The sequence below is a fragment of the Streptomyces sp. NPDC015345 genome, assembly GCF_043078805.1.
Lineage (GTDB): Bacteria > Actinomycetota > Actinomycetes > Streptomycetales > Streptomycetaceae > Streptomyces.
Genome location: NZ_JBIBTX010000003.1, coordinates 670,468 through 727,269, shown reverse-complemented (window position 1 = coordinate 727,269; position 56,802 = coordinate 670,468). Strand labels below are relative to the sequence as shown.

General features: G+C 71.8%; 53 protein-coding genes (1 of these 53 only partly in view). 32 read left to right on the top strand and 21 right to left on the bottom strand.

The genetic code is table 11. From position 1 onward, the window contains the following. Positions 1–1,168, bottom strand: the 5' portion of a protein-coding gene (locus ACF062_RS15670) for an FAD-binding protein (protein ID WP_392138447.1). 212 nt of this gene lie to the left of the window's left edge; 1,168 of the gene's 1,380 nt are visible here — the first part of the coding sequence; its start codon is at positions 1,166–1,168; its stop codon lies beyond the left edge, outside the window. A 191-nt stretch (positions 1,169–1,359) separates the two neighbouring features. On the opposite strand from ACF062_RS15670, the gene ACF062_RS15665 reads away from it, so the two are divergent. The 4 genes from ACF062_RS15665 to ACF062_RS15650 are packed head-to-tail and all read left to right on the top strand — an operon-like array spanning position 1,360 to position 4,288. Continuing rightward, positions 1,360–1,881, top strand: a complete 522-nt coding sequence (locus tag ACF062_RS15665) for a phosphatase PAP2 family protein (RefSeq protein WP_392138445.1) — start codon at positions 1,360–1,362, stop codon at positions 1,879–1,881. After that, positions 1,874–2,833: a decaprenyl-phosphate phosphoribosyltransferase gene (locus ACF062_RS15660; protein WP_223776322.1), complete on the top strand. Its 960-nt coding sequence runs from the start codon at positions 1,874–1,876 to the stop codon at positions 2,831–2,833. Before ACF062_RS15665 ends, ACF062_RS15660 begins: the two co-directional genes overlap by 8 nt. Positions 2,834–2,873: 40 nt before the next feature. Continuing rightward, positions 2,874–3,374: a GtrA family protein gene (locus ACF062_RS15655; RefSeq protein WP_392138443.1), complete on the top strand. Its 501-nt coding sequence runs from the start codon at positions 2,874–2,876 to the stop codon at positions 3,372–3,374. Then, positions 3,362–4,288: a YihY/virulence factor BrkB family protein gene (locus ACF062_RS15650; protein ID WP_392138442.1), complete on the top strand. Its 927-nt coding sequence runs from the start codon at positions 3,362–3,364 to the stop codon at positions 4,286–4,288. The genes ACF062_RS15655 and ACF062_RS15650 overlap by 13 nt, the downstream gene beginning before the upstream one ends. Here the strand turns inward: ACF062_RS15650 and ACF062_RS15645 are convergent. Then, on the bottom strand, positions 4,233–5,660 hold the full coding sequence (locus tag ACF062_RS15645; RefSeq protein WP_392138440.1) for a D-alanyl-D-alanine carboxypeptidase: 1,428 nt from the start codon (positions 5,658–5,660) through the stop codon (positions 4,233–4,235). The genes ACF062_RS15650 and ACF062_RS15645 overlap by 56 nt on opposite strands. On the opposite strand from ACF062_RS15645, the gene ACF062_RS15640 reads away from it, so the two are divergent. Both ACF062_RS15640 and ACF062_RS15635 read left to right on the top strand, forming a co-directional pair. Then, positions 5,599–5,841: an SCO4848 family membrane protein gene (locus ACF062_RS15640; protein ID WP_125514575.1), complete on the top strand. Its 243-nt coding sequence runs from the start codon at positions 5,599–5,601 to the stop codon at positions 5,839–5,841. The genes ACF062_RS15645 and ACF062_RS15640 overlap by 62 nt on opposite strands. Positions 5,842–5,843: 2 nt before the next feature. After that, positions 5,844–7,175, top strand: a complete 1,332-nt coding sequence (locus ACF062_RS15635; RefSeq protein WP_392138438.1) for a metallophosphoesterase — start codon at positions 5,844–5,846, stop codon at positions 7,173–7,175. On the opposite strand, the gene ACF062_RS15630 is transcribed toward ACF062_RS15635, so the two are convergent. Further along, positions 7,141–8,463, bottom strand: coding sequence for an MFS transporter (locus ACF062_RS15630; RefSeq protein WP_392138436.1), 1,323 nt, complete (start codon positions 8,461–8,463; stop codon positions 7,141–7,143). The genes ACF062_RS15635 and ACF062_RS15630 overlap by 35 nt on opposite strands. A 78-nt stretch (positions 8,464–8,541) precedes the next feature. Between ACF062_RS15630 and ACF062_RS15625 the strand changes: the two genes are divergently transcribed. Then, on the top strand, positions 8,542–9,084 hold the full coding sequence (locus ACF062_RS15625; RefSeq protein WP_392138434.1) for a MarR family winged helix-turn-helix transcriptional regulator: 543 nt from the start codon (positions 8,542–8,544) through the stop codon (positions 9,082–9,084). A 12-nt stretch (positions 9,085–9,096) separates the two neighbouring features. Here ACF062_RS15625 and ACF062_RS15620 read toward each other — a convergent pair whose 3' ends face one another. The 8 genes from ACF062_RS15620 to ACF062_RS15585 all read right to left on the bottom strand — a co-directional run bounded on the left by ACF062_RS15620 (position 9,097) and on the right by ACF062_RS15585 (position 15,622). Further along, positions 9,097–9,567 (bottom strand): VOC family protein, encoded by a 471-nt coding sequence (locus tag ACF062_RS15620; protein WP_223776329.1) that lies wholly within the window; start codon positions 9,565–9,567, stop codon positions 9,097–9,099. Positions 9,568–9,672: 105 nt separating this feature from the next. Further along, positions 9,673–10,746 carry a hypothetical protein gene (locus ACF062_RS15615; protein ID WP_392138433.1) on the bottom strand — a complete coding sequence of 358 codons (1,074 nt, stop codon included), beginning with the start codon at positions 10,744–10,746 and terminating at the stop codon, positions 9,673–9,675. Further along, positions 10,737–11,378 (bottom strand): hypothetical protein, encoded by a 642-nt coding sequence (locus ACF062_RS15610; RefSeq protein WP_392138431.1) that lies wholly within the window; start codon positions 11,376–11,378, stop codon positions 10,737–10,739. Before ACF062_RS15610 ends, ACF062_RS15615 begins: the two co-directional genes overlap by 10 nt. Before the next feature lie 111 nt (positions 11,379–11,489). Then, positions 11,490–12,260 (bottom strand): succinate dehydrogenase iron-sulfur subunit, encoded by a 771-nt coding sequence (locus ACF062_RS15605; protein ID WP_223776332.1) that lies wholly within the window; start codon positions 12,258–12,260, stop codon positions 11,490–11,492. Beyond that, complete coding sequence (gene sdhA, locus ACF062_RS15600; protein ID WP_392138429.1) at positions 12,260–14,014, bottom strand: succinate dehydrogenase flavoprotein subunit; 1,755 nt, start codon at positions 14,012–14,014, stop codon at positions 12,260–12,262. The genes ACF062_RS15605 and sdhA overlap by 1 nt, the downstream gene beginning before the upstream one ends. A gap of 16 nt (positions 14,015–14,030) precedes the next feature. Then, positions 14,031–14,534 (bottom strand): succinate dehydrogenase hydrophobic membrane anchor subunit, encoded by a 504-nt coding sequence (locus tag ACF062_RS15595; RefSeq protein ID WP_230902399.1) that lies wholly within the window; start codon positions 14,532–14,534, stop codon positions 14,031–14,033. Positions 14,535–14,542: 8 nt separating this feature from the next. Continuing rightward, the gene (sdhC, locus tag ACF062_RS15590; RefSeq protein ID WP_076684883.1) at positions 14,543–14,923 is read right to left on the bottom strand and encodes a succinate dehydrogenase, cytochrome b556 subunit; all 381 of its coding nucleotides are present in this window, start codon (positions 14,921–14,923) and stop codon (positions 14,543–14,545) included. A gap of 147 nt (positions 14,924–15,070) precedes the next feature. After that, on the bottom strand, positions 15,071–15,622 hold the full coding sequence (locus tag ACF062_RS15585) for a 2-oxo-4-hydroxy-4-carboxy-5-ureidoimidazoline decarboxylase (protein ID WP_392138890.1): 552 nt from the start codon (positions 15,620–15,622) through the stop codon (positions 15,071–15,073). Positions 15,623–16,062: 440 nt separating this feature from the next. Between ACF062_RS15585 and ACF062_RS15580 the strand changes: the two genes are divergently transcribed. From ACF062_RS15580 to ACF062_RS15565, 4 genes are all read left to right on the top strand, one after another. Then, positions 16,063–17,667, top strand: a complete 1,605-nt coding sequence (locus ACF062_RS15580; RefSeq protein ID WP_392138426.1) for a glycoside hydrolase family 20 protein — start codon at positions 16,063–16,065, stop codon at positions 17,665–17,667. A gap of 114 nt (positions 17,668–17,781) precedes the next feature. Then, on the top strand, positions 17,782–18,582 hold the full coding sequence (locus ACF062_RS15575) for a DUF4328 domain-containing protein (RefSeq protein WP_392138424.1): 801 nt from the start codon (positions 17,782–17,784) through the stop codon (positions 18,580–18,582). 120 nt (positions 18,583–18,702) lie between these two features. Further along, positions 18,703–19,209 (top strand): hypothetical protein, encoded by a 507-nt coding sequence (locus ACF062_RS15570; protein WP_392138423.1) that lies wholly within the window; start codon positions 18,703–18,705, stop codon positions 19,207–19,209. 72 nt (positions 19,210–19,281) lie between these two features. After that, a complete protein-coding gene (locus ACF062_RS15565) occupies positions 19,282–19,857 on the top strand; it encodes a hypothetical protein (protein ID WP_392138421.1) in 576 nt (191 codons plus the stop codon). 53 nt (positions 19,858–19,910) lie between these two features. Here the strand turns inward: ACF062_RS15565 and ACF062_RS15560 are convergent, their stop codons facing one another. Next, entirely contained in the window at positions 19,911–20,099 is a 189-nt protein-coding gene (locus ACF062_RS15560; RefSeq protein WP_392138419.1) for a hypothetical protein, read from the bottom strand. A 188-nt stretch (positions 20,100–20,287) separates the two neighbouring features. Between ACF062_RS15560 and ACF062_RS15555 the strand changes: the two genes are divergently transcribed. Then, positions 20,288–22,516, top strand: a complete 2,229-nt coding sequence (locus tag ACF062_RS15555) for a hypothetical protein (protein WP_392138417.1) — start codon at positions 20,288–20,290, stop codon at positions 22,514–22,516. A 40-nt stretch (positions 22,517–22,556) separates the two neighbouring features. Beyond that, positions 22,557–24,152 carry an amino acid ABC transporter substrate-binding protein gene (locus ACF062_RS15550; RefSeq protein WP_392138416.1) on the top strand — a complete coding sequence of 532 codons (1,596 nt, stop codon included), beginning with the start codon at positions 22,557–22,559 and terminating at the stop codon, positions 24,150–24,152. 90 nt (positions 24,153–24,242) lie between these two features. Here the strand turns inward: ACF062_RS15550 and ACF062_RS15545 are convergent, their stop codons facing one another. Further along, complete coding sequence (locus tag ACF062_RS15545; RefSeq protein ID WP_392138414.1) at positions 24,243–27,128, bottom strand: FG-GAP-like repeat-containing protein; 2,886 nt, start codon at positions 27,126–27,128, stop codon at positions 24,243–24,245. A 206-nt stretch (positions 27,129–27,334) separates the two neighbouring features. On the opposite strand from ACF062_RS15545, the gene ACF062_RS15540 reads away from it, so the two are divergent. The 5 genes from ACF062_RS15540 to ACF062_RS15520 all read left to right on the top strand — a co-directional run bounded on the left by ACF062_RS15540 (position 27,335) and on the right by ACF062_RS15520 (position 31,895). After that, positions 27,335–28,240: a hypothetical protein gene (locus ACF062_RS15540; RefSeq protein ID WP_392138413.1), complete on the top strand. Its 906-nt coding sequence runs from the start codon at positions 27,335–27,337 to the stop codon at positions 28,238–28,240. A 217-nt stretch (positions 28,241–28,457) separates the two neighbouring features. Continuing rightward, positions 28,458–29,084 carry an RNA polymerase sigma factor gene (locus ACF062_RS15535; protein WP_392138411.1) on the top strand — a complete coding sequence of 209 codons (627 nt, stop codon included), beginning with the start codon at positions 28,458–28,460 and terminating at the stop codon, positions 29,082–29,084. Then, entirely contained in the window at positions 29,081–29,860 is a 780-nt protein-coding gene (locus tag ACF062_RS15530; protein WP_392138409.1) for a hypothetical protein, read from the top strand. Before ACF062_RS15535 ends, ACF062_RS15530 begins: the two co-directional genes overlap by 4 nt. A 278-nt stretch (positions 29,861–30,138) precedes the next feature. After that, positions 30,139–30,804, top strand: a complete 666-nt coding sequence (locus ACF062_RS15525) for an RNA polymerase sigma factor (protein WP_392138407.1) — start codon at positions 30,139–30,141, stop codon at positions 30,802–30,804. Then, positions 30,804–31,895: a hypothetical protein gene (locus ACF062_RS15520; RefSeq protein WP_392138406.1), complete on the top strand. Its 1,092-nt coding sequence runs from the start codon at positions 30,804–30,806 to the stop codon at positions 31,893–31,895. The genes ACF062_RS15525 and ACF062_RS15520 overlap by 1 nt, the downstream gene beginning before the upstream one ends. Before the next feature lie 270 nt (positions 31,896–32,165). Here the strand turns inward: ACF062_RS15520 and ACF062_RS15515 are convergent, their stop codons facing one another. Then, complete coding sequence (locus ACF062_RS15515) at positions 32,166–33,038, bottom strand: L,D-transpeptidase family protein (RefSeq protein ID WP_392138404.1); 873 nt, start codon at positions 33,036–33,038, stop codon at positions 32,166–32,168. A 92-nt stretch (positions 33,039–33,130) separates the two neighbouring features. Between ACF062_RS15515 and ACF062_RS15510 the strand changes: the two genes are divergently transcribed. Beyond that, positions 33,131–34,711 (top strand): methylmalonyl-CoA mutase, encoded by a 1,581-nt coding sequence (locus ACF062_RS15510; RefSeq protein ID WP_392138402.1) that lies wholly within the window; start codon positions 33,131–33,133, stop codon positions 34,709–34,711. A 56-nt stretch (positions 34,712–34,767) separates the two neighbouring features. Continuing rightward, a complete protein-coding gene (gene leuE / locus ACF062_RS15505; protein ID WP_392138400.1) occupies positions 34,768–35,427 on the top strand; it encodes a leucine efflux protein LeuE in 660 nt (219 codons plus the stop codon). A gap of 21 nt (positions 35,428–35,448) precedes the next feature. Here leuE and ACF062_RS15500 read toward each other — a convergent pair whose 3' ends face one another. The 4 genes from ACF062_RS15500 to ACF062_RS15485 form a co-directional block, all read right to left on the bottom strand. Further along, the gene (locus tag ACF062_RS15500) at positions 35,449–35,919 is read right to left on the bottom strand and encodes a MarR family winged helix-turn-helix transcriptional regulator (RefSeq protein WP_392138399.1); all 471 of its coding nucleotides are present in this window, start codon (positions 35,917–35,919) and stop codon (positions 35,449–35,451) included. Between the two features lie 83 nt (positions 35,920–36,002). After that, positions 36,003–37,154 carry an acyltransferase family protein gene (locus ACF062_RS15495; protein ID WP_392138397.1) on the bottom strand — a complete coding sequence of 384 codons (1,152 nt, stop codon included), beginning with the start codon at positions 37,152–37,154 and terminating at the stop codon, positions 36,003–36,005. Continuing rightward, positions 37,151–38,536, bottom strand: a complete 1,386-nt coding sequence (locus tag ACF062_RS15490; RefSeq protein WP_392138396.1) for a polysialyltransferase family glycosyltransferase — start codon at positions 38,534–38,536, stop codon at positions 37,151–37,153. Before ACF062_RS15490 ends, ACF062_RS15495 begins: the two co-directional genes overlap by 4 nt. Beyond that, positions 38,536–39,513 carry a glycosyltransferase family 2 protein gene (locus ACF062_RS15485; protein ID WP_223776357.1) on the bottom strand — a complete coding sequence of 326 codons (978 nt, stop codon included), beginning with the start codon at positions 39,511–39,513 and terminating at the stop codon, positions 38,536–38,538. The genes ACF062_RS15490 and ACF062_RS15485 overlap by 1 nt, the downstream gene beginning before the upstream one ends. Positions 39,514–39,711: 198 nt before the next feature. Here ACF062_RS15485 and ACF062_RS15480 point away from each other — a divergent pair, with 198 nt between their 5' ends. The 4 genes from ACF062_RS15480 to ACF062_RS15465 all read left to right on the top strand — a co-directional run bounded on the left by ACF062_RS15480 (position 39,712) and on the right by ACF062_RS15465 (position 44,628). Further along, a complete protein-coding gene (locus tag ACF062_RS15480) occupies positions 39,712–41,064 on the top strand; it encodes a DUF6716 putative glycosyltransferase (RefSeq protein WP_392138394.1) in 1,353 nt (450 codons plus the stop codon). A gap of 107 nt (positions 41,065–41,171) precedes the next feature. Further along, on the top strand, positions 41,172–42,479 hold the full coding sequence (locus ACF062_RS15475) for a cytidylyltransferase domain-containing protein (RefSeq protein ID WP_392138392.1): 1,308 nt from the start codon (positions 41,172–41,174) through the stop codon (positions 42,477–42,479). A gap of 41 nt (positions 42,480–42,520) precedes the next feature. Then, entirely contained in the window at positions 42,521–43,465 is a 945-nt protein-coding gene (locus ACF062_RS15470; RefSeq protein WP_392138889.1) for an N-acetylneuraminate synthase family protein, read from the top strand. Positions 43,466–43,500: 35 nt separating this feature from the next. Continuing rightward, a complete protein-coding gene (locus ACF062_RS15465; protein WP_392138390.1) occupies positions 43,501–44,628 on the top strand; it encodes a hypothetical protein in 1,128 nt (375 codons plus the stop codon). On the opposite strand, the gene ACF062_RS15460 is transcribed toward ACF062_RS15465, so the two are convergent. From ACF062_RS15460 to ACF062_RS15450, 3 genes are all read right to left on the bottom strand, one after another. Further along, positions 44,579–45,151: a carboxymuconolactone decarboxylase family protein gene (locus ACF062_RS15460; RefSeq protein ID WP_392138388.1), complete on the bottom strand. Its 573-nt coding sequence runs from the start codon at positions 45,149–45,151 to the stop codon at positions 44,579–44,581. The genes ACF062_RS15465 and ACF062_RS15460 overlap by 50 nt on opposite strands. A gap of 32 nt (positions 45,152–45,183) precedes the next feature. Beyond that, complete coding sequence (locus tag ACF062_RS15455; protein WP_392138386.1) at positions 45,184–45,642, bottom strand: protein-tyrosine phosphatase family protein; 459 nt, start codon at positions 45,640–45,642, stop codon at positions 45,184–45,186. A 103-nt stretch (positions 45,643–45,745) separates the two neighbouring features. Next, a complete protein-coding gene (locus tag ACF062_RS15450; protein ID WP_392138385.1) occupies positions 45,746–47,224 on the bottom strand; it encodes an MFS transporter in 1,479 nt (492 codons plus the stop codon). A gap of 135 nt (positions 47,225–47,359) precedes the next feature. On the opposite strand from ACF062_RS15450, the gene ACF062_RS15445 reads away from it, so the two are divergent. The 8 genes from ACF062_RS15445 to ACF062_RS15410 all read left to right on the top strand — a co-directional run. Then, complete coding sequence (locus ACF062_RS15445) at positions 47,360–48,250, top strand: LysR family transcriptional regulator (RefSeq protein ID WP_392138383.1); 891 nt, start codon at positions 47,360–47,362, stop codon at positions 48,248–48,250. A 129-nt stretch (positions 48,251–48,379) separates the two neighbouring features. Further along, entirely contained in the window at positions 48,380–48,901 is a 522-nt protein-coding gene (locus ACF062_RS15440; RefSeq protein ID WP_392138381.1) for a hypothetical protein, read from the top strand. Between the two features lie 119 nt (positions 48,902–49,020). After that, positions 49,021–50,280 carry a M20 family metallopeptidase gene (locus tag ACF062_RS15435; RefSeq protein ID WP_392138380.1) on the top strand — a complete coding sequence of 420 codons (1,260 nt, stop codon included), beginning with the start codon at positions 49,021–49,023 and terminating at the stop codon, positions 50,278–50,280. 172 nt (positions 50,281–50,452) lie between these two features. After that, on the top strand, positions 50,453–51,538 hold the full coding sequence (locus ACF062_RS15430) for a BMP family protein (protein WP_392138378.1): 1,086 nt from the start codon (positions 50,453–50,455) through the stop codon (positions 51,536–51,538). Positions 51,539–51,813: 275 nt separating this feature from the next. Next, on the top strand, positions 51,814–52,866 hold the full coding sequence (locus tag ACF062_RS15425; RefSeq protein WP_223776367.1) for a BMP family protein: 1,053 nt from the start codon (positions 51,814–51,816) through the stop codon (positions 52,864–52,866). A 230-nt stretch (positions 52,867–53,096) separates the two neighbouring features. Next, the gene (locus tag ACF062_RS15420; RefSeq protein ID WP_392138887.1) at positions 53,097–54,677 is read left to right on the top strand and encodes an ABC transporter ATP-binding protein; all 1,581 of its coding nucleotides are present in this window, start codon (positions 53,097–53,099) and stop codon (positions 54,675–54,677) included. Further along, a complete protein-coding gene (locus tag ACF062_RS15415; protein ID WP_392138376.1) occupies positions 54,674–55,831 on the top strand; it encodes an ABC transporter permease in 1,158 nt (385 codons plus the stop codon). The genes ACF062_RS15420 and ACF062_RS15415 overlap by 4 nt, the downstream gene beginning before the upstream one ends. Continuing rightward, positions 55,828–56,802 (top strand): ABC transporter permease (locus tag ACF062_RS15410; RefSeq protein WP_392138374.1); only part of this gene is annotated, 975 nt, incomplete at its 3' end. The genes ACF062_RS15415 and ACF062_RS15410, both read left to right, overlap by 4 nt.

The following is a 56,802-nucleotide window of genomic DNA, read 5'->3' as shown; positions in this document are numbered from 1 at the left end:
CCGGGATGTCGAGGGCGAGCGTCCAACCGGGCATCGGGAACGACAGCCAGCCCGGATCGCCCTCGCCGAAGCGCTTCAGTACGGCGAGGAAGGACGGGCAGCCGCGCTCGGAGATGCGTCGCACGACGCGGCGCAGGGCCTCCTCCTTGCCGTACCCGACGACGAATTGGTACTGCACGAAGCCGCCGCGGCCGTAGACGCGGTTCCAGTGCGGGACGCCGTCCAGCGGGTGGAAGAAAGCGGAGATCTTCTGGAGCTCACCGGTGCGCGAGCGGGGCGCCTTGCGGTACCAGAGCTCGTTGAAGAGGCTCACCGAGGTCTTGCCGAGCAGCCCCTCGGGCACGAAGGAGGGCGCGGCGGGGAGCTGCCCGGGGCGGAAGGCGAGCGGGGCTCTACGCGCGCGTGCCCGCGCCGGAAGCGCGTCCAGAGGGGCGTGGTCGCCGCGGGTCAGGACCGAGCGGCCCATGGCGGCGCCGCGCGCGAGGAGGTCGATCCAGGCCACGGAGTAGCGATAGCGGTGGTCGGTGGCGGTCAGGCGGGCCATCAAGTCGTCGAGGTCCGTGGCGCGTTCCGTGTCGACGCTCATCAAGGATGTCTCGACCGGCTGGAGTTGGATCGTCGCCGACAGGATGACGCCGGTCAGGCCCATGCCGCCCGCCGTGGCGTCGAAGAGCGGGGTGCCGGGCTCGACGGTACGGATGGTGCCGTCCGCGGTGAGCAGGTCCATCGCGAGCACGTGGCGGGAGAAGGACCCCGAGACGTGGTGGTTCTTGCCGTGGATGTCGGCGCCGATGGCTCCGCCGACCGTCACATAGCGGGTCCCTGGGGTCACCGGCACGAACCAGCCGAGGGGGAGCAGGACTTCCATCAGGCGGTGCAGGGAGACACCCGCGTCGCAGACGACCACGCCCGCCTCGGCGTCGATGGTGCGCACCCGGTCCATGCCCGTCATGTCGAAGACCGCGCCGCCCGCGTTCTGCGCCGCGTCGCCGTACGCCCGGCCGAGGCCTCTGGCGATGCCGCCGCGCTCACCGCAGTCGCGCACGGCAGCCGCGGCCTCCTCCGGTGTGCGGGGCCTCACCAGCAGGGCGGTGGTCGGGGCGGTGCGGCCCCAGCCGGAGACGGACACGGCTTCGGCCGGGGGCGGGGCGGGGGAGTCGACAGGCATGAAAATGACCGTAACGCCCCTAGAAGGGTGCTTCGCTATAGATCATCCGTACTCTCACCGAAATGGGTGATTGAGGGAGTGTCATTCAACATTGCCGGAATTATTGGCAGGTTGGCAGGTTGGCTAGACGAGTCGAGGTGCCCAGCTCTCGAACGTCGAACGTCTTCGAATGTCTTCGAAAAAGAGGCCACATGCACGACATGGACCACAGGTTGCTGTCGGCCCTGCGCGACTGCGGCACCGATCCGCGCGTGGCGACCGCCGCGCGCGTCCTCTCCTGGAGTGGTGAGCACGCCGCTCTCTGGATCGCGGCGGGGCTCGTGGGCGCCGCCGCGGACCGCGAGCGGCGCGGCGCCTGGCTGCGCGGCACGGCGCTGACCGCCGCCGCCCACCTGGCCAGCATGGGCGTCAAGCGGATCGTCCGCCGCCCACGTCCCGGCGGCACGGGGAGCGCCGAACCGCTCGTACGCACCGCGGGCCGGCACTCCTTCCCCAGCTCACACGCCACTTCGGCCGCCGCGGCCACCGTCGCGTACGGCGCGCTGCGCCCGGCCGGGGCCCGGCTCGTGCCGCCGCTGGCCGCCGCGATGTGCGTCTCCCGGATGGTCGTCGGCGTCCACTACCCCTCGGACGTCGCCGCGGGCGCGGCGCTCGGCGCGCTCACCGCGCGCGCGGGAGCCGCCTGGATGAAAGGGGGCCGCGTCGATGCCTGAACGTATCTCCACCGTCCTGGAGCGGCCCCGGCCGCCCCAGTCGTCACGCCCGGGCGCCATCGGCCTGCCGCTCGGCCTCCTGAAGACCGCGCGCCCGCGCCAGTGGGTGAAGAACGTCCTGGTCGTCGCGGCCCCCGCGGCGGCCGGTGAGCTCTTCTCGCGCCACGCCGCCGTGCAACTCGCGATCGTCTTCGGGCTGTTCACGGCCGCCGCCTCCGCCGTCTACCTGATCAACGACGCGCGGGACGCGGACGCCGACCGCGCCCACCCCACCAAGTGCCGCAGGCCGGTCGCGGCCGGGCAGGTGCCGGTACCGGTCGCCTACGTCGTGGGAGGGCTCCTCGCGGTTCTCGCGCCCACGGCCGCCGCCCTCCTGTGCACCCCGCTGACGGCCGCGCTCCTGGCCGCGTACGTCTGCATGCAACTCGCCTACTGCGTCAGCCTCAAGCACGTCCTCGTCGTCGACCTGACGATCGTCACGACCGGCTTCCTGATGCGCGCCATGATCGGCGGCATCGCGCTCGACATCCCGCTCTCGCGCTGGTTCTTGATCACCACCGGCTTCGGCGCGCTCTTCATGGTCTCCGCCAAGCGCTACTCCGAAGCCGTCCAGATGTCGGGGAGCTCCGGGAAGCTGGGCGCCACGCGCGCGTTGCTCACCGAATACACCACCGGCTACCTGCGCTTCGTATGGCAGCTGGCCGCCGGGGTCGCGGTCCTCGCGTACTGCCTGTGGGCCATGGAAGAGGGCGGCAGCGCGGCCAGCGGCAGCGTCCTGCCGTGGCGGCAGCTCTCCATGACGGCGTTCATCCTGGCGATCCTGCGCTACGCCGTCTTCGCCGACCGGGGCACCGCGGGCGAGCCCGAGGACGTCGTCCTGCGGGACAGGGCACTGGCCGTGATCGGCTTGGTGTGGGTGGCCATGTACGGGCTCGCGGTCGCGAACTGGTGAGTTTGATTCTCCGACCAGGACCGGGCGGGAGCGGACGCCGGTGAGTTGGAATTCCCTACGCGCGCGGCTGCGGTCGCTCGGGCCCGAGCTGCTCGGCTTCGCCGCCGCCGGGATCTGCGCGTACGCCGCCGACCTCGGCCTCTTCATCTGGCTGCGCGGGCCCGTGGGACTCGACCCGCTGACCGCCAAATCGCTCTCCTTCGTAGCGGGCTGCTCCGTGGCGTACGCGGGCAACGCGCTCGGCACCTACCGGCGCAAGGCGGCAGGAGTCTCACGGCTGCGCCAGTACGCGGTGTTCTTCGCCGTCAACATCGCCGGCGCCCTCGTCCAACTGCTGTGCATCGCCGTGTCCCACTACGGGCTCGGTCTCACCTCGCAGCGCGCGGACACCGTGTCGGGCGCCGGGATCGGCATGGCCCTCGCCACCGTTCTACGGTTCTGGGGAACCCGGACCCTGGTATTCCGCGTGTCGGGCGGGACTTCGGGCACGACTGACAGGACGGCAGGCAGGGAGGCGACGGAGGCGACATGGACTGGCTGAAGAAACTGCCCGGCATCGGGCCGTTCGTCGAGAAGGGCATGCGCACGCACGCGTGGCGCGCGTATGAACGGCTCGACCAGGTCCACTGGGCGCGCCTCGCGGCCGCGATGACGTTCATCAGCTTCCTGGCGCTCTTCCCACTGATCACCGTCGCCGCCGCGATCGCCGCGGCGACGCTCTCCAAGAAGCAGCAGAACACCCTGGAGAACAAGCTCGCCGAGCAGGTCCCGGGCATCTCCGACCAGCTGAACCTGGACGCCCTGGTCACCAACGCGGGCACCGTCGGCCTCGTCGCGGGCGCCCTGCTGCTCTTCACCGGCATCGGCTGGGTCGGCTCGATGAGGGAGTGCCTGCGGGCCGTCTGGGAGCTGGCGGACGAGGAGGAGAACCCCATCCTGCGCAAGGTCAAGGACGCCGGGGTGCTCATCGGGCTCGGCGGCGCGGGCCTCGCCTCGTTCGCCGCCTCCGCGCTCGCCTCGACCGCCGTCGGCCGCACCGCCGACCTCGTCGGCATCGACGAGACGGGCTGGGGCGCGGTCCTGCTCCAGGTGGCCGCCTTCGCGATCGCCGTCCTCGCGGACTTCCTGCTGCTGCTCTACGTCCTGACGCTGCTGCCCGGCGTCCAGCCGCACCGCCGCGACCTCATCACCGCGGGACTGATCGGCGCGGCCGGCTTCGAGCTGCTCAAGCTGCTGCTCGGCGGCTACATGAAGGGCGTCGCCGCGAAGAGCATGTACGGCGCCTTCGGCGTGCCCGTCGCGCTGCTCCTGTGGATCAACTTCACGGCGAAGCTGCTGCTGTTCTGCGCCGCCTGGACGGCGACGCAGAAGGAGTCACGAGCAGCGGACCGCGCCGACGTCAGTCCTGCCCCGGACGCCGGCCGGCCTGACCGGGCAGCGGCATCCGGCGCCTGACGAGGAACACGCCCCCGGCGAGCACCACGACCACACCGCCCGTGATGGCCAGCGCGGTGCCCATGCCGCCCGACCCCCCGTCGGAGGAGTGCGTCATGTTCGCGGCGGCGCCGTTCTTGCCGTCACCGCCCGGTGCGCCCTTGCCGGCGCCCGTGGCACCCTTCGGCGCGACCAGCTCACCCACCGGCTCGACCTTGCCCGCGGCCTTGAAGCCCCAGTCGAAGAGCCGCTCGGTCTCCTTGTAGACCGCGTGGGCCTCTCCGGAGGAGGGGTTCATGACGGTGACAAGGAGGACCTTGCCGTCGCGCTCGGCAACACCGGTGAAGGTGTTTCCCGCGTTCGTGGTGCTGCCGTTCTTGACGCCCGCGATGCCCTTGTAGGGGCTGAGGCCGAGGTCACCGGTGAGCAGCCGGTTGGTGTTCTGGATCGCGAAGGACCCGCGCTTCGTCTTGCCCTTGTCCTTGCCCTTCTTGATCTTCTTTGTCTCTCCGGGGAACTGGGCGGTGGCCGTCGCGCAGTACTCCCTGAAGTCCTTCTTCTGAAGCCCGGAGCGGGCGAACAGCGTCAGGTCGTACGCCGAGGAGACCTGGTTCTTGGCGTCGTAACCGTCCGGCGAGACGACATGGGTGTCGAGGGCCTGGAGCTCCTCGGCGTGCTTCTGCATGTCCTTGACGGTCTGTGCGACGCCGTCGTTCATCGCGGACAGGACGTGCACCGCGTCGTTGCCGGAGCGCAGGAAGACGCCGAGCCACAGGTCGTGGACGGAGTACGTCTCGTTCTCCTTGATGCCGACCATGCTGCTGCCCGCACCGATGCCCTCCAGGTCGGAGGGTGCGACCTTGTGCTTCTGCGTCTTGGGGAACTTCGGCAGGACCGTGTCCGCGAAGAGCATCTTGAGCGTGCTCGCGGGCGGCAGCCGCCAGTGCGCGTTGTGCGCGGCGAGAACCTCGCCGGACTCCGCGTCCGAGACGATCCAGGAGCGCGCCGTGAGGTCCTTGGGCAGCACCGGGGCGTCCGCCTTGAGCTTCACCTGGGTGCCGGGCTTGCCGAGCAGGGCGCCGCCTACGGTCGACATCGAAGCGGGCGGCTTCGGCTGGTCGTCGTCACCCGGCTTGCCGTCCGCGAAAGCGGGGGCGGTGGCCGAGAGGGTCAGCACGGTCGCGGAAGCGAGCAGCAAGGCGGCTCTTCTGGTGGCAGACACGGACGAGAACGTACAGGGCGCGGCTGTGGGACCCACCGCCGAGGTGTGCTGTGTTCCGTCGGCCCCACCCCGGCGGCGGCCCACGGGAAGGCCTCGCGATACTGAACGCATGAAGCTCAGCCGCCCAGTCTCCTGGTTCCTGCTCGCCTTCGGGGTGTGGAGCTGGTTCATCTGGATCACTTTCGTCAAGAACCTGTGGAAGGACGGCAGCGGGCTCGCCTTCGACGACGCGGGCGACCCGACCGGGTACTTCTGGGTGCACCTGACGCTCGCCGTTGTCTCCTTTGTCTTGGGGACGGTGGTAGGGACCATCGGGTTCCGTGGAATCCGCGCTCTGCGCCGTACGTCATAGCCATGGCCGTTCTCGGGGTCCTCGTGGGCCTGGCCGTGCTCGCGGCCTTCGCCGCCCTCCACTGGTACGCGTGGCGCCGGCTCGTGCGCGACACGACGGCCGGGCCGGGGCGCGCCCGGCGCGCCGGCACGGTGGTCTTCGTGGCCGGGCCGCTGCTGATGTTCGCCGCGCTCGTGGCCGGACGGGCCGGTGCGCCCTTCCCGCTCCAGCGGATCCTCGCCTGGCCCGGCTATCTGTGGCTGGCCCTCTCGCTTTACCTGCTGCTGGCGTTGCTGGTGGGGGAGTTGGCGCGGCCGCTGCTGGGGTGGTGGATCCGCCGGACGCGGTCCGGGAGGGAAACGGGGCACTCCGTAGAGGGCGACCTCGTGGAGCGCGCCTCCGTAGAGGCCGCGCCCAAGGAGCCCGTCTCCGTAGAGGCCGGTTCCGAAAAGCCCGTCTCCGTAGAGGCCGCCCCCGCCGCCCCCGTCCCCACCGTTACCCCCACCCCCACCCCCACCCTCACCCCCGCTCCCTCCCGCCGCCTCTTCGTGTCCCGGGTCGTCGGGGGCGCCGTCGCTGCCGCCGCCGTGGGAACCGTCGGGTACGGGGCGTACGGCGTGCTCAGTGGGCCCAGGGTGAAGCGGGTCACCGTGCCGCTCGCCAAACTGCCGCGCGGGGCGCACGGGTTCCGGATCGCCGTCGTCAGCGACGTCCACCTCGGGCCGATCCTCGGGCGCGGCTTCACGCAGCGCGTGGTCGACACCGTCAACGCCACGCAGCCCGATCTGATCGCCGTGGTGGGCGACTTGGTGGACGGCAGCGTCGAGGACCTCGGCCCGGCCGCCGCCCCGCTCGCCGGGCTGCGGTCGCGGCACGGCGCGTACTTCGTCACGGGCAACCACGAGTACTTCTCCGGGGCCGAGCAGTGGGTCGACCACGTACGCGAACTCGGCCTGCACCCGCTGCGGAACGCCCGTACGGAGCTGCCCGGCTTCGACCTCGCCGGTGTCGACGACGTGGCGGGCGAGGACGAGGGCGAGGGACCCGACTTCGCCAGGGCCCTCGGCGACCGGGACCGCGCACGGGCCTCGGTGCTCCTCGCGCACCAGCCGGTGGTCATCCACGACGCCGTGAAGCACGGCGTCGACCTGCAACTCTCCGGCCACACCCACGGCGGCCAACTGTGGCCGGGCAACCTCGTGGCGGACCTCGCGAACCCCACGCTCGCGGGCCTGGAGCGGTACGGCGACACGCAGCTCTACGTGAGCCGGGGCGCGGGCGCGTGGGGGCCGCCGGTGCGCGTGGGGGCGCCGTCGGACATCACGGTGGTGGAGCTGGCCTCGCGGGACGCTTGAGGGGGACGGCCTCCTCGGCGGCCGGCGGGAGGCCACCCGGCCCCGGTTCCGGCTCGGCCGTGCCGACGGGCAGCGTGAACCGGCGGACGCCCGGCACCGCCGCCGTCCCCGCGCAGGCCACGCCCACGACGGCCGCGGCGATCCACAGCGGCGGGCCGGCGCCCCAGGCGTTCGCCATGAGCGGCGCCAGGACGTAACCGAGCGGCATCGCGGCCATCGAGAGCAGCCAGTCGTACGACGTGACGCGGGCCAGCACGCCGGACGGTATCGCCGCCTGCACCGACGTCGCCCAGACGGGGCTGAGGAAGCCGAGCCCGGCCTGCGCGAGTCCGTAGGCGGCGATGACGGCGGGCGCGGGGGCCTCGGCGGCGAGCAGCGCGAGCGGCAGGGCGTACGTCGCCAGGCCCAGGTTGGCCATCAGGACCGGCCGTTTGGGCCGGGCCCGTCCGGCGAGCAGGGAGCCGAGCAGCAGCCCGACCGCGCCCGCCTGGAGGATGCCGATCCACACCTCCTCGCCGCCCAACTCCTCCACGGCGAGGGCAGGACCGAGGGTCATGAGCACGGCGGCGGCGCCGTTCCAGGCGGCGTGGGCGACCAGGCTCGTCCAGTACCAGTCGCGGCGGCGCACCTCCTGCCAGCCCTCGACGAGGTCCTTGCGCAGCGAGCGGCGCGGCCCCGCGGGCGCCTCGTGACGGATGCGGACGGCCGAGAGCAGACAGGCGCTGACGGCGAAGGAGACGGCGTCCAGGACGAAGGCCCAGCCGGGGCCCGCCGAGGCGATCAGCAGCCCGGCGAGTGCGGGCCCCGCGAGCCCGGTGCCGCTCCTGACGACGCCGAACAGGGAGTTGGCGCCGTGCCGGTCCCTCTCGGCGACCGCGCCGGTGATCAGCCGCGGCAGGGTCGGCATGGCGAAGGCGGAGGCGGCGCCGCCGACGGCCTCCGCGGCGGCGATGTGCCACAACCGGGGCTCGCCGCCCAGCAGTTCGATGCCCACGAAGAGCTGTGCCCCGCAGCGCACCAGGTCGGTGACGAGGGCGACGGTACGGGCGTCGAAGCGGTCCGCGACGACTCCGCCGAGCGGCAGCAGGAGCAGCCGGGGCCCCATCGCGCAGCCGAGGACGAGGGCTAGGGCGGAGCTGGATCCGGTGGCGCGGAGCACGGCGAGGGCGAGGGCCGCGGGGATGACGGCGTCGCCGATGAGGGAGAGGGTGCGGCCGAGGAAGAGCAGCCGGAAGGGACGGTTGCCAAGGAGTGGGTGGGACCGGAGGCGGGAAAGCGGCAGCGGCATGCAGGGACAGTATTTCGCTTACGAATTATTCGTCAACGAAATATCTGGCCCCGAAGGGAAGAGGGTTAGGGTCAGTACATGGCGGAGAAGCGGCACGAGCAGGACCGGGACTGGACCGACGCTCACGTCGAGCGGTGGCTGCCGGTGCTGCCCATGCTCGACCCGGACATCGAGGGCGCGGTCACCCGCATGAGCAGGCTCACCGTCCACCTGCGCCGCGTACGCGAACAGTCCCTCGTCGACTTCGAGCTGGACCGCCAGGAGTTCGACACCCTGCACAAGCTGGCGGGCCGCGGGGGCGCCGCGAGCCCCTCGGAGCTGGCCGCGGACCTGGACCTCGCGCCGGCCTCCGTCACCGGCCGCCTGGACGGCCTGGAGCGCCGTGGCCTGGTGCGCCGTACGCCCTCGCGGAAGGACCGCCGCCGGGTCGACGTGGAGCTGACGGCGGCGGGCAGGTCGACATGGCGCGGCGCGATGGCCGTCCTCGGCCACGAGGAGGAGCGCCTGCTCGGCGCGCTCCCCGCGCGGGAGCGCGCGCTCCTGGCCGACATGCTGCGCCGGATCATGCTGGTGGCGGAGCGGGACACGGGGGCGGAGCGGGGGAGCGAGGGGTGTCGCTGACCGCCCGCCGCTTCAGGAGCTGCGCGCCAGCTCCGGCCGCTTGAGGTAGTCCGTGAAACCGATGACGTTGCCCCACGGGTCGGCGATCTCCACGGTCCAGCCGGTGGCGACGGAGAACGGCTCGGCGAGCAGCACGACCCCCGCGTCGGCGAGGGCCCGGCCCTTGGCGCGGGCGTCCGGGACCTCCAGCCATACGCGGGGTGAGGGCCACGGCGGTGTGCGCGGCACGATGCCGTCCTCCACGCGCAGCAGGACGCCCGGGGTCTCCTTGCCCACCTTCAGGATGGCGAGCCCGATCTCGTCGAGCCGGAACGAGACCGGGAACCCGGCGCGCTCGTAGAACCCGACGGCCTCGCCGAGGTCACCCACGGGAAGCAGGACGTTGTCGAAGCCGAGGAGCTCCGCGGCGGGGTCGGCGCGGCGGCCCGCGGGCGGGTCGGTGAACTGGTCAACGGACAGGCCGACCGACTGGTTGTCTGACATTCCGTCAGCGTAGGGCGGCGGCGGCGACGGGGGCGCAGGCGCGCGAGAACGGCGCCCTGAGCGCCCCCATCTGGCCCGCATCGAGGGACCGGTGCCGACGGCCGCTCAGCGGTTGATCGACTGGATCTCCTGGACGGTGACGTCCTGGGTGCCCTCGAAGGTGCCGTTGGGCAGCCGACCACCGGCACCGCCCGTGCCCTCCCAGTTGATCTCCCAGGTGATCGAGGCCTTCATCTCGTACGACTGCCCTCCGGTGGCCCGCAGGTACTTGATGCCGCACGGCGGGTCCTCCTTGGCCGAACCCTTCGTGTACGGGGTCCCGATGCCGCCGTCCTCGTCGGCCGGGCAGTCACCGTCGGCGGGGAAGGTCTCCGCGTCCGAGGTGCCGGGCTCCAGGTGGAGGCCGACCGGCTTGGCGGTGGTCTCCGCCCAGATCCCCGTGCCGGGCAGCTCGGCGCGGACCTTGACGGGCTCGAACTTGCCCTTGTCCAGCCACACCCAAGTGGGCAGGTTCACGGTCGACTTGCCCTCGGGCTTCAGCTCGACCTCGGTGTCGGGGACCTTGATCTGGTCATACGCGTACGAGGCGAGGACCTCGGGCGACGGGGCGTTCTTGATCTTCGGGACGGTACCGGCGTCCTGCCAGAAGAGGTTCTCCTCGCAGTCGTACGCCTCCGGGTCGTCCTCCATGTCCGGATTGACGACACCGCGCCAGAACTTGCCGTCCTTGCCGAGGTTGAAGTCCTTGTAGCCCTTGGCGCCGTCGGACTGGGTCTTGCCCTTCTCATAGTGGTCGACCATCAGGTCCCTGCCCCAGCTCAGCGTGGGCGTGACCGGCACGAGGTCCTTGTTGGGCTCCTTCTTGAGCCGCTCCACCGCGTCCTTGACCTGCTCGGACGTCGCCACCGGCTCGTACCAGCACGCCGGGGGCCGCCAGTTGGGGTCCACCGGCACGACGGGCTTGTTCGAGGACCCCTTGCCACCGCTGACCTGAGTGACCTCGATGCTGGTCTGCCCGGCCCCGGCCATGAGGGTGTTGCCGTTGGCCCCGCCGGAGGGGCCCGAGGGAGCCTGGTTCTCTTTGTCGCCGATGGCGTACGCCGCCGGGGTGAGGCCCACGGTGAGGGCCGCGGCCAGGAGGTACGCCCCTGCCTTCGCCGTCGCGCGCGTCACTTGCACCCGCCCGGCACCGTCTCCAGCGAAGCCGTCTGCCATACGCCGCGGGGTGACTTGGTCAGCCGGGCCCGGTACTGAAGGACGGAGTCGGGGGAGTCGGGGGTCCGCGTGACCTTTCCGCTCTTGCGGTTCTTCGTGGACGACTTGCGCTCGTCGACGCAGTAGAACAGCACGCCCGCGCCGTTGCCGGTGACATGGGCCTTGGCGTTGTAGGCCTTGATCTCGCCGATCAGGCTGTCGTCGGTCTCGACGAAGTTCTTGATCCACTCACGGGCCGTGGTGAGGGAGGCTCCCGTGTCGTAGAACGCCACCGCGTCCGAATCGGGGTCGCCGTCGATGATCGCGGCGTACTTCGCCCGCAGCTCCTCACGCCCGTCGTCGAGGATCCGCTGGAGCTTCGGATCGCTGTTCGTCCAGTTCACGAAGGTCGCCGTGAACTGCGAGGGCAGCTTGATCTCGGGCCGCTCCACTCCCTTCGGCTTCGCGCTCGCCGAAGCGGAGGCCTCGCCGCCGCCGTTGCTGTCGGCGCCCTCGATCTTGTCGGAGGCGTCGCCGCCTCCCGAACCACACGCGGCCAACAGCAGGGCCGCGGACACGGTCAGCGCGGTCGTCATGAGCCGGATCGGGCGATTCACTGTGCACTCCTGATACGTGGGGGGGGGAGGGGATAGGGCAGTGGGGGGGTACGCGTGGGCCCCGTTCCAGGCAAGGAACGGGGCCCACGGGAACGTACAGGCGAAAGCCGATCAGTAGCGGCGCGTGATCAGCGCACGCTTGACCTCCTGGATCGCCTTCGTGACCTCGATGCCACGCGGGCACGCGTCCGTGCAGTTGAACGTCGTGCGGCAACGCCACACGCCGTCCTTGTCGTTCAGGATCTCCAGGCGCTGCTCGCCCGCCTCGTCACGCGAGTCGAAGATGAAGCGGTGCGCGTTGACGATCGCGGCCGGGCCGAAGTACTGGCCGTCGTTCCAGAACACCGGGCACGAGGACGTGCAGGCGGCGCAGAGGATGCACTTCGTCGTGTCGTCGAAGCGCTCGCGGTCCTCGGCGGACTGAAGACGCTCGCGCGTCGGCTCGTTGCCCTTCGTGACGAGGAAGGGCATCACGTCGCGGTACGCCTGGAAGAACGGGTCCATGTCGACGACCAGGTCCTTCAGGACCGTCAGACCCTTGATGGGCTCGACCGTGATCGGCTTGCCCGGGTTGATGTCCTTGATCAGGGTCTTGCAGGCGAGGCGGTTCTTGCCGTTGATCCGCATGGCGTCCGAGCCGCAGATGCCGTGCGCGCAGGAGCGACGGAACGTCAGCGTGCCGTCCATGTCCCACTTGACCTTGTGGAGGGCGTCGAGGACACGCTCCTTCGGGTCGATCTCCAGCTGGAAGTCTTCCCAGGTGGCGTCCGCCGAGACCTCGGGGTTGAAGCGGCGCACGCGCAGGGTGATCGTGATGTACGGGGAGTCGGCGAAGCCCGCCTCGGGCTTGGCGTCTTCCTTCTCGAGGGTCGGGGTAGCCATCAGTACTTACGCTCCATCGGCTGGTAGCGGGTCTGGACGACCGGCTTGTAGTCGAGACGGATCGTCTCCGTGCCGTCGTCGCCGACCTCGCGGTACGCCATGGTGTGGCGCATGAAGTTGACGTCGTCGCGATTCGGGAAGTCCTCGCGGTAGTGACCGCCGCGGGACTCCTTGCGGGCCAGCGCGGACTGCGCCATGACCTCGGCGAGGTCGAGCAGGTTGCCCAGCTCGATCGCCTCGAGCAGGTCGGTGTTGAACCGCTTGCCCTTGTCCTGGATCGAGACGTTGAGGTAGCGCTCGCGCAGCTCCGCGATCTTCTCGACCGCCGTCTTGATCGTCTGCTCCGTGCGGAACACCATGACGTTGGCGTCCATGGTCTCCTGGAGCTCCTTGCGGAGCTCGGCGACCCGCTCGTTGCCCGTGGCGTCGCGCAGCCGCTCGACCTGGGAGACGACCAGCTCCTCCGGGTTCTCCGGCAGCTCGACGAAGTCGGCCTTGGCCGCGTACTCGGCGGCGGCGATGCCCGCGCGCTTGCCGAAGACGTTGATGTCCAGGAGCGAGTTGGTGCCGAGGCGGTTGGCGCCGTGCACCGACACACAGGCGACCTCGCCCGCGGCGTACAGGCCCGGGACGACCGTGGTGTTGTCCGCGAGGACCTCACCCTCGACGTTCGTCGGGATGCCGCCCATGGCGTAGTGCGCGGTCGGCTGGATCGGGATCGGGTCCGTGTAGGGCTCGATGCCGAGGTACGTGCGCGCGAACTCCGTGATGTCCGGGAGCTTGGCGTCCAGCTGCTCCGGCGGGAGGTGCGTGAGGTCGAGGTAGACGTGGTCGCCCTCGGGACCGCAGCCGCGGCCCTCACGGATCTCCGTGTAGATGGAGCGCGAGACGACGTCACGGGACGCGAGGTCCTTCATGACCGGCGCGTACTTCTCCATGAAGCGCTCGCCGTCCTTGTTGCGGAGGATGCCGCCCTCACCGCGGGCGCCCTCCGTGAGGAGGATGCCCATGCGCCAGATGCCGGTCGGGTGGAACTGGAAGAACTCCATGTCCTCCAGCGGCAGCCCGCGCCGGTAGCAGGCCGCCTGGCCGTCACCGGTGAGCGTGTGCGCGTTCGAGGTCACCTTGAAGAACTTGCCGGTGCCGCCGGACGCGTAGATCACGGACTTCGCCTGGAAGACGTGGATCTCGCCGGTCGCCAGCTCGTACGCGACGACGCCCGCGCTCTTCTTGACCCCGTCCACCTCGACGATGATCTGGTCGAGGACGTAGAACTCGTTGAAGAACTCCACACCCTCCTTGACGCAGTTCTGGTACAGCGTCTGGAGGATCATGTGGCCGGTGCGGTCCGCGGCGTAGCAGGACCGGCGCACGGCGGCCTCGCCGTGGTTACGGGTGTGACCGCCGAAGCGCCGCTGGTCGATGGTGCCGTCCGGCGTGCGGTTGAACGGCAGGCCCATCTTCTCCAGGTCGAGGACCGCGTCGATGGCCTCCTTCGCCAGGATCTCGGCGGCGTCCTGGTCGACCAGGTAGTCGCCGCCCTTGATCGTGTCGAAGGTGTGCCACTCCCAGTTGTCCTCCTCCACGTTGGCGAGCGCGGCGGCCATGCCGCCCTGCGCGGCGCCCGTGTGGGAGCGGGTGGGGTACAGCTTGGTGAGCACGGCGGTGCGGCTGCGCTTCGTCGCCTCGATGGCGGCGCGCATGCCGGCGCCGCCCGCGCCGACGATGACGGTGTCGTACTTGTGAATCTTCACTGGGGTCGCCTCGGCTTTAGCGGATGTTCGGGTCGAAGGTGAAGATCACCAGCGTGCCCAGAAGGATGGTGAACACCGTGGCGGTGTACAGCAGGCCCTTGAGCCACAGACGCGTGTTCGGGCGCTCGGCGTAGTCGTTGATGACCGTGCGCAGGCCGTTGGCGCCGTGCAGCATCGCGAGCCACAGCATCAGCAGGTCCCAGACCTGCCAGAACGGCGAGGCCCAGCGGCCGGCGACGAACGCGAAGCCGATCTTCGAGACGCCGCCGTCGAGCACCAGCTGGATCAGCAGGTGGCCGAGGACGAGGACGACGAGGACGACTCCGGACAGGCGCATGAAGAGCCATGCGGCCATCTCGAAGTTGCCGCGGGTCGAGCGCGGGGTCTTGGAGGTGCGCTTGCGGGGCGCCTCGATGAGCGGGGCCGGGTGGTCGACGTCGTAGAGCGAGGCGCCCTCGACGGGACCGACTCCGGAGGTCCCGGACGTTCCGGACTTATCGAGCGTGGTGTCAGCAGACATGTCTGGCGTCAGCTCCCGAAGACTTCGCGGACGGCGTGGCCGAGGACGGGGTAGAGCGCCCCGACCATCAGGACGACCCAGATGCCGACGACGGTCCAGAGCATCTGCTTCTGGTAGCGGGGACCCTTCGACCAGAAGTCGACGGCGATGACGCGCAGGCCGTTGAGCGCGTGGAAGAGGATGGCGGCGACCAGGCCGTACTCGAGGAGTGCGACGAGGGGCGTCTTGTAGGTGCTGACGACGTCGTCGTACGCCTCCGGGGAGACGCGGACGAGAGCGGTGTCGAGCACATGCACGAACAGGAAGAAGAAGATGAGGACGCCGGTGACTCGATGAGCCACCCAGGACCACATTCCTTCCCGGCCGCGGTACAGCGTTCCAGCCGGCACGGAAGTTCCTCCGGGAGCGGGGGTTGGGGCCGGCCGGCTTCGGTGTCGGACGAGCCCGGCCGGGTACGGTCCACCGGCCGCCCGTCATCGTATCGACGAGTTGTCGGTAGCCCTGCGCCGGGGCCGCCGGTGTGATCAAACAGGCAGTCAAACAGGCACGTACGGGCTATCGGGGCGCGAGGGCGGACGAGTGGGCTCCGTGGCGTCATCAGCGGCGATATCGGCGGTGTTTGCGCCGGTGCGGCGCAGGGTGAGGCGGGTGAGACGGCCGCGGGCCAGGCGCCGCAGTTCGTCCGCGGCGATGGCGAGTTCCTCCTCCGGATCGTTGCCGAGGCGTGACCGAAGGCCGGAGAGCAGATGGTCCAGGGCCTCGTCGGGGGCGACGTCGTCGAGGCAGATCACGAACGTGTGACCGAAGCGGCTCTCGTACGCGGCCTGGGCGGCGCGCAGCGCGGTGTGCGCGGCGGTGTACGTGGCCCGGGGCGCTCCCCACCGGGGGCCCGGCGGGTCGAGGGGTTCGCGGGCCAGTGCCTCCGTGAGGTCGGCGGGCGAGAGGTCGTACGCCGCCTCGTCGGAGGCGGCGAGCAGCGCGTCGAGGTCCGGATAGGGCCGGTGGGCGGCGACGCGGCGGGCCCAGCGCAGGCTTCCGCAGCAGGTGAGGAGGGCGGCCTCGGCCGCGCCCGGCGTGGCGGAGTTCAGCCGTTCCGGCGTGACGACGGGGGCGGCGGCGTGGGCGCCGGCGCCGGGGAGTCGGGAGGAACGGTGCGGGGACAGCGGGTGCTCCTGGGCAGGGGGCGGCTGGGACGGGCGGCGACAGGGGGAGGACGGTGCTGTTGGCGCTGGCGGTGCTGGCGGTGCTGGTGGCGTCGGTGGGAGGCGGCGCCGGTGGTACAGGTGGTGCCAGTGTGGGACGTAACGGTAGCGAGGCGGGGGAGGAGGCGTCCGATGGATGAGCGAATTTCATCCGGAAGGGAGAGTTTCGCCGCGTCGTGTGGACGGGTGCCCGCCGGGGGTGCGTCGTAGCGTGGCGTCATGGCTCTGACTTCTGGTGCTTGTGGTGTGGCGCGGGAACGACCTGTCGGGGGGCCGGGCGGTGATCCCGCCAGGACGCGGGGCGCGCCCGGGGCCCGGGGGCGGCGGTGAGGCGCGGGCCCGTCGCCGCCGCGGGCGGCGCCGTCGTCGCGGGAGCGGTCGCGCTGACCGTCGCGCTGTGGCCCGGCGGTGACGGGAGTGGCGGGAGCGGTGCGGCGGATCCGCCCCGGCCCCCGTCGGACAAGGAGTCCGCCGCCTCGCGCGCGCCGAGCCCCAGCAAGAGCTACCCCCTGTCGAAGGCCCCGGCGACCATCCCCGCCGTGCGGGAGCACACCGCCGCCCGCGGCCCTGGCTGGCGCCCCGCCGAGGGGAAGGGCCGCGTGTATGTCCGGGACGAGGACCTGGCCGACGAGGGCCGCCTGATCGCCGGCGAGCTGAAACTCCGGTACGCCGGGGAGGGACGCGCCCGCGCGGGTGACGTTGAGCTGGCGCTCACGTCCGGGGCGGACGCCGGCCCGGAGTCGTACACCCTGTCCGTGAGGGCACGGACGGTACGGATCACCGCGCCCGACGAGGCCGGTGTGTTCTACGGGACCCGCACCCTCAAGCAGGAGGTGGCGGCAGGCCGGACGGCCCCCGAGGGTGTCGTGCGGGACCGGCCCGCCAAGCCGCAGCGGGGTTTCATGCTGGACATGGCCCGCAAGCACTTCGACGTGGCGTGGATCGAGGACCGGATCCGCGATCTTGGCGACCTGAAGTTCAACCAGCTCGGCCTGCACTTCTCCGACGACCAGGCCTTCCGCATCGAGTCGGACTCGCACCCCGAGATCGTCTCCGCCGACCACCTCACCAAGGCCCAGGTGCGCGGCATCCTGAAGCTCGCCGCGAGCCGGCACATCACCGTCGTGCCGGAGATCGACTCGCCGGGCCACCTCGGCGCCGTCATCCGGGCGCACCCCTCGCTCCAGCTCCGGGACGCCCGGGGCGCCGTCGCGCGCGGCGCGGTCGACATCTCCGAGCCGAAGGCCGCGCGGATCGTCGACGACCTCCTGAAGGAGTACGCCGAGCTCTTCCCCGGCCGCTACTGGCACCTCGGCGCCGACGAGTACAGCGCCCTGACGGTCGAGAACCCCGAGGCGTCCTTCCCGCAACTGGCCGCCGCGGCCCGCGAGCGGTACGGGCCGAACGGCCGGGTGCAGGACCTGGCGACGGGGTGGCTCAACGACCGGGCCGACACCGTGCGCCCGTACGAGAAGAAGCTCAAGGCGTGGAACGACGGCTTCTTCCGGGGCGGGCGGGCCGAGGCCGCCGACGACCTGGAGGTCGCGTACTGGACGGGCAAGGAGATCGGCGCCCGCGAGCCCGTGGAGTATCTGAAGGCCGGGCGCGACCTCGTCAATTACAACGACGAGTATCTCTATTACGTCCTCGGGGAGCCCAACGAATTCCGCTATCCGACCGGGCAACGGATCTACGAGAGCTGGACCCCCCGGGTGATCCGCGGCACGCGGCCGGTGAGCGCGGAGTACGACGACCAGATCCTCGGCGGCTCCTTCGCGGTCTGGTGCGACCTGGCCCGTTCCCAGACCCAGGAGCAGGTCGCGCGGGGTATCCGTATGCCGCTGCGGGCCACCGTCCAGAAGCTCTGGGACCCGCGCACGCCCACGATTTCCTGGAGCGAATTCGTGAAACTCGCTGATACGGTCCGTTAGCCGCCGCCCGGCGCCCTGGGGAGGGACACGGACGGGCGGCTTCCTGGATACATTTGTGAACCCGTGGGGGGTCGCTCAGCGATGCTGTGCAAGGCATGTCAGTTCAATACGGCGATGACGTCGGAGGGGTACTGCGGCGTCTGCGCCCAGGCGGCCGCCGAGGCCGCCCCGCCGCCCGGTCACGCCATGGTCGGCGGGCGCCCCGCATGGCTGCGCTCGCCCGTCGGGCTCGGCCGGGCCGCCGCGGTGCTGCTCGGCGTCGTCATCGCCACCGACGTCTACTCGCTGTGGGCGGGCACCGTCATGCAGGACGTGCTGGGAAAGCTGGTCGGCGGGGAGTACGGGGCGGACATCGAGCGGGAGGCGGAGAACGCCGACGCGCTGTACGCGAACACCGGGATCGCGCAGACGGCCGCGCTGCTCGCCACCTGCGTCGTCTTCCTCGTCTGGTTCCACCGGGTGCGGGTGAACGCCGAGGTGTTCGAGCCGTACATCCACCGCAAGAAGCGTGGCTGGACGGTGTGGGGCTGGTTCGTGCCGGTCGTGAACCTCTGGTTCCCGCGGCGGATCGCCGTCGACATCTGGGACGCGAGCGCCGCCCGTGCCGTGCCGCCCCACGGCACGATGCCGCCGGACCCGGCGGAGCGCGGCTCGCACCGGCTCGTCAACGTCTGGTGGACGCTGTGGGTGGCGAACCTCTTCGCCGGGCGGTGGGCGACCCAGTCGTACATGAAGGCCGAGGAGGCCGACGAGATCAAGGCGGCCGTCGCCGACATGATGTTCACGGATGCCCTGGACATCGCGGCCGCCGTGTTCGCCATCGTCTTCGTGCTGCGGCTCACGCGCATGCAGGACACCAAGGCCCGCACCGGCCCGGACCCCGCGCGGCAGGCGGTGCCCTTCCCCGCCCCGTGACTTCCGCTCCGCTCCGCGACTTCCCCCTGTCCGGTGGCGAACTCGTCCGCCCCTGTGGTGTATTCGGCCGAGAGCGGGCAGAACAGGCAGAACGGTACGGAGTGCGACGGGGGACGCGTCATGGGCTACTGGGGGTACTACGTCGTGGGCAGGAGCGAGCAGCCGCTCGCCCGGTTCCCGGCGGTCGCGGGCGTCCGGGACGACCTGGCCCTGCTCGAACGGCGGGCCGACGGCTGGCAGGTCTGGGAGGTGCCGGGCGGCGACGGCGCGCGCGACGTCGGGAACATGAACGCGCTGGCGCTTCAGACGGGCGCGCCCGCGCTCTTCGGGTACGTGATGGACAGCGACTGCGTGGTCGTCGAGGCGGCGGCGCCCGAGAGCGGGGCATGGACGACCTGCCTGGCGCGGCGCGCGATGGCCGGCTATCTCGGCGACGGCGGGCTGACCGTGGAGGACTACTTCCTGGAGCCGCCCGACGCCGCCGCACGCGCGGTCGCCTGGGCCGCCGAGGCGGGCCGCACGGTGCGGGCCCGGGCGCTCCTCGACGTGCTGAACGCCGACGCCGAACCCTCGGCGGAGGAGCTCTTCTTCCGTTTCCTCGACCGGCTCGGTGTCGTGCCGCAGTGACGGCAGTGACGTTCCCGGCGCAGCGCACGCAGTAAGGGTGAAGCGCAGGGTCCGTGACGGGAGACGTACAGCATGAGCCTGGTGGAGCTGATCGCGCAGGCCGACGACCGGGGCCTCGCGGCCAGTGGGCTTGCCTGCCTCGACCGCTGCGTGCCGGTGCTCGGCGGCGACGACGACCTGTTGCGGCCCCTGTGGGCGCGGCTCGCGGAGGGCGGTGACTGGGGTGAGGCACTGGCCGGGGCCCGGTCCGCGCTCACGCCCCCGGCGGACGCGGGCGGACCGTCGGACGAGGCCGCCGCGCTGGCCCGGCGCATGCTCGACGCCGTCCCCTCGGCGCACTCGGGCCCGGCGGTACGGGAGTGGGCGGACGGCTGCTCCGTCGCGGCCCTCCAGGTCCACCGCCTGCTGGACACCGCGCCCTGGGGCGGGGCCCGCCCCGTGTCGGCGCGCCGCGAGGGCCGCACGGACGGCATGACACCGCTGGTCGAGGCCGAACTGCGGCGCCAGATCCAGATCCTGGAGCTCCTGGCCAACAAGGGCGCGGGACCGGCGGGCGGCCTGCGACAGGCGCTGGACGTCTCCCTGGAGGGGCGGCGGGTGCTGCGGGCGGTGGTGTCGCGGCGGGCGCGGGGTACGGCTGACGGCTGACGGTGCTCAGGCCGCGCGGGGGCGGGCGCCCCGCACGCGGCCCAAGGTGCGGCTCACCTCAGGCCGGCGCCGAGGAAGCCGTACACGATGAATCCGGCGCAGACGGCGAACAGCACCGCGGCGACGGCCAGCACGCGCCGGTCCGAGATCTCGCCGACCAGGGTCGGATCGTCGGGGTCCTCGGGAACGACGACTTCCCCGATATCCACCGTGATATCTGCTGCCGTGCTTTCGTTGTTCAACTTTCCCACCCCATGAGCGGCGCAACACAACAGGCGATCCCGAAATCCGGCCGTTTATACAACACTTCGGCGCGTATTCACCAGCGCGAGGACAACCTCTCCGGCGGTCTCTTACCAAAGCCCGAACCCCTTGGTTAACCTGACGAGCCATCATCGGCGACCCGGCCGTCAATGCCACGGAGAGTCCCGTGCCTGATGAACTCGGATTCGACGAGCTGCTGGACGACGGCGGCTTGATCTCCCGGCTGCTCGGCAGGACCGCGGCAGGGCGCAAGAGAGGGCTGCTCTACGGTCCTGACCTGCCTGTGGTGCTGCTCGTCGGCGGACCGGGCATGGGCAAAGGGCGCCTCCTGCGGTGCGTCAGGGACCGCTTCGGGCCGCGCGTCCCCACCGCCTACCTCGACTGTGGTCTGAGCGACTGCCGCGAGCAGGCCGAACAGCGGCCCGCGAGCCGGTCGGACGTGACCGAGGCGCTGCGCCAGATCGCCTCGCAGTACGGGGAGTGGGCGGGGGACGGCGGCAAGATCGCCGTGCCGCGGCTGTACGCCGGTCTCGCGGCCGTGGCGGCCAGTGACCGGCTCGCCCACGCGGCGCCCCTGGTGGACGAGGTGGCGCGGCTGGAGGGCCTGCTGCCGCCCAGGTCGTTCTGGCACGGCGTGCTGATGGGGGCGGCCAACAACTACCTCGGGTTCCTGGGCGGCCTTGTCACCACGCCGCTGGCGGGGCCCTTCATCAACGCACTCCTCGACGGACTGTTCGCCCGTCTCTCGTCGGAGGGCAAGGCCGCCCTCGCGGAGTGCTACGGCGACTACCCCGGCGCCGGCGGCAACCCCCAGGCCGGGCTGCGGTCGCTGGGCGGTGACTTCCAGCAGGGCGGGGAGGCGCGACGGATCGCCGAAGGCTTCCTCTTCCGGGCCCTGCGGCAGGACGTCGACGCCGCCTACCACTCCGTACGCGGGCGTCTGTCGCGGGTGGGACGGCCCGCCCTGCTCCTCGACCACGCGGACAACTCCCTGGGCAGACGGCTGCTGAAACCGGTCCTGGAGGACCGCGAGCGCGGCCACCACGACCGCCTTGTCGTCCTCGCGACCGCCCGGCGTGCGGACGGCGGCCGCTTCCTCCACCGCGCGGGCGGCGCTCCGGCGGAGATGGCCAGATGGGAGCCGTTCACCGGAGCGCTGCCCGACTGGAGCCGTCCGCCGGGCGGAGTGCCGGATCACGCGCCGCTGTGGCGCGGCGTCCTGCTCGTCCGCATGCCCGTGCTCACCCGCGACCAGCAGAAGGCCGAGCTGAGCCGGCTGCGGGGGGACCAGGAACAGCCGGACACCGCCGTCCGGCTGCGCATCCACAGCGGTGTGCACCGGCTGAGCGGCGGCAGGCCGCTGTTCGTGACCCGGCTCGGGGAGGCGGCCGCCGCCCTGACGTTCCCGGCAACCGACGACCGCGCCGACCGCACCGACTGCACAGACTGGACGCTCCTCGACGCCCGGGTCCCCGCCGGGGACGACGGCGAGGGGCGCCGGGTGGCCGACCGGCCCGTGGCCGACGTACTCATCGACGAACTCGTCACCTGCCAGCGCCCCGAGGAACTGCCGCCCGAGCACCGCGGCCACTGGCTCGACCTGCTCACCCACCTGTCGGTGGCGCACGACGTGGAGTGCGCCCAGACCCTGATGCGCGCGGTGCAGGAGGGGCGGGGCGATCACCTGTCCGCATACCTCATCGCCGACCTCCTGGAGGACAGCGGCTGGCCGCGCTGCCCCCGGCACTTCATCGGCGACCTCGGCCTGCGCCGTCTCCTGACGCGGCGGCTCCACCTCCTGCGGCCCGGCGGCGCCGCCTGGCACACGGACCACGCGCTGCTCCAGGGCCACTACCGCGACCTGGGGAACGACCACCACGACGCGCTGTTCAAGACCGCGGGCGCGCACCGGATGCACCACCTCCTCGCCTCCGACGGCGCGGACCTCGTCACGCGGTATCTGGCCGGGACCTTCCTCACCCGCCCCACCGCCGAGTGGTGCGAGGAGCTCCTCGCCATCGCGGACGCCGCGCTGATCGGGGCGGACGACGACCGGTACGCCCGCGCCCTCGGTGAGGTCCACGTCCACGGCGACACCCGGCGGCGGCTGATCGACCGGCTGCTGCACGCGGTGTGGCTCACCGAGGACCGGACGCAGCCGCTGGACGAGACCGTGCCGGGCGCGCTGCGCGGTCCGCTGCGGGGGCTCAGCGAGGAGCTGGCGCGGATCGCCGACGAGGCGGTGCGCGACCAGGGCCCCGAAGGGGCGGACGTGGCCAGGGCGGCGGAGGGGGCCGCGCTGCTCGTCCGCATGGCCCGGGAGTGGGGCGACCGGGCGCAGGACAAGCAGCCGTTGCGGCGGTGCGGCTGTACGGAGCACATCGGGTTCGGCTGACCAGGCGATACGTGGCTTCACCGGCAGAGGGAGGGCAGCGTTGAGACAGTTCGGGAACTGGCTGTACAACACGTTCGGGGCCAACTGGACGCGCAGGATCCTCACGCTGCTCGGCCTCGCGGCCACGGGCGTGCTGCTCTATGTGTTCCTGCCCCCGGTCGGCGAACCGGAGAGCTGCGCCACCGGCGTCGAGAAGCACGACGGTGAGTGCGTCGGCGTCAACGGCACCGGCTACGCCTTCGGCACGCCGGAGATCGAGAAGGTGGCCCGGGCCATCGCGAAGGAGAACGAGGAGTTCGTCGGCGACAAGCCGCACGTCACCGTGGCCCTCATGCTGCCGCTCAAGCCGGACCTCGCCGCCGAGCGCAAGCAGCTCCGCAGCGAGATCCAGGGCGCCTACCTCGCCCAGTACCGGGCCAACCGCGAGGAGAACACCCCGCTGCTGCGTCTCGTACTCGCCAACCCGGGTGACGCGTACGCCCAGCAGCGGCGGGTGGTCGACCAGTTGGCGGACATGTCGCGCGACGAGCACGTCAACCTCCGGGCCGTCACGGGCTTCAACCTCAGCCTGGACGCCACGGAGAAGGCCATCGCGCGCCTGACCGACGAACTGGGCATCCCCGTCCTCGCCGGCCGCGTCAGCGCGGACGAGCTCGCCAACCCGGAGAAGAGCACCGGCGACGTCCCCTATCCCGGCCTCGCCCGCATCATCCCGACCAACCGCCAGCAGGCGGACGCGCTGGCCAACTTCCACGGCGAACTCAGGGACGAGCAGACCGTCCTGGTCCGGGACGAGAGGCCGCACGACATCTACAACGACTCGCTCGCCAAGGCGTTCGGCCGCGACGAGAAGGGCCCGCCGGGACCCAAGGACCAGACGTTCCAGTCCCCCTCGATCACCGGTCCGGGCGACACGGGCAACGACTTCACCCTCATCGCCCAGAACATCTGCCAGTCCACGGCGCGCTACGTCTACTTCGCGGGCCGCCCCGTACACCTGCGGCTCTTCGCCCTGAAGCTGGCCGACGTGCAGTGCCGGGGGAAGAAGTACACCATCATCAGCGGTTCGGGCGCGGCCACCCTGGAGCGCTATATGAAGCCCGACGACTGGGCTCGGCTGCGGGGCGGCGGGAAGGAACCCGTCATCGCGGTGCAGTACGCGGCCCCCGGGCACCCCGCGGCCTGGGACAGGCTGCTGAGCGGGAAGAAGGACCCCAAGGACCGCCCGGCGTACTTCACCGAACCGCAGGAGGAGCTGAACAAGCTGCGGGCGCTGATCGGGAAGGGGAGCGCCGGGGAGATCGGGCCGACCAGCCTGGACGACTCCCGCACCATGCTGGTGTACGACGGCGTGCGCACCGTCGCCAAGGCCGTGCTGCTCGCCAACGCCCAGACGGAGGGGACGGTGCCGCCCCTCGGACGGGTCTCCGACATGTGGCGGCGCCTCGAAGCGGTCAACCGGGTCCGCGGGACCAGCGGCTGGATCTGCCTGACCAACGCGGGCAACGCCTACGACAAGCCGGTGGCCGTGGTCGAACTGGAGCCGCGCACCGAGAAGGTGCGGTTCGTCGGCATCGGCTGGCCCGAGGGCAGGCATCAGCCCGAGGACTGCCGGGTGCCGAGCGACACCCGCTGACATCCGGTGACATCCACCGGACGACCACGCGCCGCCCCCCTGCCAGGAGGAGCGGCGCGTGGCGTCGTCACTGTGCCGGTGTCCGCGTCGCTACGGCGTCAGCGCCTGGCCCAGGCGGGCCCCCGCCGGGGTGCCGAGCACCGTACGCGTGTAGTAGACGCCGCTCGCGCCGGGTACGCCGGAAGCGCCGCTGTCCAACTGGAGGACCGTGCCGTCGCCCGCGTCCTCGCCCTCGGCGCCGATGGCCAGGTCCGCCCGGCCGGAGCCGGACAGGTCGGCCAGCGTGACCGAGGAGCCGAGGCGGTCGCCGGTCTCCGTGGAGCCGGGGACGTCGGGCTCGTCCTGCGAGAAGGCCAGCGCGCCGGTGCCGGTGAGGCCGGACGCGGAGCCCTTCAGGAGCAGGGAGGTGCCGGCGTCCTCGCGGGCGACGTCGGCGCGGGTGATGTCCTCGCCCGGGGCGCCCGTGAGGACGTCCGCGTAGCCGTCGAGGTCGTAGTCGCCCGCCGAGACCGACCAGCCCATGGCGTCACCCGACTCGGCGGCGCCGACCACGCCGCTCGTCGCCTGGTGGACCGTCTTCATGCCCGTCGTGGTGAACCCGGTCGACGTGCCGGGGACCACGGTCACCTGGCCGCCCGCGTGCGCGCCGGACTCGGAGGTGTACGGCTGGCCGATGACCAGGTCGTCGTAGCCGTTGCCGTTGACGTCGCCCACGGCGACCGAACGGCCGCCGGGCACGGACAGGACGCCCACCCGGCTCAGGCCCGAGCGGCCACCCCTGAACCACGCGACCTTGCCCTTGCCCGCCTGGTCGCGGTAGGTGAGGGCCACGTCCGCGTAGCCGTCGCGGTTGAAGTCGCCGGACGCGGCGTCGGCGTACGCGACGGCCGTGTCGCCCGGGGTGAGGCTGCCGCCCGACTCACGGTCGGCGTCCAGGCGCGCGGCCCACGAGCCGCCCGTGCCGGTCGCCGCCGCGAAGACGTCTCCCTTGCCGTCGGCGTTGAAGTCGCCGACGGCGACCGCCGAGCCGAAGCGGGCCTTGGCGTAGTTGAAGTCGTCCGAGAGCTGCATGTCCGTGCCGGACGTGAAGGACGGGCCGTACAGCATGGTGACCGCGCCGCGGTCGGTGTGGCCCGAGGAGTCGTCCTCGCCGGGGGCGCCGATGACGAGGTCCGCGTGGCCGTCGCCGTTCAGGTCGCCCCACGCGGTGGCCGATCCCCACTCGTCGCCGGCCTCGGAGACGCCGGGGACGCCGGTGCTCGTCTGCGTCAGGGAGATCTTCGAGCCGCCCACCGGGCCGTCGAGGCCGCCGGGAACGACCGTCACCCGGCCGCGGCTGCTCGACGCCTTCGGGGTGCCGGCGACCAGGTCGGTGATGCCGTCCCGGTTGAAGTCGGCGGTCGCGGCCGCGGAGTTCCTGCCCGCGCTGTCCGCGTAGCGGCGGACCTCGTCGAGCTCGGCGTACAGGTTCTTGCCGGGGCAAGGGGTCGCGGAGGCGTCGCGGTGACCGGAGATGGTGTGCAGGGAGGCCTGCTCGCCCTTCTTCCATACGCCCGTGTCGGCGGACGCGGTCAGCGTGACCTCGCCGGACGGGTCGCCGTCGTACTGGCCGAGCTTCCAGGCCGCCACGCGCGCCACCGACTCCAGGGCGGCGCGGGACGGCTTGCCCGCGGGCTCGCCGGCCGCCGCGTCGCCCTCGAAGTCACCGAGGACGGCGATGCCCGTCGACTCGCCGTCGAAGCCGTCGGTGTGCTCGCCGCGCACGGGTACGTCGGCGCCGCCCGCGCGGCCCTCGAAGACGCGGCCGCACTTGTCCACGAGGAAGTTGAAGCCGAGGTCGTTCATGCCCTCGGTCCGCACCTGGTACGTCATCAGGGCGCGGATCAGCGCGGGGGACTCGGCGCAGCTGTAGTCGTTCGTGCCGGCCGTGTGGTGGACGAAGACGGCCTCGACCTTCTCGCCGTACTCCGCCGGGTCCTTCACGAGCGACTCGTCGGCGCCCCAGGCGGCGCGGGTGATGACCGGAGGCCGGTTGACCGTCGACGGCGGCGGCGTCGGCTTGGTGGGGGTGGGCTTCGGGGTCGACGAGGGGGAGCCGGACGGGGGGCCGGTGGGGACGCCCGTCGCGGGACCTGTGGGGGTGCCCGTGGCGGGGTCCGTGGGGGCACCGGTCGCGGGGCCGGTGGGGGCCGGGGAGCCGCTCGGGGGCCTGGGCTCGCCGGAGGCCGACGGGGGAGCGGTCGGTGAGGACGGCGAGGACGGCGCGTCTGTCGGCTCACCGGGGACCGTGGGGGGCACGGTCTCCTCGGGCGGCACCGTCTCCTCGGGGGGCGTGGGCGGCACGGTGTCGTCCGGGGATGTGGCGGTGCCCGCGCCCCTGTTCGCCCCGCCGTCGAGCGCGGGGTTCTTCGCCTCCGCGGCCGTCACGCCCGGGTCCACGAGGCTGACCTCAAGGCCCTTCGGCAGCTCGCGGTCCGGCGACCCGTCGGCCGCGGTGACACGGACCTCCACACCGTCCGAGGGCCCCACCCAGAGCGGCTCGGAGGCGGCACGCACGCCCGCCCCTGCCTTCTCCGGCAGCCGTGGCGCCGGCTTCAGGGTGCGCCAGCCGCTCCACTTCCCGGAGCCGAGGGCGCGCGTGCGGACCTGCGCGGTGCCCCCCAGCTCCCGCGTGGCGTCGCTCCACGAGACGCCCAGCAGCGAGAACCGCTCGGTCGACGTGCGCGGCAGCCCCCGCCCCGCGGCCCCGTCGGCCTTGAGCGCGAGATCGTGCACGCCTGCCGGCCGCTTGGCGCGCGGGTCCGTGCCGGGCTGGTTCCCGGAGTTCGGCCCGGCCACCGCGTATGTCACCGCCCCCGCGCCGCCCAGCACGACGGCGCCGATCGTCAGCCATGCCCGGCGCTTTGGACTCAGCGGCCGGTACGCATGTGTGGTACGCGCCTTTTCACGCGGTTTGCGCGGGCTCAAGTGCCCCACCCCTTAGCGAATTTCAGGTGAATCAAGCGAGTTCGTACGACATTCTGATGGCCCAAAGGGTTGTACGCGGACGGATCTTTTGTTGCGTGACGTATCCCGCATCACCGAGGTGTGACGGTGCGGCACCCGCGTGCGCTGGGCCATGTGACAGTTGTGATGTGGCGGAACGGGTGGGGACTCGGGTGGATGACCAGGTGGCACATCGCGTGAACGGCCGGCCGGCGAAGCGCGGTCGGTGGACACGGGCGGCCGCGCTCTGTCTCGCGATGGGCACGGCGGTCGGCACGCTCACCTCCTGCGGCTCGGACAGCGAAGTGACGTACTCCAACGGCACGTTCGAGAAGGTGGACCGGGCCGAGACCACGGCCGACGGCGATGAGCGGCCCGCCTCCGCCGACGAGGCACGCGGCAGGAAGCTCGCCCTGAAGGGCATGGAACTGCTCAGGTCGGCCGACACGGTGCGCATCGGCGTCGACATGAACACCAAGAAGGGCCGCCAGAAGCTCTCGCTGCACATGGACCGCGAGAGCAACTGCACGGGCACCTTCGACTCGGGACCGACGCGGCGCGGCGACCTGATCATGATCGCGGGCGGTGCGACGTACGTACGGTTCACCGACGGCGCGCTGGACGAGATGCGCGAGATGGCGGCCCGGCGCGGCCCCGAGCTCGCGGAGCGCGTCCGTGAGCGGACGGCACTGGCGCGCGGCAAGTACCTGAAGATCCCGACGGGCCCCGCGACCCGTGGGCGCGCCATGCCTGCGGACAGCTGCGACCTCGACAAGATCACCGAGAAGATCGGCACCCCGGAACCGGACGAGGTCATCACCGCCCTGCCCGCCACCCACCGCTACGGCACCGACGTCACCCCGCTCTCCGAGAAGAAGGACGGCGAGGAGACCACGGTGTACGTGGCGGCGTCCGGGGAGCCCTACATCCTCGGCGTCGAGGCGAAGAAGAGCGGCGGCATGTTCTCGGGCGACCAGACCATGTCGATGCGGATGTCCGGCTACGACGAGCCGGTCGCCGCGGTGGCCCCCGCCGCGGGGATGACGGTCGACATCTCACAGGTGGGGGCCGGGGGTTCGGGCGGGTCACTGTTCGAGGTCTGAGGGCTCGGAGGCCTGGGGGTTCGAAGGCCTGGGGGTTCGGAGGACTGAGGGATCGTGGGCCGAGACGGTGAGCCGCCCGGTAGCGGGGATCGCCGGGCGCCCTGGGCCAGGTGGCCGTACGCTCTCGCACTGTGACATTTCCGCGCCCGGCGACGCTGGGGTCGGTGGGGGGCATCGGCACGTCGAAGCGTGTCGCGTTCGGCCGGATGGGAGAGCGTTGGGCCAGGGTGGGGAGCCGCGTCGCGCGAGGGCGCACGACGAGGAGCTGGGCAGGGCCGTCGCGGCCGCCCAGGAAGGCGACGAGGCGGCCTTCGCGGTCGCGTACCGGATCGTCCAGCCAGGGCTTGTCGGCTACGTGCGGGGCCTCGTCGGCACGGACGGCGAGAGCGCCGAGGACGTCGCCGCCGAGGCGTGGCTGGAGATAGCCAGGGACCTCGGGCGGTTCCGGGGGGACGGGGCGGGCTTCCGCGGCTGGACCGCGACCATCGCCCGGAACCGGGCCTTCGACCATCTGCGCCGCCAGAGGGCACGGCCGCGCCCCGCCGCACTGGAAAAGGACCTGCTCGAACTGCCGGGCCCGCACAGCACGTCGGCGGCCGCCCTGGAGGCGGTCACCACCGAGCAGGTGCTCGCGCTGGTCGCGACCCTGCCGCGCGATCAGGCGGAGGCGGTGCTGCTGCGGGTGGTCGTCGGTCTGGACGGTCCCGCGGCGGCGCGGGTCCTCGGCAAGCGGCCGGGCGCGGTGCGGACGGCCGCGTACCGGGGGTTGAAGAAGCTGGGCGAGCGGCTGGGCCTCGACGGTGTGACGGATGACGGTCCCGGCACGCTGGGGGAGTCGAGATGAACGCAGACAAGCCCATGGGCCCCGAGAACGCGCCGGGCCGCCCCTCCCCGCTCGAACGCCTCGCCGAAGCCGTGCGGGCCGACGCGGCGGGAGCGGTGGACGCGGACGCGCAGCGCGAGGCGGTCGCGGCGTTCGTCGCGGCGCGTGACGCGGGCGCGCACCGGGCGCGGACCCGGCGCCGCGACGACTGGCGCCCCCGGGAGCGCCGTCCCGCCCGGTTCTCGCTGCGGGCGGCGGGGGGCGTGGTGCTGGCCGGCGGCCTGCTCGGCGGAGTGGCGCTGGCGGCGGCGGGCACGGTGATCGACGACCCCGCCCCCCGGGAGCGCCCCCGCCCGGCTCCGTCGTCCCCGCGCACCCCCGGCGGCCCTGGCACGGCTTCGGGCCACACCATGTCCTCGCCGCCGGAGGCGGGCCCGAGCGGCGAGCAGGGCACGCGGAAGCCGCCGAAGCCGCCCGAGAAGCCGAAGAAGTCGCAGAAGCCGAAGCCGCCGGGAAACCAGGGACGCGAAGGCCAGGACAGGCCGAAGCCGCCGGGAAACCAGGGACGCGAAGGCCAGGACAGGCCGAAGCCGCCGGGCCAGGACAAGCCGAAGCCGCCGAAGAAGCACCAGAAGCCCCCGGACAAGCCCCAGCACCCACAGCACCCGAAGCACTCCGAGAACCAGGGCGGCCACAAGAACAAGGCCCAGCCCAGAGGCAAGGGCGCCGAAGCGGCGGGGAGAGGCGGGAGGCTGAAGGGCCGGCCTCAGCAGGGGGCGCACGGCGGGCCGCACTGACGGCACCGGCGGCGCTGACGCGGCCTGCGGGAGTGTTCGGGAGAACGTGCGCGGCCGGGGCCGCCACCCCCCACAGGAGAGGCCCCGGCCGACGCACGGTACGAACCGGCGTGCGGCCCGTACTACCTTCAGCGCCGTGCGTGCGTTTTCTGTCACACCGCGTTCCGTCACCCGCTAGTTGCACGTTGTACAAACATGGACGTAGGCCCGGACGAGGCCGTAGCGTGCTGGTTCGCGCCGGGGCCGGGCGCAGATCTCCGAGTGGCAGGATTGAGAGAGTGCTGGGGGACGACGCGGAGCTGACCGCCGCGGTGCTTGCGGCGCAGGACGGGGACGAGACCGCGTTCCGGACTGTGTACCGCGCTGTGCATCCGCGCCTGTTGGGATACGTACGCACGCTGGTCGCCGACCCGGACGCGGAAGACGTCGCCTCCGAGGCCTGGCTTCAGATAGCGCGCGATCTGGACCGGTTCAGCGGTGACGCGGACCGGTTTCGGGGCTGGGCGGCGCGCATCGCGCGCAATCGCGCCCTCGACCACATACGCATGCGGGGACGCCGCCCCGCGATAGGCGGCGACGAGTCGGAGCTGACCGGGAAACCGGCCGAGGCCGACACCGCGGTCGAGGCGATGGAGTCCCTCGCCACCGGTGAGGCCCTCGCGCTGATAGCCAGGCTTCCCCAGGACCAGGCCGAGGCCGTGGTGCTCAGAGTCGTGGTGGGCCTCGACGCCAAGAGCGCCGCCCAGACCCTCGGCAAGCGCCCGGGAGCCGTCCGTACGGCGGCGCACCGCGGCCTGAAGCGGCTCGCCGAGCTGCTCGGCGCGGACGCCGCCGACCCCGCGGAGGCGCTCGGCGCCGTACCCCCTCAGAGAGAACCGCGCGGCCGCGCGGTGACGTCCGCCGGTGTGACGCAAACGCGTACGCGGACGCAGAAGGACATGTGATGGCCGACGAGCAGGACAAGTGGCTGGACCGCGACGCGGCGGAGCGTTTGCTGCGCGGAGAGCCCCTCGAAGGCGTCGACCCTCACGCACGCGCACAGGCCGACCGGCTCGCCCAGGCGCTCGGCGCGCTGGCCGCCGCGGACGGTTCGGCGACGCGCGCGGGACCGGACGGCGCCCCCGGTGAACTCCCCGGCGAGGCCGCCGCGCTGGCCGCTTTCCGGGCCGCCAGGGCGGCCTCCGCGCAAGCGGCCCCCCGCTCGGGCGCGTACGCGACGCCCGCCCATGAGGCCGCCGCCGCCGAGACCGTACGCAGGAGCAGGACCGGCGGCCGGCCGCAACCGAGCCGCTGGGGCCGCCCGGTGCGCTTCGGGCTCGCCGCGGCGCTCGCGGGCTGCATGGCCGGCGGCGTCGCCATGGCCGCGGGGGCGGGCGTGCTGCCCTCGCCGTTCAGTCGGCACGACGAGCCGGCCCCGGCCGCGTCCGCGTCGCCCGTCGACACTCCGGAGGTGCCGCGGGCGTCCCCCTCGCACGAGGCGGACGACACGGGCGACGCGGGTGAGAGCCCCGATACCTCCGGGGACCCCGAGGGCTCGCCGCCCGACGGGAGCACGGAGCCCGGCGCCGAGCCCACGCGTGAGCCCGAGACCCGTACGCCCCCCGAGGCGGAGGCCGACGGCGACCACCCCGACGACGCGACGCGGCGGCCCGCCGACGAGGGCACACCACCCCGCCACGGCGCCAAGGACTGGCGCCGCAAGGTGGTCGCCGCCTGCCGCGACTACCGCAGCGGTGAACTCCGGGGCGAGTCGCGCCGCCGCCTCGAAGAGGTCGCCAAGGGGGCCGGGCGCGTGGAGGAGTTCTGCGGCCGGGTCCTCGGCGGCAACGGCGGCGGCCAGGGCAATGACGGCGGCCAGGGTGGCGGCAAGGGCGGCAGCGGCGGCAACGGCGGCGGGGACGACGGCGGCGACGGTGACGACGGCGGGGAGGGCGGCGGCTCGGGCGGCGACACGGGCGGCGCCCCCGCCCCGCCGCCGGCCCTGCCCGAGCCGATGCCCACCGGTTCGTACAGCGCGCTGCCGCATCTGCCGTAACCCCCGTCGCACCGTGCCGAAAAGATTTCGCCGCAGGGTGTGACGTTTTTTGAAGACGTGACGCAGTAAGAAGTGAGCCGACTGGTCATCGGCCCGCGCACGAGCCGGGGTTCCCCCCGTACCTTCGGCTCCGTGCCACCGGCGTGGGCGGGATACGTTCCCCCGATCCCGCCCACGCCGCTTTTCCTCCGACCACCGGCCTCCCCGTGGACGTACCGGGGAATGGGGCAGGGCCCGCTCTCACTCGTGGATCGCTCGCAGATTCGTGGATCACTTGTAGATGACGACCCGGTCGCCCGTCCGCACCTGCGCGAAGAGGTTCGCGATCTTCTGCTCGTCCCGGACGTTCACACAGCCGTGCGAGCCGCCCGCGTAACCCCGCACCGCGAAGTCCGCGGAGTAGTGCACCGCCTGGCCGCCGCTGAAGAACATCGCGTACGGCATCGACGTGTGGTACAGCGTCGAGACGTGGTGGCGGGCCTTCCAGTAGACGGTGAACGTGCCCTCCCGCGTCGGCGTGTACTGCGAGCCGAACCGCACGTCCATCGTCGACACCGCCCTGCCGTCGATCATCCACGTCAGTGTCCGGCTGCTCTTCGCGAGGCACAGGACCCGGCCCGTCAGGCACCGCTTGTCCGGCGCGGCCGGCGGCATCCCGCCGGCCGGGTACAGCTCGTACCGCGTCGGCTCGCGCGTCATGGCCAGCAGCCGCTGCCAGGTGACGGCGTCCGTCGCGCCGGTGGCCGGCAGGCCCCGCCTGACCTGGAAGCCCTTGACCGCGTTGACCGTCAACGGGCCGTACAGCCCCGAGGGGTTCGCCGACAGCCAGCCGATCTGCCGCAGCCTCGCCTGGAGCGTCCTCACCTGGTCGCTGCGGTCACCCTGCCGCATCAGGACCTTCGGGGCGGGGGTGCCGCGGGGTGCCGGTGCGGACGGGTGAGCCTGCGCCGCCGGGGGAGTCCGCGCCGCCGGGGTGCCCGGCGGCGACGCGGACCTCCCCGGCGGGGCGCCCGGCGCCGGGGCGGCGCTCCTCGGCTCCTGCTCGCCCGGCCCCGCCCCGTCGGTGGTGACCGCCACCGACTTGCACCCCGCGACCAGCGCAAGCACCGTCACGGCCCCCACCGACATCACGCCCTTGCCCATCACACCTCTCCGAGCCTGTGGACAACACTTTTGGAAGTGTTTCCCGGTTTGCCGCGAGTGACGCCTCTTGGCGGCGGGCGCAAGCTGGAGGGATGACACACGAGTCGGAGTCCGGACTGCCCATCGAACCCGTGTACGGCCCCGAGTCCCTGGCGGACTGGGACCCGGAAGAGAAGCTCGGCGCCCCCGGCGCGTACCCCTTCACCCGCGGCGTCTACCCCACCATGTACACGGGCCGGCCCTGGACGATGCGCCAGTACGCGGGCTTCGGCACGGCCGTCGAGTCCAACGCCCGCTACCGCCGGTTGATCGAACACGGCACGACCGGCCTGTCCGTCGCCTTCGACCTGCCGACCCAGATGGGCCACGACTCCGACGCGCCCCTCGCGCACGGCGAGGTCGGCAAGGTCGGCGTAGCCATCGACTCAATGGAGGACATGCGGGTCCTCTTCGACGGCATCCCGCTGGACAAGGTCTCGACGTCGATGACGATCAACGCGCCCGCCGCGCCGCTGCTGCTCATGTACCAGCTGGTCGCGGAGGAACAGGGGGTCGACGGGGACCGGCTCACCGGCACGATCCAGAACGACGTCCTGAAGGAGTACATCGCGCGGGGAACGTACATCTTCCCGCCCCAGCCCTCCCTGCGCCTGACCGCGGACATCTTCCAGTACTGCAAGACGGAGATCCCGCGGTGGAACACCATCTCGATCTCCGGCTACCACATGGCGGAGGCGGGGGCCTCGCCCGCGCAGGAGATCGCCTTCACCCTCGCCGACGGCATCGAGTACGTCCGCACGGCGATCGCGGCGGGCATGGACGTGGACGACTTCGCGCCACGCCTGTCCTTCTTCTTCGTGGCGCGTACGACGGTCTTGGAGGAGGTCGCCAAGTTCCGTGCCGCACGGCGCATCTGGGCCCGCGTCATGCGGGAGGAGTTCGGCGCGCGGAACCCCAAGTCCCTGATGCTCCGTTTCCACACGCAGACGGCGGGCGTCCAGCTCACCGCGCAGCAGCCCGAGGTGAACCTCGTCAGGGTCGCCGTGCAGGGCCTGGGCGCGGTCCTCGGCGGCACGCAGTCGCTGCACACCAATTCCTTCGACGAGGCGATCGCGCTCCCCACCGACAAGTCGGCCCGCCTGGCCCTGCGCACGCAGCAGGTCCTCGCGTACGAGACGGACGTGACGGCGACGGTCGATCCCTTCGCCGGGTCCTACGTCGTGGAGAGCATGACGGACGACGTGGAGGCGGCGGCCCTGCGGCTCATGGAGCGCGTGGCGGACCTGGGCGGCGCGGTGCACGCCATCGAACGGGGCTTCCAGAAGAACGAGATCGAGCGCAACGCCTACCGCATCGCGCGCGAGACGGAGAGCGGCGAGCGCGTGGTCGTCGGCGTCAACCGCTTCCGGATCGACGAGGAGGAACCCTACGAGCCGCTGCGCGTCGACCCGGCCATCGAGGCCCAGCAGACCGCACGCCTCGCCCGACTTCGCGCGACCCGCGACCAGCGGGCGGTGGACACCGCCCTCACCGCCCTGAAGGAGGCGGCCACGGGGGAGAGCAACGTCCTCCACCCCATGAAGGACGCCCTGCGCGCCCGCGCCACGGTCGGCGAGGTGTGCGGGGCGCTGCGGGAGGTGTGGGGGGCGTACGTTCCGGTGGACGCGTTCTGAGGCGTTCTCCGGAACCCCCCTCCCCCGTGCCGTACGCCTGTGCGAGACTCCCGCCCATGCTGGGTGTCACCGATCTTCCGACCTATCTCGCGGGCCTCGTCCTCATCATTCTGCTGCCGGGGCCGAACTCGCTGTACGTACTCTCCGTGGCCGCGCGCCGGGGCGTGCGCGCCGGTTATACGGCCGCCGCCGGCGTCTGGGTCGGCGACACCGTGCTGATGACGCTGTCGGCGGCCGGGGTCGCCTCGCTGTTGCAGGCCAATGCCGTGCTCTTCGGGATCGTGAAGTACGCCGGTGCCGGGTATCTGAGCTGGCTCGCGTTCGGGATGCTGCGGGCCGCCGTCGCGATGTGGCGGTCACGGCACGAGCGGGCGGCGCAGGCCGGTACGGAGGGCGGTGCGGGCGAGGGCGCGGGGGAGCAGCCGTTCCGCAGGGCGCTCGTGATCAGTCTGCTCAACCCGAAGGCGATCTTGTTCTTCATCGCCTTCTTCGTGCAGTTCGTGGACCCCGGGTACGCCTACCCGGCGCTCTCCTTCGTGGTGCTCGGCGCCTTCGCGCAGGCCGCGAGCTTCCTCTACCTCACGGCCCTGATCTTCAGCGGCACCAGGCTCGCGTCGGCCTTCCGCCGCCGCAAGCGGCTCTCCGCGGGGGCCACATCGGCGGCGGGCGCGCTGTTCCTCGGCTTCGCGGTCAAGCTGTCGCTCAGCAGCGTGTGAGGCCGCCGGGCGCGGGCGCGCTCAATGGTGCCAGGCCGAGCCGCCCACGTTGTGGATCATCCGCTGGAGGACCTTCAGTGTGCGGACGTACTCCTCGTCGGTGACGCCCTCACGGATCTGCGCGAGGATGCTCCGCTGCCGCTCGGCCACGCGGTCCCGCAGCGCGCGGCCCTCCGCGGTGAGGGCGAGGCGGCCCGCGGCGTCCTCGGTGAGCAGGCCGCGGTCGCGCAGCGCGCCGATGCCGTGCCGCAGGGCGCTCTCGCCGGTTTCGAGGTAGCCCCGCAGGACCGCCACGACCTCGGCGCCGTCGCGGCCCTCCGGCGGCGCGTCCAGGAGCTGGTTGAGGATCCACCACTGGGGCTGGGTGAGGCCGAGTTCCGCGAGGGCGGTGCGGATGTGGGTGACCACGGCCGCGCCCGCGGCCGAACTCCAGTAGCCGATGGGCTGGTTGAGCAGGTCCTCGTCGCTGTGTGAGTACGTGAAGGTCGTCATGGCTGCGAAGGTAGGACCTCAAGGCCGCTTGAGGTCAAGCGCGGCCGGAAGTCGGAGGACCAGCGGGCCTCGGGCGACGCTGCTCACTTCCGGGGGGTGACGCCCCGGCCGAGTCCGGTGCGGATCGCCGGGGTCAGCCATGCCTCCACGTACCGGTTCAGGACCCACGCGAGCGCCAGCATGGCGGCGATCGTCAGGCCGAACGTCGCGTACGACGGCAGACCGAGGCCCCGGTGCAGGGCCTGGACGGACACCCAGCCCAGGTGCTCGTGCACCAGGTAGAAGGGGTACGTCAGGGCGCCGGCGACGGTCAGCCAGCGCCAGTTCGCCCGGTGGAGGTGGCCGAGCGCGATCAGGAGCACCGCCGCGAAGCCCGCCGTGACGATCGCGATGATCACCAGCGAGGAGCGGTACGAGAAGAAGTCGGGATCCGGCGCGTGCCACAGCCCGGAGACCGCGTAGTGCTGGCCGATCAGCCAGCTCACGCCCGTGATGCCCCACGCCGTGAGGTCGCGCCGGTCGCGGTGGATCAGATAGATGCCGATGCCGCCGACGAAGAAGGGGGCGTACTCCGGCATGAGGACCACGTCGAGCAGCGGCTCGTCCGCGGCCTCGGCCAGCGCCGCGGCCAGGGTCCACACCGCGCAGAACAGCACCACCCGCGCGCGGGTCGCGCCCGGCAGCACCACGCAGAGCGCGAACAGCGCGTAGAAGCGCAGTTCGGCCCAGAGCGTCCAGCACACGCCGAGCACCCGGTCCACGCCCAGCGGCTGCTGGAGCATGGTGAGGTTCACCAGGGCGTCGCTGGGGGAGACCGCGTCGTACGCCACGACGGGCAGCGCGAAGACCGCCGTCACCAGCACGATCGCCGCCCAGTAGGAGGGCAGCAGGCGGGACGCCCGGGACGCGAAGAAGGAGCGCAGGGGCCTGCCCCAGCCGCTCATGCAGATGACGAAGCCGCTGATCACGAAGAAGATCTGCACGCCGAGACAGCCGTACGCGAACCATTCGTGCGCGGTGGGGAACTGGGCCTTGGGCGAGCTGCCCCAGGCCTCGCTTATCTCGCCGTCACGGCCGCCGTAGTGGTAGGCGGCGACCATGAGCGCCGCGATCAGGCGCAGTCCGTCGAGCGCCCGCAGCCGGGGCTTCGCGCGCGCGGGGACGATGGTGGCCGGGGGCGTGCCGGTGCCCGCCCCCGGTGTTATGTCCGGGAGCGTCGGTGCGGGGGCGGTCATCCGAGCGCGGTCCGCTTGATGGAGCGCTGCACCGAACGGGCCCGGCGCGCCACGCGCCGCACCGCCGCGTTGCGCGGGATGAAGGCGAGCTGCGAGGGCAGCGCGCCGGGCAGGGCGAGCGCGGTCAGGCGGCGCCGCTTGAAGTAGCGCCAGGTGTCCGGGCCGAGGCTGCGGGCGAGGTAGCGCTCGGCGTCGGCGCGCAGGCGCGGATAGATCTGCGGCTGCATCGCGAAGCCGACGGCCTTGAGGAGGCCGGTCAGCTCGCCGGTGCCCATGGCCGGGCGCCGCTCGGTGACCGCCGTGCGGTCGCTCAGGTCCGGCAGCAGCGCGTCGACGATCGTGACGGGGACGCGGTTGCTGTTCTGGTAGGGCGCGAGGCGCTCCAGGAGGAGGTCCGTGCCGGTGCGGGCGACGGGCAGGCCGTAGAGCGCGGACGCCGTCAGCAGGGCGGTGGAGAAGCAGCCGATGACCAGCGCGGGCCGCATCCGCTGGTAGAGCACCTCGGCGAGCACCGGGGTGTCGAGCACGGTCAGCTCGACGCCGATCGCCCCGGCCTCCTTCTCCAGGGCGCGCGACCAGCGGGCGGGGGCCGTGGGGTGGGGCTTGAACACCACGTGGGTGTGGCCGAGTTCGGCGGCGCCGCGCACCATGCGGATGTGCAGCTCCTCCTCTTCCTCGGCGGTGAGGATGTTCAGGGCGGAGAGGTACTGGCCGAGGACGAGGGCGGGAGCCTGCGTTTCGGGCAGCTCCACGTCCGTCAATCCGGCCTCCCCGTCGGCCAGTTCCGCCAGCACCTTCATGAACGCGTCCGTCGGCACGATCTCCGGGGCGACACCGAACTCGGTGAGCAGCAGCGGCGTGAGCCCTGGCACCAGGTCCAGGTGGAGCAGGCGCCGCACGCGCGTGCCGACCAGGGGGTCGATCTTGTTGCGGGTGGGGCCGTAGCTCATCAGGCCGTCGGCGTAGACGTCCACGGGGGCGCCGGTGAAGACCTGGGCGAGCGCCAGCGCCGGGTTGACCTGGATCGACTCGACGGCCAGCTCGATGTCGTCGTCACCGAGGTCCCAGAGCATCCGCACGTACCGCTCCCAGAGCACGACGTCGTCGCCGCGCGGGGCCCAGCCGCCTGGGTGGAAGGGGAAGATGGCCTCGTTCCAGGAGCGTACGTCGTCGAACCGGCCGCGCAGCCGGTCGAAGCCCGGCATCGCGTCCAGCGCGGTCGTGGTCTCCGGTGTCGCCGCGTTGTTGCTGACGAGGAGTATGCGGCGGTCGGCGGGGCCGAAGCGGTCGGTGTCCAGGGCGGCGGCGAGCGTCGCGGCGCCGTACAGCGTGGACGCCAGGAAGATCTGCGTGCGTCCGGCTCCGGGGGAAGTCGTGGCCATCACGCGGCCACCTCCGCCGAGACCGGCCGACGGCGCAGCCTGCGCAGCCGCGTCGCCCGCTGGAGATCCATGGAGTCGAGCGCTTCATCGAGCACGCCCTGCGGCATGCGCTTCAGCGCGGCCGCACTCATTGACTTCAATTTGCGCGCCACGGATGGCTCGAACCTTTCGATGGATCCCAGGTGGTGGGAGATGATCGCGCAGTAAGTGCGCACGGCTTTCGGCAGGAGTTCGTCCGCGTCCCGGTCGGCCGCTGTTTCCCGTATCACCTGGTCGAATGCCTTGATGAAATCGAGCTGGCGTACGTCGCCGATCTGGGTGAGCGACGAGGCGACCCCGCGGCGGTAGAACACCCCGAGAAGACCGACCGCGGCGAAGGATTCCGCCTCGCGGTGCAGCCGCCAGATCCACGGCCGGTCCTCCGCGGTGCGCAGGCCGTCGGTGAAGTGCAGCAGGCCCGCGTCGGCGAGCCGGCGGTGGTAGATGCCGGCCCACGCGTACGCGTAGTCGACGGACGTCGACCGGTCGGCGGGGAGTATCACCTCGCGCGGGCTCATCACGACGCCGCGCCTGCCGTGCGGGACACGGTGGACCGTGCGGGCCCGCGCGGTGCACTGCACATGGTCGGTGCGTACGAAGTCACATCCCAACTTCTCGATCTGCGCGAGGAGTTGTTCGTAATAACCGGGCGCGAGCCAGTCGTCACCGTCCAGGAAGGTGAGGTACTCGCCACGCGCCGCGTCGAGGCCCGTGTTGCGGGCGGTCGCGAGCCCGCCGTTCTTCTCATGTCTGAGGTGGACGGCGCCGGGAAGCTCGCGCGCCGCACGCTCCAGGATGTCCGGGGTCTCGTCGCGCGAACAGTCGTCGACGAGAATGAATTCGAAGTCGTCGCGCGCGTTCGCACGCAGACTCTTCAAGGTGTCGGGCGCGTATTGCTGCACGTTGTAGAACGGCACGATGACGGAGAGCTTAACCACGTGGGTGACGTTAGGTGTCGGCCCGTCATTCGTGTCGACCCGCAGAGGTATGCCAGGTGAACGACGCGTGGCGGAACGGTTAACCGGGCCGCCGGGAAAGCGTTTCCGGGGTCGATTCGCCGTTCGTCGGCGTGCTGTTAACCGTTTGTTGCACCTGAGTTGGGCCGCGAATCGAAATGGCTTCCTAGCGTCTGGGACGTGCCAGCAAGTAATCGAAACCCGCTGCGGGTGGCCGTACTCGCCGATTCCGACACGCGATGGAAATGGGGCGCTCTCACCGCGAACCGCATCGTGTCGGACAGTCGGCCCGAGTCCGACGGCCACCGTCTCAGCGGGTACCTGCTCCGCGGCCGGGCCACGCCCACGCCCCGGCAGCTCGAAGAGGTGGGGGTGCGCGCGGAGAGTCTGCGCGAGGTCACCGCCGTCGAGTTCCTGCGCGAGATGGAGCGGGACGCGCCCGACGTGATCGTGCTCGCCCTGGTGGGCGGCGCGGTCCAGGCGGTGCTGCACGGCCTCGCCCGCGTCACCGAGGACGCCCGCCTCACGGGCGCCGCGAAGAAGCGTCCCGTCGTCGTCACCGGCTATGTCGGCGTCGTCTACGAGAAGCTCGCCGACGGCCTCCTCCTGCGGCACGGCGCGGATGTCGTCCTCGCCAACTCCCGGCAGGACGCGGAACGTTTCCGCGCGGTGTACGAAGGAGTGGGCGCCGACGCCTCGTCGGTCACCGAGGCCGCGCTGCCCTTCCTCGGTGGCGCGCCCTACGCCGAGCACGACCCGTACACGGTCGTCTTCGCCGCCCAGCCGTCCGTCCCGGAGAGCGCCGCGCACCGCACCTACCTGCTGCGGCGCCTTGCCGAGCACGCCCGGCTGCACCCCGACCGCGAGGTCCTGCTCAAGCTGCGCAGCAAGCCCGGCGAGCACACCACGCACATCGAGGAGCTGCCCTACCAGAAGCTCGTGCAGCGCATCGAGGGCGGCCTGCCCGCCAACTGCCGCCTGGTCTACGGCCACATGGGCGAGGTCCTCGACCGCACCGACCTCCTGGTCACCGTCAGCTCCACGGCGGCCCTGGAATCCCTGCACCGCCGCATTCCCACCGCGGTCCTCACCGACCTCGGGGTGCGCGAGGCGCTCGGCAACCACCACTTCACCGGCTCCGGGTGCCTCGCCTCCTTCGACCAGCTGGACGCGGGCCACCTGCCCGTGCCCGACGAGCGGTGGCTGGCCCGGCAGGGCGTCGCGGCCGACGGGGCGTACGAACGGGCATTCGACGAGGCGAAGCGGAAGGTCACCGACCTCCTCGCCGACGCCGAGGCCGGCCGCATCCCGCCCCTGAAGCCGTACTACAGCCTCACCACCGCCCGCGGCTACCTCCCCGGCATCCTCGCCCGCCACCACCTCGCCCCCGACGGCTCCCCGCTGCCGGGCGCCCCCGCGGCCGACAAGGACCCGGGCCCCGTACGCCAGATAGTCCGCCGCGCCGCCCGCGGGGCCTACCGCCACGGGGTACAGCGCGTGGCCCCGGTCATCCGCCGGATGGGCGAGCTGTGACCGGCCCCGAGCGTCCCCGGACGGAAGAGCCGGCGGTGCCCTCCGACCGCCGTAGGGCCGAGAGCCGCGCGGCCTCCCCCGACCCTCTCCCACTCCCAGGAGCCCCCATGTCCCACCCCGGCCCGGCGAGTACGTCGGCCCGCCGCGTTCTCGCCGTCATCCCCGCCCGTGGCGGCTCCAAGGGTGTGCCCGCCAAGAACCTCGCCCCGGTCGGCGGTGTGCCGCTGGTGGTGCGGGCCGTCCACGCGTGTCTGGGCGCCCGGCTCGTCACGGACGTCGTGGTCTCCACCGATGACCACGTGATCGCCGAGACGGCCCGCGCCGCCGGCGCCGAGGTGGTCCTGCGTCCCGCCGCGATAGCCGGGGACACCGCGACCAGCGAGGCCGCCGTCCTGCACGCGATGGACGCCCACGAGGCCCTGCACGGCACCCGCGTCGACGTCGTCCTGCTCGTGCAGTGCACCAGCCCCTTCCTCACCCCCGAGGACGTCGACGGGGTGGCCGCGGCCGTCGTGGAGAACGGCGCGGACACGGCCGTCACGGTCGCCCCCTTCCACGGCTTCATCTGGCGCGACGCGGCCGACGACGCCACGGACGGCACCGCGGACGTGCCCGCGCGGCGCACCGACTCCGTGGGCGGCACCGCCACCCTCGCCAACTCCACCCGCACCCGCGGCGGCTACGGCGTCAACCACGACAAGTCCTTCCGCCCGCGCCGCCAGGACCGCCCCCAGGACCTCCTGGAGACCGGCGCCGCCTACGCGATGGACGCGGCCGGCTTCCGTACCGAGAAGCACCGCTTCTTCGGCCACACCGAGCCGGTCCGCACCGACCCCGCCCGCGTCCTGGAGGTCGACGACCCGCACGACCTCGCGCGGGCCCGCGCGCTGGCCCCCCTCTTCGACACGGGCCACGCGAAAGCTCTCCCGACCGCCGCCGACATCGACGCGGTCGTCCTCGACTTCGACGGCACCCAGACCGACGACAGGGTGCTGATCGACTCCGACGGAAGGGAATTCGTCTCCGTACACCGCGGAGACGGTCTCGGCATCGCGGCCCTGCGCAAGAGCGGCCTGCGGATGCTGATCCTGTCCACGGAGCAGAACCCGGTCGTCGCCGCGCGCGCCAAGAAGCTCAAGCTTCCGGTCCTGCACGGCATCGACCGGAAAGACCTCGCACTGAAGCAGTGGTGCGAGGAACAGGGCATCGCGCCCGAGCGCGTGCTCTACGTCGGCAACGACGTCAACGACCTCCCGTGCTTCGCCCTCGTGGGCTGGCCCGTGGCGGTCGCCAGCGCACACGACGTCGTACGCGGCGCAGCCCGCGCGGTCACCGCCGTCCCCGGCGGTGAAGGCGCGATCCGAGAGATCGCCAGCTGGATCCTCGGCCCCTCTCTCGACTCCCTCCACAGTTAAGGAAAGTTCCTGTCATGAGCTCCCTCACCCCCGTCACCTCCATCGGCGCCAACTCCCGTCTGCGTCAGTTCGGTTCGAAGACGGCCGGTCCCGGTCAGCCCGTGTACATCACCGGCGAGATCGGCATCAACCACAACGGCGACCTGGAGAACGCGTTCAAGCTGATCGACGTGGCCGCCGAGGCGGGCTGCGACGCGGTCAAGTTCCAGAAGCGCACCCCCGAGATCTGCACCCCGCGCGACCAGTGGGACATCGAGCGCGACACCCCCTGGGGCCGCATGACGTACATCGACTACCGCCACCGCGTGGAGTTCGGCGAGGACGAGTACCGCCAGATCGACGAGTACTGCAAGACGAAGAACATCGACTGGTTCGCCTCCCCGTGGGACACCGAGGCCGTCGCCTTCCTGGAGAAGTTCGACCTGCCCGCCCACAAGGTCGCCTCCGCCTCCCTCACGGACGACGAGCTGCTGCGCGCCCTGCGCGCCACCGGCCGCACCATCATCCTGTCCACCGGCATGTCGACCCCGAAGCAGATCCGCCACGCGGTCGAGGTCCTCGGCAGCGACAACATCCTGATGTGCCACGCCACGTCGACGTACCCGGCGCAGGCCGAGGAGCTGAACCTGCGCGTCATCAACACCCTCCAGCAGGAGTACCCGAACGTCCCGATCGGCTACTCCGGCCACGAGACCGGCCTCCAGACCACCCTCGCGGCGGTCGCCCTCGGCGCCACCTTCGTCGAGCGCCACATCACCCTGGACCGCGCCATGTGGGGCTCCGACCAGGCCGCCTCCGTCGAGCCGCAGGGCCTGACCCGCCTGGTCCGCGACATCCGCACCATCGAGGCGTCCCTCGGCGACGGCGTCAAGAAGGTGTACGAGTCGGAGCTCGGCCCGATGAAGAAGCTCCGCCGCGTCGCGGGCGTCATCGCCGAGTCGGAGTCGGGTTCGGCGGACGCCGGGTCCGAGCGGGTCGCGGTCTGAGCGCCCACGGGTTACCGGACACGGACGCAACGACGATGAGCCCCCGAGCCGGCCGAGCCGCCGCCGACGCCGCCGCCCCCTCCACGCTCGCCTTCGTGGAGAGCCCTGTTCAGCTGCTGAACGTCCTGGAGTGGGCGCACGCCGCGGCCGCGACCGGCCCGGCCGGGGGCCTCACCGTCGTCGTCCTCTCACCCAACGACCCGATGACGCGCGGCCAGTTGCGCCGCATGGCGCAGCTCGCGCGTGACGAGGGCGTCGAGGTCCGCTGGGAGGAGGCGCGCGGCGGCGCGACGGCTCCCTTCCAGACGATAGGGGGCCTCGCGGGAGCCCTGCGCAAGGCCGAACGGATCGTCATAGGCGACCCGTTCTCCCGTTACGTACAGCTGCTCCTGACGATCACCCGGGCCCGCTCCCTGGTCGTGGTGGACGACGGCACGGCCACCATGGAGTTCATCGCCCAGCTGGCCCGCGGCGAGCGCCTGGTGCGCTGGCATCGCAAGGGCGGCCGCCCCGGCCCCCGCGACCTGGTCTTCGCCCCCGTCTCCGCCTCGGCACGGCGCCGCCTCACGCCCGGCGGGACGCGCACGGTGGAGGTCTTCTCCTCCATGCCGATCGACCAGGCGCCGCCCGGCGTCGGCGTCACCGTCAACGCCTTCGCCTGGACCAGGGAACGCTTCGGCCCGCCCCGCATCACCCGCGGCGCCGACCTGGTCGGCACGTCCCTCGTGGAGACCGGCGTCGTGGACCCCGACCGCTACCTGGAAGCGGTCCGCGCCCTGGCCCTGACCCACGGGGCGACGCGGTACTTCGCGCACCGCCGCGAGAGCTCCGAGAAGCTGCACCGCCTGGCGGTGGAGACGGGCCTCCAGGTGGTCCGCCCCGACCTGCCCCTGGAACTGATCGCCCGCCGCGGCCCGGTCGGCCGCACGATCCTCAGCTTCCCCTCCACGGTCGTCCACACGCTGCCCCTGGCCCTGGCGGGCACGGAGGTGAAGGTGGCGGTCTGCGACATCGACCCGGCCTGGCTCACCGAGAACGCCTCACCGCGCGCCCAGGGCTTCCTGTCCGGTGTGACGGGGACGGCGCGGGACGTGCACCGGCTGACAGCGGTCATCACCTCGGCCGGAAGTCCTCGAAGCGTGGGGTCCCCGGCTCCGGGGTGAGCCGGGTGGCGCGGGCCACGAAGCTGATCGCGTGGTACCAGCCGCCGAGCATCAGCAGGTCCAGGAGCTGCTCGTCGGTGAACTCCGCGGCGAGCCGCTCCCACAGGGCGTCGTCGATGTCGCCGCCCGCGTGCAGCGCGTCGCTCAGCTCGATCAGCAGCCGGTCGCGCGCGCTCTCCCAGCACGGGTCGGTGCTCGCGCCGTGGGTGAGGGAGGCGATCTGCGCGTCGTCGAGGCCGGCCTTCGCGGCGAAGCGGGCGACGTGCACACCCCATTCGTACTCGGCGTGGCACAGGGCGCAGACGCGGTCGATGACGATCTCCCGGTCGCGCAGGCCCGCGCTGAAGTTCCGGCCGAGTTCGTAGGAGCCCCAGCCGTGCATCGCCGCCGCCATCGGGACGTTCCGCGCGAACATGCGGAACAGGGCGATCGGCGCCTGGCCCGGCGGCATCATGCGCCGCAGGACGGCGGCGGCCTCGGGCGGAAAGGGGGCTCGCAGGGGCGGTATCCGCTCGTCGCTCACGGCTGCCTCTCGCCTCTCGTCGTTCGGTGGCCTCAGGCATGGCCGGCGAAGCGCTCCACGTACCGCCGCTGCCAGGGAGTCTCGACCGCCCGGCGGTCGTAGTGCGTCCGTACGAAGGCGACGGCCTCCCCGGGGGGTACCCCGTCCAGCACGGCGACGCACGCCAGCGCGGTCCCGGTCCGCCCGCGCCCGCCTCCGCAGGCCACTTCCACGCGCTCGGCGGCCGAGCGGTCCCACACCTCGCGCAGCAGGTCCCGCGCCGCGGCCCGGTCGCTCGGCAGCCGGAAGTCCGGCCAGCGCAACCAGCGCGACTCCCAGGGGACTTCGGGCGGCCGCTTGCCGAGCAGATAGACGCCGAGGCCGGGCCGGTCGCCGTCGGGCAGCGGACGCCGCAGCCCCCGGCCCCGGACGAGCCGCCCGGAGGGCAGCCGAAGGACGCCGGGGGCGGTGGGCCGCCAGGTCGCTGTCGTGGCGTCGCGTTCCTCGGTCATAGCCGGTCAGTGCTCCCTTCAGGGGATATGGCGCGCGGAGCCTCATTCTCACGCCCGGACCCGCCGGGCGCAGGGGTTTCACCGGACTCGGCCCCCTCCGCCGTCAGCCCGCCACCGGCACCTCGGCGGCGGCACCCTCCTCGGCGGGCGCGCCCGAGGCCACCGTCGTACCCCTTTTCGTACGCAGGCCGAAGGCGCTGATCAGCGCGGCCAGCAGGACGGCGGCGAGCGGGACCCACAGGGCGGCCCGGTAGCCGTCGAGGACGGCGGAGGGCGCGCTGGACTCGGTGGCCGCGACGTTGACGGCCGTCACCGCCGAGAGGCCGAGCGCGGCCCCGAACTGGAAGGCGGTGTAGAGCAGCGCTCCGGCGAGCCCCTGCTCCTCCTCGGCGATCCCCTCGGTGGCGACGATGGTGAGCGGGCCGTAGACCAGCGAGAACGCGATGCCGAGGACGATCAGGCTGGGGAACATCATCGCGTACGTCCAGTCGGCGGCGACCGGTAGGAACAGCGCGTACGCGAGGGCGGCGAGGAGCAGGCCGCCGAAGATGACGCGCGCGTTGCCGAAGCGGTTCACGAACTTCGGTGTGAGGACGGGGGAGAGGACCGCGTCGACGCCCACGACGATCATCGCGAGGCTGGTCTGCATCGTCGACCAGTCCCGCAGCTCCTGGAGGTAGAGCACGACCAGGAACTGGAAGCCGAAGAAGCCCGCCGCGAAGAGCAGCCCGGAGAGATTGGCGCGCACCAGGCCGGCGTTGCGGAGGATGCCGAGGCGGACCAGCGGGGCCGCCGAGCGGCGCTCGACCGCGACGAACACGGCGAGGAGGACCAGACCGGCGCCGACCGTGGCCGCCGTCCAGGCGGGCGAGGTGTGCGTGGCCCGCTCCACGCCGAGGACCAGCAGCACTATGGCGGCGGTGATGGTCAGGCCGCCCGCCAGGTCGAAGCCCTGTCCGGGGATCCGCCGCGGACGCGCCGACTTCGGTACGAAGGTGAGCGCGGCGCCCAGGATCAGGGCGGAGAGCACGACCGGCGCGAAGAACACCCACCGCCAGTCGACCGAGGTCAGCAGCCCGCCGACGACGAGCCCGACCGAGAAACCGCCGGCGGCGGTGCCGGAGTAGAACAGCAGGGCCTTGTTGCGCTGCGGGCCCTCCTCGAAGCCGGTGGTGATGATGGAGAGCCCGGCGGGCGTCATGAAGGCCGCGGCGACCCCGGTGACGAAGCGGGCCGCGATCAGCATCCAGCCGTCCGTGGCGAAGCCGCCGAGCCCGGAGAAGACGAGGAAGACGGAGAGCCAGAACACGAACATCTGGCGGCGCCCGAAGAGGTCGGCGGCGCGCCCGCCGAGCAGCATGAAGCCGCCGTACCCGAGGACGTACGCGCTCATCACCCACTGGAGCGAGCCGGTGGACAGGCCGAGGTCGGCGCGGATGGACGGCAGGGCGACGTTGAGCATGGCGACGTCGATGCCTTCGAGGAAGATCGCCCCGCACAGCACGAGGAGGACGCCCCACTGGCGGGGTGTCCACGCTCCGGTGGACCGGTCTTCGGTGGATCTGTGCGTGCCGGTACTCATGTCAACTCTCCTACGGAAAACTGCCGTTGTTGTCTGCTCAACCACCCTCTGCCGGGCGGCGGGGCGGAACAACGGCGAAGATCGCAACGTTCGTTCAAGCGGACTGAACGATCCGCGCGCACCGGGGGGACACGGATGTCGATCGAGGGCGACGAACTGGAGTGCTTCCTCCTCCTCGCCGAGGAGCTGCACTTCGGCCGCACCGCCGAGCGGATGCGGCTCTCCAAGGCCCGCGTGAGCCAGCTCGTCCAGCGTCTCGAACGCCGCGTGGGCGCCCCGCTGTTCACCCGCACCAGCCGCCGTGTCGCCCTGACCGCGCTCGGCCGGCAGCTGCGGACCGACCTCGAACCCCACCACCGCGGCATCGAGGAGGCCCTGGAACGGGCGGCCGCCACCGCGCGCGGCATCGACGCGGTGCTGCACGTCGGCTTCTCCAATCCGCTCACCGGCGAGATCGTCATGAAAGCGACGGAGGCGCTGCGCGTCAGCCACCCCGGCCTTGCGGTGGAGGTCTGCGAGGTCCCGCTCGGCGATCCGTACGGGCAGCTGCGCAGGGGCGAGTTCGACGTACAGCTCAGCGAGTTCCCCGTACGGGAGGAGGACCTCGGCGGCGGGCCGCTGCTGCTGGCGGAGGACCGCGTCCTGGCCCTGCCCGCCGCCCATCCGCTGGCCGCGCGGGAGACGGTGACCCTGGAGGACCTGGCCGCCGTGCCCCTGCTCACCATCGCGGCCGAGGTCCCCGACTACTGGCTCGAGCACCACGTGCCCGCCCGCACACCGAGCGGCCGCCCGATCGAGCGCGGCCCCGGCGTGGTCAACCTCCAGGAGGGCCTGATCCTGGTCGCGGGCGGCAGGGGAGCGCTGCTCGCCCCCGCGCACACGGCGACGTACTACGCCCGCCCCGGCGTCGCGTACGTCCCCTTCGCGGACGCGGAACCGACGGGGTACGGCCTGGTGTGGCGGCTCGGGCACGACACGGGGGCGGTGGCCGCGTTCGCGCGGACGGCGCTGGAGGTGGCGGGGTGACGCCCGCCCTCGCGCCCGCGGCCGGGCCCCGGGGCGTACGCGGCCCTCCCCCGCCCGGCGGAGCCCGCCCGCACGGAACCCGCCCCCACGGCGACGCCCCCGGAACAGCCCCGGCGGCAGCATCACCCCATGCTGAAAATCACCGCCCTGCCCGACGTCCCCCGCTGGGCCGCCCTGGCCGCGCACGCCGTGCCGTGGATCACCCTGCCCTCCGGACTGTGGCGGGTGGCCCTGGTGGTCGGGCTCCCCGTGGCCGCGCAGGAGCAGCGCGGCACGGGTGAGGCCGTGTACGTCCTGATGCTCAGCCTCGTCTCCGAAGCGCTGGCGTTGCTCACGCTCGGTCTGGTGCGGGAGTGGGGTGAGACCGTGCCCGGCTGGGTACCCGTACTCGGCGGGCGGCAGGTGCCCACGATGGCCGCCGTCGCCCCCGCCCTGCTCGGCGCCGCCGGCCTGTTCGGGCTGCTGGGCTGGGCCATCTACGTACAGATCGCTGGATTGGGGAGTGAATCGGGTGTGACGGACGGTACAGCGCAAACTGCCCTGATCGTGCTTTGCTATATACCGCTGATCGCCTGGCCGCCCTTGCTGACGGCGGTCGCCCTCGCCTATTACAGGCGCCGGACGGCCTGCGCATCCCCCGAGGCGGCATGAAAGTTTACCCATCCCGATCGGCGGCCATGCGCCACGAGGCCACGCTTTCTTCCCCTATCGGGCTGAACTTTTGTTGATCGTGGGTTAGTTGGCCGTTGCATCGCCCTACCCTTCAGAGGGTGAACCAACTGATGTCCTGTGCGACCGAAGAGGTGTCCGCCGACGTGTTCGGAACGGAGTCCGCGCCGGCGGAGACGCTTCCCGGCGCGTTGCCCGCAGCGCTCCGTGCCGAGCTCGTCGCTTTCCGTCGCGACCTGCACATGCACCCGGAGCTCGGCAACCAGGAGTTCCGCACCACCGCCGCCATCAAGGCCCGCCTGGAACAGGCGGGGCTCGCGCCCCGCGTGCTCGCCGGCGGCACCGGCCTCGTCTGCGACATCGGCGAGCCGGGCGGGGTGCGCCCCATGCTCGCGCTGCGCGCCGACATCGACGCGCTGCCCATCCCCGACACCAAGCTCGGCGTCCCCTACCGCTCCACGGTGCCCGACCGCGCCCACGCCTGCGGGCACGACGTGCACACCACCGTCGTCCTCGGCGCCGGCCTGGTCTTCGCGGACCTGGCGCGCAAGGGGCAGCTGCCCTTCCCGGTGCGGCTGATCTTCCAGCCCGCCGAGGAGGTCCTGCCGGGCGGCGCCGCCGACGCCATCAAGGACGGCGTGCTCGACGGCGTCGGGAAGATCATCGCCGTGCACTGCGACCCCCGCGTCGACGCGGGCCGCATCGGGCTGCGGCACGGGCCCATCACCTCCGCCTGCGACCGCCTCGAGGTCTCGCTCGACGGGCCCGGCGGACACACCGCGCGCCCGCACCTGACCACCGATCTCGTCACCGCCGTCGCCAAGGTCGCCACCGACGTCCCGGCGCTGGTCGCGCGCCGCGCCGACGCCCGCTCGGGTCTCTCGCTGACCTGGGGCCGCATCGAGTCCGGCCACGCCCCGAACGTCATCCCGCAGCACGCCGAGCTCTCCGGGACCGTGCGCTGTCTGGACCTCAGGGCCTGGCGGCAGGCGCCCGAGCTGGTGCACGGCGCCATCCAGGAGATCGCCGACCTCTACCGCGCCAAGTCCGAGGTCAACTACGTCCGCGGTGTCCCGCCCGTCGTCAACGACGGCGCCGTCGCCGACCTGCTGCGCGACGCCATGATCGAGCGGCGCGGCCCGCACTCGGTGGAGGACACCGAACAGAGCCTCGGCGGCGAGGACTTCTCCTGGTACCTGGAGCACGTGCCCGGCGCCATGGCCCGGCTCGGGGTCCGCAAGCCGGGGGAGCGCACCGTGCGCGACCTCCACCAGGGCGATTTCGACGCGGACGAGTCGGCCATCACGGTCGGCGTCGAACTCTTCACCGCCGCGGCCCTGTTGGACGCGGCACGCGAGTGACAGGCCGGGCACGCGAGTGAGGACCCGGCATGCGAGTGATACCCGGCACGAAGAGGTACACGAATAGGTAACGGCCGGGCGAAAACCCGTTCCCCTCCCTTTCTACGCGCGTTAATGTGCGCCGAAATCAGCGCCGTCAACGGTGCGTTGGGGAACGTGAGGAGTACGTCCTATGCGTCGTGTATCAAGACTTTCCCAAGTGGCCGTGGCGGTGGCGTCGCTCGCCCTCGCCGCTTCGGCGTGCGGCAAGACCAGCAGCGAGGCCTCCAAGGAGGAGGGCGGCAAGGAGAAGGACTCCGGCACCTCCACGTCGTACAAGGGCAAGGGCATCGGTCTGGCCTACGACATCGGCGGGCAGGGCGACCAGTCCTTCAACGACGCCGCCTACGCGGGCTACAGCAAGGCCCGCGAGGAATTCAAGATCGGCGGCGTGGACATGGAGCCGGGTGACGGCGAGTCCAGCGCCGACAAGGTCCAGCGCCTCGAACAGCTCGCCAAGCAGGGCTACGACCCCGTGATCGGCGTCGGTTTCGTCTACGCGCCCGCCGTGGAGGCCGCCGCGAAGAAGTTCCCCGACACCACCTTCGGGATCATCGACGACAACACCGTGAAGGCGGAGAACGTCGCCGACCTGGTCTTCCACGAGGAGCAGGGCTCCTATCTGGCGGGGGTCGCCGCCGCGAAAGCGAGCAAGGCCGAGCACATCGGATTCGTGGGCGGCGTGGACATTCCGCTGATCCACAAATTCGAGGCCGGATTCGTGCAGGGCGCGAAGTCGGTCAATCCCAAGATCAAAATTGAGAAGCGGTATCTGACGGAGAAGCCCGAGGAGGGTGGCTTCAGCAGCCCCGACAAGGGGCAGAACGCCGCGAGCGGACAGATCGAGGCCGGCGCGGACGTGATCTACCACGCGGCCGGTCTCTCCGGGCAGGGCGTCATCCAGGAGGTCGGCTCGCAGAAGAAGTGGGCGATCGGCGTCGACTCCGACCAGTACAAGCAGAAGGCGCTCGCCAAGTACAAGGAGTACATCCTCGGCTCGGCGCTCAAGGACGTCGGTGGCGCGGTGTACGACCTGGCGAAGTCGGTCGTCGAGGGCAAGCCGATGAAGGGCGAGCAGCGCTACGACCTGGGGTCGGGCCGCGTCGGCTTCTCCGATTCCAACCCGAGGTACAAGGCGATGAAGGACGTCGTCGCCGCCGTGGAGAAGGCCGAGAAGGACATCGTCAGCGGCAAGGTGAAGGTCAGGACGGTGCCGTAGGACGGGGTGCGGGCGGACGCGGCGACGTTGTACGTAGCACCCCGCTCGCGCCTCCCGACCCGTTGTACGTAGTACGTCGTGCGGCGCCTGGGCGCCCCTCATCAAGGGGGCGCCCACCGCCTGTTCGCCCGCCGGACGCCCCGTGGCCACAGGTCGATAACGGACCGGACAGAAGGGTTCTTATGTCAGGTCTACGCGCGTTACGCTGCGGCGAAATCCGCGCCGGGTGAGGCGCGTACGTGCATGTGCTTGCTTGACTCAAGGAGTTCGTCTCTATGCGCCGGGTGTCTCGAATAGCTGTCGCGGGCGCCGCGACCGCAGCCCTCGCCGTCTCCGTCTCCGCCTGTGGTGGCACGTCCAGTGACGCCGCCGCGAGCAAGGACGACAAGAACAAGGGCGTCGCCATCGCCTACGACGTCGGCGGCGCCGGCGACCAGTCCTTCAACGACGCCGCGACCGAGGGCATGAAGAAGGCCGCCAAGGAGTTCAAGACCGGCGAGAAGGCCGTCGAGCCCGTCGACGGCGAGTCGGACGCCGACAAGGCGCAGCGCCTGACGCAGCTCGCCAAGCAGGGCTACAACCCGGTCATCGGGGTCGGCTACGCCTACGCCCCGGCGATCAAGGAGGTCTCGGCGAAGTTCCCGAAGGTCACCTTCGGCATCGTCGACGACGAGACCGTCAAGGCCGACAACGTCTCCGACCTCGTCTTCAGCGAGCAGGAGGCGTCCTACCTCGCGGGCGTCGTCGCCGCCAAGACCACCAAGTCCAAGACGGTCGGCTTCGTCGGCGGCGTGGACGTGCCCCTCATCCACAAGTTCGAGGCGGGCTACGCGCAGGGCGTCAAGGACACGAACCCCAAGGTCAAGGTCGTCAAGCAGTACCTGACGGAGAAGGCCGAGGACGGCGGCTTCACCAGCCCCGACAAGGGCAAGACCGCCGCCCAGGGCCAGATCGAGAAGGGCGCCGACGTGGTCTACCACGCCGCGGGCCTCTCCGGTCAGGGCGTCATCGAGGCCGCCGCCGCCAAGAAGATCTGGGCGATCGGCGTCGACTCCGACCAGTACAAGCAGGACGCGCTCGCCAAGTACAAGAAGTACATCCTGACCTCGGCGCTCAAGGACGTCGCGGGCTCGGTCTACAACCTGGCGAAGGCCGTCGAGGACGGCAAGGCCAAGGGCGGCGTCGTCCGCGCCGACCTGAAGTCGGGCGGTGTCGCGCTCGCCGACTCCAACCCCGAGTTCCAGAAGATGAAGGATGTCCAGGCGGCCCTGAAGAAGGCCGAAGAGGGCATCAAGAGCGGCAAGATCAAGGTCAAGACCACGCCGTAAGGGCGTGACCGCCGGCCCGAGAGCCGTGACGGCGTCGTGATGCTCGTACGACGGGGTGTGGGGGACGATGTTTCCCCCGCGCCCCGTTCGCGCGGACCACACCACCGCGGAGCACGTCACCGCGGACCACAGCACCACTGAGTAGCAGTCAGCAGCAGGGGCACTGCGCGCGTAGGCGGCCCCTTTCCTTCAGGCCCTTCAGGCCCTTTGGCCCCCGAGGAGAGTGCGCCATCGACGCGTCCACCAACCCTCCGCCCATCGCCGTCGAACTCGCCGGCATCACCAAGCGCTTCCCCGGAGTCGTGGCCAACCACGACATCCACCTCACCGTCCGCAAGGGCACCGTCCACGCCCTCGTCGGCGAGAACGGCGCCGGCAAGTCGACGCTGATGAAGATCCTCTACGGCATGCAGAAGCCGGACGAGGGCACCATCACCGTCGACGGCGAGCAGGTCTCCTTCGCCGGTCCCGCCGACGCCATCGCGCGCGGCATCGGCATGGTGCACCAGCACTTCATGCTCGCCGACCAGCTGACGGTGCTTGAGAACATCGTTCTCGGCAGCGAGAAGCTGCACGGCATCGGCGGCGCGGCCCGCCGCAGGATCGTCGAGCTGTCCGACCGGTACGGCCTCGGGGTGCGCCCCGACGCGTACGTGGAGGACCTCGGCGTCGCCGACCGCCAGCGCGTGGAGATCCTCAAGGTCCTCTACCGCGGCGCCACCACGCTGATCCTCGACGAGCCCACGGCCGTCCTCGTGCCGCAGGAGGTCGACGCGCTCTTCGACAACCTCCGCGGGCTCAAGTCCGAGGGCCTGTCGGTCATCTTCATCTCGCACAAGCTGGGCGAGGTGCTGTCCGTCGCCGACGACATCACCGTCATCCGGCGTGGTACGACGGTCGGCACGGCGATCCCGTCCGAGACGACGCCGCGCCAGCTCGCCGAACTGATGGTCGGCAGCGAACTGCCCACCCCCGAGACCGCGGAGTCGACGGTCACCGACCGCCCGATGATCCAGGTCGAGGGCCTCAGGCTGCTCGCCGACGGCGGGTCGGGCCGCGCCCTGCTCGACGACATCTCCTTCACGATCCACGAGGGAGAGGTCCTCGGCATCGCGGGCGTCGAGGGCAACGGCCAGACCGAGCTGATCGACGCGCTCATCGGCCTCAAGCACGCCGACTCCGGTGTGATCCGCATGGCGGGCGAGGACATCACCGCCGTACCCACGCGCAAGCGCCGCGAGGACGGCATCGGGTACATCCCCGAGGACCGCCACCGCCACGGCCTCCTCCTTGAGTCCCCGCTGTGGGAGAACCGCATCCTCGGCCACGTCACCGAGAAGCCGAACGCGCGCGGGTTCCTGCTGGACCTCAAGGGCGCCCAGGCCGACACCCGCCGCATCGTCGAGGAGTACGACGTCCGTACGCCCGGCATCGACGTGACGGCCGCCTCGCTGTCCGGCGGCAACCAGCAGAAGCTGATCGTCGGCCGCGAGATGAGCCACAAGCCGCGCTTCCTGATCGCCGCCCACCCCACCCGTGGCGTGGACGTCGGCGCGCAGGCGCAGATCTGGGACCAGATCCGCGAGGCCCGCCGCGAGGGCCTCGCCGTACTGCTGATCTCCGCCGACCTGGACGAGCTGATCGGCCTCTCCGACACCCTCCGCGTGATCTACCGCGGACGGCTCGTGGCGGACGCCGACCCGGCCACCATCACACCCGAGGAGCTGGGGTCGGCGATGACGGGTGCCGCCTCCGGTCACCTGGAACACGTCGAGTCCGGTGACGGCTCCGAGGAGGACGAGACCCGATGAAGAAGTTCGACAAGGAGCGCTTGCTCCTCGCCGTGGCCGGACCGGTCATCGCGCTGATCGTGGCCGTGGTGCTGACCTCGGGCGTGCTGCTCGCCTCGGGCAAGAGCCCGATCGAGCCCTACACCCTGATGTTCGAGCAGGCCACCTACTCCGACGTCCAGGTACTGATCATCAATCAGGCCGGGATGTACTACCTGGCCGCCCTCGCGGTGGCCATCGGCTTCCGGATGAACCTGTTCAACATCGGTGTCGACGGCCAGTACCGCCTCGCCGCGATGATCACCGCGGTCGTCGGCGCGCACGTCGCGCTGCCCGCCGCGCTCCAGATCCCGCTGCTGATCGCGGTCGCCATGCTCACCGGCGCCTTCTGGGCCGGCATCGCGGGACTGCTGAAGACCACCCGCGGCGTCAGCGAGGTCGTCGCGACGATCATGCTCAACGCCATCGCGACGAGCGTCATCGGCTACCTCACGCTCACCAAGAACTTCGGTGTGCCGGTCGGCAACAACCAGACCACCGGCGTGATGAAGGAGTCGGGCTGGTTCCCCGGCATCAAGCTGGCGGGCGGCGAGGTCTACGGCTTCGTGTTCGTCGCCGTCCTCGCGGGCGTGCTGTACTGGCTGGTCCTCAACCGCACCCGCTTCGGCTTCGACCTGCGCGCCACCGGCGCCTCCGAGTCGGCCGCCGCGGCCAGCGGTGTCAACGCCAAGCGCATGGCGCTCACCGCCATGCTGATCTCGGGCGCGGTCGCGGGCCTCTCCGGCATGCCGATCCTGCTCGGCGACACCCACACCTACAGCCTCAGCTTCCCCTCGGGGCTCGGCTTCATCGGCATCGGCATCGCGCTGCTCGGCCGGAACAACCCGGTCGGCATCGCGCTCGCCGCCCTGCTCTGGGCCTTCCTCGACAAGGCGTCGCCCGCCCTCGACTACGCCCAGCCGGAGCCGTACGACAAGGAGATCGCGGTGATCATGCAGGGCATCATCGTGATCGCGGTCGTCGTCTCCTACGAGGCCGTACGCCGCTGGGGCCTGCGCCGCCAGCAGCAGCGCGTGGGCGAGGAACTGGCCGCCGCCGCACGGGCCAACGCCAAGAACGCCGACACCGGCACCAACGGCACCAACGACACCGTGAAGGAGGCGACTTCCCGATGAGCACGGCATCCGTGGTCAAGCCCTCGGCCAAGCAGCCCGCGCCGGGCCGCCGCCGCATCTCGCTCCCCGTCCTCCTGCTGATCATCGCGGGCGTCCTGGTGCTGACCTCCGTGGTACGCATGATCACCGGCGCCGACGGCATCACGTCCACCGGCCAGATGTCGACGGCCCTGCAACTCGCCGTGCCGATCGGCCTCGCGGGCCTCGGCGGCCTGTGGGCCGAGCGGGCGGGCGTGGTCAACATCGGCCTCGAAGGCATGCTGATCCTCGGCACCTGGTTCGGTGCCTGGGCCGGTTTCCAGTGGGGCCCGTGGGTCGGTGTCCTGTTCGGCATCGCCGGCGGCGCCCTCGGCGGTCTGCTGCACGCGATCGTGACGGTCACCTTCAACGTCAACCACATCGTCTCCGGTGTGGCCCTCAACATCCTCGCCCTCGGCGCCACCCGCTACCTCGCCACCTTCGCCTTCGAGGGTGAGGAGGGCGGTACGTCCAAGCAGTCGCCGCCCGTCGAATCGCTCGGCAGCTTCTCCGTGCCGGGGCTCTCCGACTGGCTCGCCGACCTCAACGGCAAGCACTGGTTCCTGGTCTCCGACCTCGCGGGCCTGCTCGGCGGCCTGTTCACCAACCTGTCGCCGCTCACCGTCGTCGCCGTCGCCATGGTGCCGCTGAGCTGGTGGGTGCTCTGGCGCACCTCCTTCGGCCTGCGGCTGCGCTCCTGCGGCGAGAACCCGATCGCCGCCGAGTCGCTCGGCGTGAACGTCTACAAGTACAAGTACCTGGCCGTCGTCATCTCCGGTGGCCTCGCGGGCCTCGGCGGCGCGTTCCTCTCCCTGGTCGCCTCCAACATCTACCTGGAGGGCCAGACCGGCGGCCGCAGCTACATCGGCCTCGCCGCGATGATCTTCGGCAACTGGATGCCGGGCGGGCTCGCGCTCGGCGCGGGCCTGTTCGGTTACACCGACAGCCTGAAG

Coding starts and splice junctions, on each gene's coding strand:
- ACF062_RS15645 (WP_392138440.1), bottom strand. CDS start 5,660: ATGAACCAGCTCCACACCCCGAAGGCGAGCAGGAACCAGGAGACTGGG.
- ACF062_RS15475 (WP_392138392.1), top strand. CDS start 41,172: ATGTCCCACCCCGGCCCGGCGAGTACGTCGGCCCGCCGCGTTCTCGCC.
- ACF062_RS15465 (WP_392138390.1), top strand. CDS start 43,501: ATGAGCCCCCGAGCCGGCCGAGCCGCCGCCGACGCCGCCGCCCCCTCC.
- ACF062_RS15620 (WP_223776329.1), bottom strand. CDS start 9,567: ATGTCAGACAACCAGTCGGTCGGCCTGTCCGTTGACCAGTTCACCGAC.
- ACF062_RS15425 (WP_223776367.1), top strand. CDS start 51,814: ATGCGCCGGGTGTCTCGAATAGCTGTCGCGGGCGCCGCGACCGCAGCC.
- ACF062_RS15430 (WP_392138378.1), top strand. CDS start 50,453: ATGCGTCGTGTATCAAGACTTTCCCAAGTGGCCGTGGCGGTGGCGTCG.
- ACF062_RS15635 (WP_392138438.1), top strand. CDS start 5,844: ATGGCCGTTCTCGGGGTCCTCGTGGGCCTGGCCGTGCTCGCGGCCTTC.
- ACF062_RS15665 (WP_392138445.1), top strand. CDS start 1,360: ATGCACGACATGGACCACAGGTTGCTGTCGGCCCTGCGCGACTGCGGC.
- ACF062_RS15500 (WP_392138399.1), bottom strand. CDS start 35,919: ATGACGACCTTCACGTACTCACACAGCGACGAGGACCTGCTCAACCAG.
- ACF062_RS15570 (WP_392138423.1), top strand. CDS start 18,703: ATGGGCTACTGGGGGTACTACGTCGTGGGCAGGAGCGAGCAGCCGCTC.
- ACF062_RS15605 (WP_223776332.1), bottom strand. CDS start 12,260: ATGGCTACCCCGACCCTCGAGAAGGAAGACGCCAAGCCCGAGGCGGGC.
- ACF062_RS15575 (WP_392138424.1), top strand. CDS start 17,782: ATGACGTCGGAGGGGTACTGCGGCGTCTGCGCCCAGGCGGCCGCCGAG.
- ACF062_RS15630 (WP_392138436.1), bottom strand. CDS start 8,463: ATGCCGCTGCCGCTTTCCCGCCTCCGGTCCCACCCACTCCTTGGCAAC.
- ACF062_RS15530 (WP_392138409.1), top strand. CDS start 29,081: ATGAACGCAGACAAGCCCATGGGCCCCGAGAACGCGCCGGGCCGCCCC.
- ACF062_RS15445 (WP_392138383.1), top strand. CDS start 47,360: ATGTCGATCGAGGGCGACGAACTGGAGTGCTTCCTCCTCCTCGCCGAG.
- ACF062_RS15440 (WP_392138381.1), top strand. CDS start 48,380: ATGCTGAAAATCACCGCCCTGCCCGACGTCCCCCGCTGGGCCGCCCTG.
- ACF062_RS15595 (WP_230902399.1), bottom strand. CDS start 14,534: ATGTCTGCTGACACCACGCTCGATAAGTCCGGAACGTCCGGGACCTCC.
- ACF062_RS15455 (WP_392138386.1), bottom strand. CDS start 45,642: ATGACCGAGGAACGCGACGCCACGACAGCGACCTGGCGGCCCACCGCC.
- ACF062_RS15515 (WP_392138404.1), bottom strand. CDS start 33,038: ATGGGCAAGGGCGTGATGTCGGTGGGGGCCGTGACGGTGCTTGCGCTG.
- ACF062_RS15495 (WP_392138397.1), bottom strand. CDS start 37,154: ATGACCGCCCCCGCACCGACGCTCCCGGACATAACACCGGGGGCGGGC.
- ACF062_RS15450 (WP_392138385.1), bottom strand. CDS start 47,224: ATGAGTACCGGCACGCACAGATCCACCGAAGACCGGTCCACCGGAGCG.
- ACF062_RS15520 (WP_392138406.1), top strand. CDS start 30,804: ATGGCCGACGAGCAGGACAAGTGGCTGGACCGCGACGCGGCGGAGCGT.
- ACF062_RS15640 (WP_125514575.1), top strand. CDS start 5,599: ATGAAGCTCAGCCGCCCAGTCTCCTGGTTCCTGCTCGCCTTCGGGGTG.
- ACF062_RS15510 (WP_392138402.1), top strand. CDS start 33,131: ATGACACACGAGTCGGAGTCCGGACTGCCCATCGAACCCGTGTACGGC.
- ACF062_RS15490 (WP_392138396.1), bottom strand. CDS start 38,536: ATGGCCACGACTTCCCCCGGAGCCGGACGCACGCAGATCTTCCTGGCG.
- ACF062_RS15625 (WP_392138434.1), top strand. CDS start 8,542: ATGGCGGAGAAGCGGCACGAGCAGGACCGGGACTGGACCGACGCTCAC.
- leuE (WP_392138400.1), top strand. CDS start 34,768: ATGCTGGGTGTCACCGATCTTCCGACCTATCTCGCGGGCCTCGTCCTC.
- ACF062_RS15565 (WP_392138421.1), top strand. CDS start 19,282: ATGAGCCTGGTGGAGCTGATCGCGCAGGCCGACGACCGGGGCCTCGCG.
- ACF062_RS15660 (WP_223776322.1), top strand. CDS start 1,874: ATGCCTGAACGTATCTCCACCGTCCTGGAGCGGCCCCGGCCGCCCCAG.
- ACF062_RS15650 (WP_392138442.1), top strand. CDS start 3,362: ATGGACTGGCTGAAGAAACTGCCCGGCATCGGGCCGTTCGTCGAGAAG.
- ACF062_RS15415 (WP_392138376.1), top strand. CDS start 54,674: ATGAAGAAGTTCGACAAGGAGCGCTTGCTCCTCGCCGTGGCCGGACCG.